This is a genomic window from Thauera sp. GDN1, from assembly GCF_029223545.1.
Classification (GTDB): domain Bacteria; phylum Pseudomonadota; class Gammaproteobacteria; order Burkholderiales; family Rhodocyclaceae; genus Thauera.
This window is the reverse complement of sequence record NZ_CP097870.1, coordinates 3,801,409-3,855,453: the sequence shown is the minus strand read 5'-3', so window position 1 is coordinate 3,855,453 and position 54,045 is coordinate 3,801,409. Positions and strand designations below refer to the sequence as shown.

General features: G+C 69.6%; 55 protein-coding genes (2 of these 55 cut by a window edge). 38 read left to right on the top strand and 17 right to left on the bottom strand.

Annotation, left to right across the window (positions count from 1 at the left end):
* Both hemE and CKCBHOJB_RS17895 read left to right on the top strand, forming a co-directional pair.
* Positions 1-1,015, top strand: the 3' portion of a protein-coding gene (hemE, locus tag CKCBHOJB_RS17900; RefSeq protein WP_281050020.1) for a uroporphyrinogen decarboxylase. It extends 56 nt beyond the left edge of the window; only the last 1,015 of its 1,071 coding nucleotides appear in the window; its start codon lies beyond the left edge, outside the window; the stop codon is at positions 1,013-1,015.
* 392 nt (positions 1,016-1,407) lie between these two features.
* Positions 1,408-3,585, top strand: a complete 2,178-nt coding sequence (locus CKCBHOJB_RS17895) for a primosomal protein N' (protein ID WP_281050019.1) — start codon at positions 1,408-1,410, stop codon at positions 3,583-3,585.
* Between the two features lie 13 nt (positions 3,586-3,598).
* On the opposite strand, the gene CKCBHOJB_RS17890 is transcribed toward CKCBHOJB_RS17895, so the two are convergent.
* Together CKCBHOJB_RS17890 and can are read right to left on the bottom strand one after the other, a co-directional pair.
* Positions 3,599-4,510 carry an ROK family protein gene (locus CKCBHOJB_RS17890; protein WP_281050018.1) on the bottom strand — a complete coding sequence of 304 codons (912 nt, stop codon included), beginning with the start codon at positions 4,508-4,510 and terminating at the stop codon, positions 3,599-3,601.
* 16 nt (positions 4,511-4,526) lie between these two features.
* Positions 4,527-5,171, bottom strand: a complete 645-nt coding sequence (gene can, locus CKCBHOJB_RS17885; RefSeq protein ID WP_281050017.1) for a carbonate dehydratase — start codon at positions 5,169-5,171, stop codon at positions 4,527-4,529.
* 253 nt (positions 5,172-5,424) lie between these two features.
* On the opposite strand from can, the gene CKCBHOJB_RS17880 reads away from it, so the two are divergent.
* From CKCBHOJB_RS17880 to CKCBHOJB_RS17835, 10 genes are all read left to right on the top strand, one after another.
* Positions 5,425-6,402: a TerB family tellurite resistance protein gene (locus CKCBHOJB_RS17880; protein ID WP_281050016.1), complete on the top strand. Its 978-nt coding sequence runs from the start codon at positions 5,425-5,427 to the stop codon at positions 6,400-6,402.
* A 129-nt stretch (positions 6,403-6,531) separates the two neighbouring features.
* Positions 6,532-6,984 (top strand): hypothetical protein, encoded by a 453-nt coding sequence (locus CKCBHOJB_RS17875; protein ID WP_281050015.1) that lies wholly within the window; start codon positions 6,532-6,534, stop codon positions 6,982-6,984.
* 15 nt (positions 6,985-6,999) lie between these two features.
* On the top strand, positions 7,000-7,389 hold the full coding sequence (locus tag CKCBHOJB_RS17870; RefSeq protein WP_281050014.1) for a PepSY domain-containing protein: 390 nt from the start codon (positions 7,000-7,002) through the stop codon (positions 7,387-7,389).
* Complete coding sequence (locus CKCBHOJB_RS17865) at positions 7,389-8,051, top strand: response regulator transcription factor (protein WP_281050013.1); 663 nt, start codon at positions 7,389-7,391, stop codon at positions 8,049-8,051. The genes CKCBHOJB_RS17870 and CKCBHOJB_RS17865 overlap by 1 nt, the downstream gene beginning before the upstream one ends.
* On the top strand, positions 8,039-9,565 hold the full coding sequence (locus CKCBHOJB_RS17860) for an ATP-binding protein (protein ID WP_281050012.1): 1,527 nt from the start codon (positions 8,039-8,041) through the stop codon (positions 9,563-9,565). The genes CKCBHOJB_RS17865 and CKCBHOJB_RS17860 overlap by 13 nt, the downstream gene beginning before the upstream one ends.
* Before the next feature lie 157 nt (positions 9,566-9,722).
* Positions 9,723-10,325: a TetR/AcrR family transcriptional regulator gene (locus tag CKCBHOJB_RS17855; protein WP_281050011.1), complete on the top strand. Its 603-nt coding sequence runs from the start codon at positions 9,723-9,725 to the stop codon at positions 10,323-10,325.
* Positions 10,322-11,521: an efflux RND transporter periplasmic adaptor subunit gene (locus CKCBHOJB_RS17850; protein WP_281050010.1), complete on the top strand. Its 1,200-nt coding sequence runs from the start codon at positions 10,322-10,324 to the stop codon at positions 11,519-11,521. The genes CKCBHOJB_RS17855 and CKCBHOJB_RS17850 overlap by 4 nt, the downstream gene beginning before the upstream one ends.
* Entirely contained in the window at positions 11,518-12,729 is a 1,212-nt protein-coding gene (locus tag CKCBHOJB_RS17845) for an ABC transporter permease (protein ID WP_281050009.1), read from the top strand. Before CKCBHOJB_RS17850 ends, CKCBHOJB_RS17845 begins: the two co-directional genes overlap by 4 nt.
* A 1-nt stretch (position 12,730) precedes the next feature.
* A complete protein-coding gene (locus CKCBHOJB_RS17840; RefSeq protein ID WP_281050008.1) occupies positions 12,731-13,435 on the top strand; it encodes an ABC transporter ATP-binding protein in 705 nt (234 codons plus the stop codon).
* Positions 13,436-13,509: 74 nt separating this feature from the next.
* Positions 13,510-14,343, top strand: a complete 834-nt coding sequence (locus tag CKCBHOJB_RS17835) for an aldo/keto reductase (RefSeq protein ID WP_281050007.1) — start codon at positions 13,510-13,512, stop codon at positions 14,341-14,343.
* Positions 14,344-14,400: 57 nt separating this feature from the next.
* Here the strand turns inward: CKCBHOJB_RS17835 and CKCBHOJB_RS17830 are convergent, their stop codons facing one another.
* From CKCBHOJB_RS17830 to CKCBHOJB_RS17815, 4 genes are read right to left on the bottom strand one after another with little or no spacing between them, the layout of a single operon-like run.
* Entirely contained in the window at positions 14,401-15,123 is a 723-nt protein-coding gene (locus CKCBHOJB_RS17830; RefSeq protein WP_281050006.1) for a uracil-DNA glycosylase family protein, read from the bottom strand.
* A gap of 3 nt (positions 15,124-15,126) precedes the next feature.
* Positions 15,127-15,450: an AzlD domain-containing protein gene (locus tag CKCBHOJB_RS17825; RefSeq protein WP_281050005.1), complete on the bottom strand. Its 324-nt coding sequence runs from the start codon at positions 15,448-15,450 to the stop codon at positions 15,127-15,129.
* A complete protein-coding gene (locus CKCBHOJB_RS17820; RefSeq protein ID WP_281050004.1) occupies positions 15,447-16,214 on the bottom strand; it encodes an AzlC family ABC transporter permease in 768 nt (255 codons plus the stop codon). Before CKCBHOJB_RS17820 ends, CKCBHOJB_RS17825 begins: the two co-directional genes overlap by 4 nt.
* Positions 16,214-17,743: an MFS transporter gene (locus CKCBHOJB_RS17815; RefSeq protein ID WP_281050003.1), complete on the bottom strand. Its 1,530-nt coding sequence runs from the start codon at positions 17,741-17,743 to the stop codon at positions 16,214-16,216. The genes CKCBHOJB_RS17820 and CKCBHOJB_RS17815 overlap by 1 nt, the downstream gene beginning before the upstream one ends.
* A 151-nt stretch (positions 17,744-17,894) precedes the next feature.
* Between CKCBHOJB_RS17815 and CKCBHOJB_RS17810 the strand changes: the two genes are divergently transcribed.
* Positions 17,895-18,212, top strand: a complete 318-nt coding sequence (locus CKCBHOJB_RS17810; protein WP_281050002.1) for a hypothetical protein — start codon at positions 17,895-17,897, stop codon at positions 18,210-18,212.
* Here the strand turns inward: CKCBHOJB_RS17810 and CKCBHOJB_RS17805 are convergent, their stop codons facing one another.
* From CKCBHOJB_RS17805 to CKCBHOJB_RS17795, 3 genes are all read right to left on the bottom strand, one after another.
* Positions 18,213-19,997 carry a hypothetical protein gene (locus tag CKCBHOJB_RS17805; RefSeq protein ID WP_281050001.1) on the bottom strand — a complete coding sequence of 595 codons (1,785 nt, stop codon included), beginning with the start codon at positions 19,995-19,997 and terminating at the stop codon, positions 18,213-18,215.
* A 114-nt stretch (positions 19,998-20,111) separates the two neighbouring features.
* A complete protein-coding gene (gene metW, locus CKCBHOJB_RS17800; protein ID WP_281050000.1) occupies positions 20,112-20,702 on the bottom strand; it encodes a methionine biosynthesis protein MetW in 591 nt (196 codons plus the stop codon).
* A 1-nt stretch (position 20,703) separates the two neighbouring features.
* Positions 20,704-21,831: a homoserine O-acetyltransferase gene (locus tag CKCBHOJB_RS17795; protein ID WP_281049999.1), complete on the bottom strand. Its 1,128-nt coding sequence runs from the start codon at positions 21,829-21,831 to the stop codon at positions 20,704-20,706.
* 196 nt (positions 21,832-22,027) lie between these two features.
* Between CKCBHOJB_RS17795 and thiS the strand changes: the two genes are divergently transcribed.
* The 10 genes from thiS (at position 22,028) to CKCBHOJB_RS17745 (ending at position 31,617) form a co-directional block, all read left to right on the top strand.
* Positions 22,028-22,231 (top strand): sulfur carrier protein ThiS, encoded by a 204-nt coding sequence (gene thiS / locus CKCBHOJB_RS17790; protein ID WP_281049998.1) that lies wholly within the window; start codon positions 22,028-22,030, stop codon positions 22,229-22,231.
* Positions 22,232-22,299: 68 nt separating this feature from the next.
* Positions 22,300-23,085, top strand: a complete 786-nt coding sequence (locus CKCBHOJB_RS17785) for a thiazole synthase (protein WP_281049997.1) — start codon at positions 22,300-22,302, stop codon at positions 23,083-23,085.
* 77 nt (positions 23,086-23,162) lie between these two features.
* Positions 23,163-23,891 carry a tRNA (guanosine(46)-N7)-methyltransferase TrmB gene (trmB, locus tag CKCBHOJB_RS17780; RefSeq protein WP_281051724.1) on the top strand — a complete coding sequence of 243 codons (729 nt, stop codon included), beginning with the start codon at positions 23,163-23,165 and terminating at the stop codon, positions 23,889-23,891.
* A 40-nt stretch (positions 23,892-23,931) separates the two neighbouring features.
* Complete coding sequence (gene sppA / locus CKCBHOJB_RS17775; RefSeq protein WP_281049996.1) at positions 23,932-25,773, top strand: signal peptide peptidase SppA; 1,842 nt, start codon at positions 23,932-23,934, stop codon at positions 25,771-25,773.
* A 55-nt stretch (positions 25,774-25,828) separates the two neighbouring features.
* A complete protein-coding gene (locus tag CKCBHOJB_RS17770) occupies positions 25,829-26,461 on the top strand; it encodes a YbhB/YbcL family Raf kinase inhibitor-like protein (RefSeq protein WP_281049995.1) in 633 nt (210 codons plus the stop codon).
* Positions 26,461-27,396: a cobyrinic acid a,c-diamide synthase gene (locus CKCBHOJB_RS17765; RefSeq protein ID WP_281049994.1), complete on the top strand. Its 936-nt coding sequence runs from the start codon at positions 26,461-26,463 to the stop codon at positions 27,394-27,396. Before CKCBHOJB_RS17770 ends, CKCBHOJB_RS17765 begins: the two co-directional genes overlap by 1 nt.
* 16 nt (positions 27,397-27,412) lie before the next feature.
* On the top strand, positions 27,413-28,597 hold the full coding sequence (locus CKCBHOJB_RS17760) for a toxic anion resistance protein (RefSeq protein ID WP_281049993.1): 1,185 nt from the start codon (positions 27,413-27,415) through the stop codon (positions 28,595-28,597).
* 117 nt (positions 28,598-28,714) lie between these two features.
* On the top strand, positions 28,715-29,530 hold the full coding sequence (locus CKCBHOJB_RS17755) for an NYN domain-containing protein (protein ID WP_281049992.1): 816 nt from the start codon (positions 28,715-28,717) through the stop codon (positions 29,528-29,530).
* Between the two features lie 297 nt (positions 29,531-29,827).
* Positions 29,828-30,430: a hypothetical protein gene (locus CKCBHOJB_RS17750; RefSeq protein WP_281049991.1), complete on the top strand. Its 603-nt coding sequence runs from the start codon at positions 29,828-29,830 to the stop codon at positions 30,428-30,430.
* Positions 30,431-31,173: 743 nt separating this feature from the next.
* The gene (locus CKCBHOJB_RS17745; RefSeq protein WP_281049990.1) at positions 31,174-31,617 is read left to right on the top strand and encodes a DUF2703 domain-containing protein; all 444 of its coding nucleotides are present in this window, start codon (positions 31,174-31,176) and stop codon (positions 31,615-31,617) included.
* Between the two features lie 41 nt (positions 31,618-31,658).
* On the opposite strand, the gene CKCBHOJB_RS17740 is transcribed toward CKCBHOJB_RS17745, so the two are convergent.
* The 7 genes from CKCBHOJB_RS17740 to CKCBHOJB_RS17710 form a co-directional block, all read right to left on the bottom strand.
* On the bottom strand, positions 31,659-31,994 hold the full coding sequence (locus CKCBHOJB_RS17740) for a hypothetical protein (RefSeq protein ID WP_281049989.1): 336 nt from the start codon (positions 31,992-31,994) through the stop codon (positions 31,659-31,661).
* Between the two features lie 116 nt (positions 31,995-32,110).
* A complete protein-coding gene (locus CKCBHOJB_RS17735) occupies positions 32,111-33,571 on the bottom strand; it encodes an alkaline phosphatase D family protein (RefSeq protein ID WP_281049988.1) in 1,461 nt (486 codons plus the stop codon).
* Between the two features lie 58 nt (positions 33,572-33,629).
* On the bottom strand, positions 33,630-34,853 hold the full coding sequence (hemW, locus tag CKCBHOJB_RS17730; protein WP_281049987.1) for a radical SAM family heme chaperone HemW: 1,224 nt from the start codon (positions 34,851-34,853) through the stop codon (positions 33,630-33,632).
* Between the two features lie 29 nt (positions 34,854-34,882).
* Positions 34,883-35,488: an RdgB/HAM1 family non-canonical purine NTP pyrophosphatase gene (rdgB, locus tag CKCBHOJB_RS17725; RefSeq protein WP_281049986.1), complete on the bottom strand. Its 606-nt coding sequence runs from the start codon at positions 35,486-35,488 to the stop codon at positions 34,883-34,885.
* Positions 35,489-35,594: 106 nt separating this feature from the next.
* On the bottom strand, positions 35,595-36,326 hold the full coding sequence (gene rph / locus CKCBHOJB_RS17720) for a ribonuclease PH (protein ID WP_281049985.1): 732 nt from the start codon (positions 36,324-36,326) through the stop codon (positions 35,595-35,597).
* Between the two features lie 9 nt (positions 36,327-36,335).
* The gene (locus tag CKCBHOJB_RS17715; protein WP_281049984.1) at positions 36,336-37,259 is read right to left on the bottom strand and encodes a PP2C family serine/threonine-protein phosphatase; all 924 of its coding nucleotides are present in this window, start codon (positions 37,257-37,259) and stop codon (positions 36,336-36,338) included.
* An 11-nt stretch (positions 37,260-37,270) separates the two neighbouring features.
* On the bottom strand, positions 37,271-38,221 hold the full coding sequence (locus tag CKCBHOJB_RS17710; RefSeq protein ID WP_281049983.1) for a serine/threonine-protein kinase: 951 nt from the start codon (positions 38,219-38,221) through the stop codon (positions 37,271-37,273).
* A gap of 94 nt (positions 38,222-38,315) precedes the next feature.
* Here CKCBHOJB_RS17710 and CKCBHOJB_RS17705 point away from each other — a divergent pair, with 94 nt between their 5' ends.
* The 6 genes from CKCBHOJB_RS17705 to CKCBHOJB_RS17680 all read left to right on the top strand — a co-directional run bounded on the left by CKCBHOJB_RS17705 (position 38,316) and on the right by CKCBHOJB_RS17680 (position 44,080).
* Positions 38,316-39,182, top strand: coding sequence for a YicC/YloC family endoribonuclease (locus CKCBHOJB_RS17705; protein ID WP_281049982.1), 867 nt, complete (start codon positions 38,316-38,318; stop codon positions 39,180-39,182).
* 30 nt (positions 39,183-39,212) lie between these two features.
* Positions 39,213-39,827 (top strand): guanylate kinase, encoded by a 615-nt coding sequence (gmk, locus tag CKCBHOJB_RS17700; RefSeq protein WP_281049981.1) that lies wholly within the window; start codon positions 39,213-39,215, stop codon positions 39,825-39,827.
* 2 nt (positions 39,828-39,829) lie between these two features.
* The gene (gene rpoZ, locus CKCBHOJB_RS17695; RefSeq protein WP_281049980.1) at positions 39,830-40,045 is read left to right on the top strand and encodes a DNA-directed RNA polymerase subunit omega; all 216 of its coding nucleotides are present in this window, start codon (positions 39,830-39,832) and stop codon (positions 40,043-40,045) included.
* A 17-nt stretch (positions 40,046-40,062) separates the two neighbouring features.
* Positions 40,063-42,270, top strand: coding sequence for a bifunctional (p)ppGpp synthetase/guanosine-3',5'-bis(diphosphate) 3'-pyrophosphohydrolase (locus CKCBHOJB_RS17690; RefSeq protein WP_281049979.1), 2,208 nt, complete (start codon positions 40,063-40,065; stop codon positions 42,268-42,270).
* Between the two features lie 75 nt (positions 42,271-42,345).
* Positions 42,346-42,534 carry a DUF3460 family protein gene (locus CKCBHOJB_RS17685; RefSeq protein WP_281049978.1) on the top strand — a complete coding sequence of 63 codons (189 nt, stop codon included), beginning with the start codon at positions 42,346-42,348 and terminating at the stop codon, positions 42,532-42,534.
* A gap of 109 nt (positions 42,535-42,643) precedes the next feature.
* A complete protein-coding gene (locus tag CKCBHOJB_RS17680; RefSeq protein WP_281049977.1) occupies positions 42,644-44,080 on the top strand; it encodes an exonuclease domain-containing protein in 1,437 nt (478 codons plus the stop codon).
* A 40-nt stretch (positions 44,081-44,120) separates the two neighbouring features.
* On the opposite strand, the gene CKCBHOJB_RS17675 is transcribed toward CKCBHOJB_RS17680, so the two are convergent.
* Positions 44,121-44,819 (bottom strand): Crp/Fnr family transcriptional regulator, encoded by a 699-nt coding sequence (locus CKCBHOJB_RS17675; RefSeq protein WP_281049976.1) that lies wholly within the window; start codon positions 44,817-44,819, stop codon positions 44,121-44,123.
* A gap of 253 nt (positions 44,820-45,072) precedes the next feature.
* Here CKCBHOJB_RS17675 and CKCBHOJB_RS17670 point away from each other — a divergent pair, with 253 nt between their 5' ends.
* The 9 genes from CKCBHOJB_RS17670 to CKCBHOJB_RS17630 form a co-directional block, all read left to right on the top strand.
* Positions 45,073-46,992 carry a HAMP domain-containing protein gene (locus CKCBHOJB_RS17670; protein ID WP_281049975.1) on the top strand — a complete coding sequence of 640 codons (1,920 nt, stop codon included), beginning with the start codon at positions 45,073-45,075 and terminating at the stop codon, positions 46,990-46,992.
* Positions 46,989-47,633, top strand: coding sequence for a two-component system response regulator NarL (gene narL, locus CKCBHOJB_RS17665; protein ID WP_281049974.1), 645 nt, complete (start codon positions 46,989-46,991; stop codon positions 47,631-47,633). Before CKCBHOJB_RS17670 ends, narL begins: the two co-directional genes overlap by 4 nt.
* Before the next feature lie 194 nt (positions 47,634-47,827).
* Complete coding sequence (napF, locus tag CKCBHOJB_RS17660) at positions 47,828-48,310, top strand: ferredoxin-type protein NapF (protein WP_281049973.1); 483 nt, start codon at positions 47,828-47,830, stop codon at positions 48,308-48,310.
* A complete protein-coding gene (locus CKCBHOJB_RS17655; protein WP_281049972.1) occupies positions 48,307-48,561 on the top strand; it encodes a chaperone NapD in 255 nt (84 codons plus the stop codon). Before napF ends, CKCBHOJB_RS17655 begins: the two co-directional genes overlap by 4 nt.
* Before the next feature lies 1 nt (position 48,562).
* Positions 48,563-51,106 (top strand): nitrate reductase catalytic subunit NapA, encoded by a 2,544-nt coding sequence (gene napA / locus CKCBHOJB_RS17650; protein ID WP_281049971.1) that lies wholly within the window; start codon positions 48,563-48,565, stop codon positions 51,104-51,106.
* Between the two features lie 69 nt (positions 51,107-51,175).
* Positions 51,176-52,054, top strand: coding sequence for a ferredoxin-type protein NapG (gene napG / locus CKCBHOJB_RS17645; protein ID WP_281049970.1), 879 nt, complete (start codon positions 51,176-51,178; stop codon positions 52,052-52,054).
* Positions 52,051-52,986, top strand: a complete 936-nt coding sequence (gene napH / locus CKCBHOJB_RS17640) for a quinol dehydrogenase ferredoxin subunit NapH (protein ID WP_281049969.1) — start codon at positions 52,051-52,053, stop codon at positions 52,984-52,986. Before napG ends, napH begins: the two co-directional genes overlap by 4 nt.
* Positions 52,983-53,435, top strand: coding sequence for a nitrate reductase cytochrome c-type subunit (locus CKCBHOJB_RS17635; RefSeq protein WP_281049968.1), 453 nt, complete (start codon positions 52,983-52,985; stop codon positions 53,433-53,435). The genes napH and CKCBHOJB_RS17635 overlap by 4 nt, the downstream gene beginning before the upstream one ends.
* Positions 53,436-53,458: 23 nt before the next feature.
* Positions 53,459-54,045, top strand: the 5' portion of a protein-coding gene (locus CKCBHOJB_RS17630; protein WP_281049967.1) for a NapC/NirT family cytochrome c. 34 nt of this gene lie beyond the right edge of the window; 587 of the gene's 621 nt are visible here — the first part of the coding sequence; the start codon lies at positions 53,459-53,461; its stop codon lies off the right edge, out of view.

Sequence of the window (54,045 nt, the reverse complement as noted above, 5' to 3'; positions counted from 1 at the left end):
ATACACCCCCGTCTGGCTGATGCGCCAGGCCGGACGCTACCTGCCGGAGTACTGCGAGACCCGCCGCCGCGCCGGCAACTTCCTCAACCTGTGCAAGAGCCCGGCGATGGCCTGCGAGGTCACGCTGCAGCCGCTGGCGCGCTACGACCTCGACGCCGCCATCCTGTTCTCCGACATCCTCACCGTGCCCGACGCCATGGGCCTCGGCCTGTACTTCGCCGAAGGCGAGGGCCCGCGCTTCGAGCGTCCGCTCAAGGACGAGTGGGAGATCCGCAACCTGAGCGCGCCCGATCCCCATGCCGAGTTGCAGTACGTGATGGACGCGGTCAGCGAGATCCGCCGCGCGCTCGACGGCAGCGTGCCGCTGATCGGCTTCTCCGGCAGCCCGTGGACGCTGGCCTGCTACATGGTCGAGGGCGGCTCGTCCGACGACTACCGCAAGGTCAAGAGCCTGGCCTACAGCCGTCCCGACCTGATGCACCACATCCTCGACGTCACCGCGCAGGCGGTGGTGAAGTACCTCAACGCGCAGATCGAGGCCGGCGCGCAGGCGGTGATGGTGTTCGACTCCTGGGGCGGGGTACTGTCCGAGGCGGCTTACAAGGAATTCTCGCTGCGCTATCTGGAGCAGGTCGTGTCCGGCCTGATCCGCGAGCGCGACGGCGAGCGCGTGCCCAGCATCGTGTTCACCAAGGGCGGCGGGCTGTGGCTGGAGTCGATCGCCGCCATCGGCAGCGACGCCGTCGGCCTCGACTGGACCATGGACATCGGCCGCGCCCGCCAGCTGGTGGGTGACAAGGTGGCGCTGCAGGGCAACCTCGACCCCAACGTGCTGTTCGCGCCGCCCGAGGCGGTCGCCACCGAAACCCGCCGCGTGCTGGATGCCTTCGGCAACCATCCGGGCCACGTCTTCAACCTCGGCCATGGCATCTCGCAGTTCACGCCGCCGGAGAACGTCAACGTGCTGGTCGACACCGTGCACAGCTACAGCCGCGAGATTCGCGCACGCGGCTGACGCAGGGCGAACAGGCGGCGATCCGGCCCGGTTCCGGGCGCCGCCTGTCAAGCACAAAATTGCGCATTCGGTGCTTGACTTATGCACATCCAGCGGTTCCAGGCGGCCTTTCGCCGGTGGAATCGCCGCTTATGCGACGATTTGCTCAAGTCATTGAAAAATAAAGAATAATAAATAGCGCAATGTTAAGGCAATGTGACGAAAAGCCTTATCCGGCGCCGGATTTGGGCTGATTCACCCAGCTTTCCCACAAACTTATCCACAAGTTTTGTGGACAAGCGCATTGGCCCATTTCCGGCCAGAGACTTGACTGGCGTTTTCTCCATCCGGCCTCACCAAAGCTTCGCAAGTCGCTGAAGCGGAAGAACTTTCACTAAACGCTCCGCCGCACCATGGCCATCGTCCGCGTCGCCCTGCCCATCCCGCTGCCGCAAGTCTTTGATTACGCTGCGGCAGATGCCGGCGCGGCGGACGTCGGGCGGTGCGTGAAGGTGCCGTTCGGGCGTGGCGACCGCAACGGACTGATCGTCGCGCTCGGCGAGGAGGCGGAGGTCGAGCCGGGGCGGCTCAAGGCGGTGCACCACATCCAGCGTGCCGTGCCGCCGCTGCCGGCGGACTGGCTGGAGCTGGTCGGCTTCGTCGCGCGCTACTACCACGCCCCGATCGGCGAGGTGGTGGCGCTCGCGCTGCCGCCCGGCCTGCGCCGCGCCGACGGCGTCAGCGACGCGGACGAGGACCCCTTGCTCGACATCACGCCGGCCGGCCGCGAGGCGATCGACGCCGCGAAGCGGGCGAGCAGGGCGCTCGCGCTGCTGCAGGCGCTCGCGGCCGAGACCGGCCCCTGGCGGCGCAGCGTGATCCGCGCGCTGGACGGCGGCGAGGCGGTCGGCGACCTGCTGCGCCGCGGCTGGCTGGCCGAGGTGGAAGGCGAGGGCGGTGGCGCAGCCGGCACCGGCACGCTGCCCGAGCTCACCGCCGAGCAGGCGACCGCGGTCGATGCCATCCTCGGTGGTGGAGCGGGTTTCCGCCCCTGGCTGCTGCACGGCGTCACCGGCAGCGGCAAGACCGAGGTCTACCTGCGCCTGGCCGCGCACATGCTGGCGCAGGGCCGCCAGGTGCTGATGCTGGTGCCGGAGATCGCGCTCACCCCGCAGCTCGAGCAGCGGGTGGCGCAGCGCTTCGCCGCCGCCAACGTGGTCAGCCTGCATTCCGCGCTCGCCGACGGCGCGCGCTCGCGCGGCTTCGTGCAGGCGCTGACCGGCCGCGCCGACATCGTGCTCGGCACCCGGCTCGCGGTGTTCGCGCCGCTGCCGCGGCTGGGCCTGATCCTGGTCGACGAGGAGCACGACGCATCCTACAAGCAGCAGGAGGGCGTGCGCTACTCGGCGCGCGACGTCGCGGTGTGGCGCGCGCGCCAGCGCGACGTGCCGGTGGTGCTGGGTTCGGCCACGCCCTCGCTGGAGACCTGGTACCACGCCAGGAGCGAGCGCTACGCGCTGCAGACCCTGAGCCAGCGCGCGGTGGCCGCCACGCTGCCCGTGGTGCGCTGCATCGACACCCGCCGCATGAAGCTCGACGAAGGGCTGAGCCCGGGCCTGCAGGCCGCGATCGCGCAGCGTCTGGAACGCGGCGAGCAGAGCCTGGTATTCCTCAACCGCCGCGGCTATGCGCCGGTGCTGTCGTGTCCGTCCTGCGGCTGGGTCAGCCGCTGCCCGCACTGCACCGCCAACCTCGTCGTGCATCTGGCCGACCGCCGCCTGCGCTGCCACCACTGCGGCTGCGACGGCCCGATCCCGCACGCCTGTCCGAGCTGCGGCAACCAGGACATCCAGCCCTTCGGCCGCGGGACCCAGCGCATCGAGGCGCGCCTGGCCGAGCTCTTCCCGCAGGCGCGCGTACTGCGCGTCGATCGCGACGCCGCGCGCACCCGCAAGCAGTGGGAAAAGCTGCTCGACACCATCGCCGCCGGCGAGGCCGACATCCTGGTCGGCACGCAGATGATGGCCAAGGGCCACGACTTCCCGAAGCTCACCCTGGTCGGCGTGATCGGCGCCGATTCCTCGCTGCACGCCGCCGACTTCCGCGCCCCCGAGCGCCTGTTCCAGCAGCTGATGCAGGTCGGCGGCCGCGCCGGACGCGGCACGCTGCCGGGCGAGGTGCTGATCCAGACCGAGTACCCGATGCACCCGCTCTACCTGCATCTGGCCAGGCACGACTTCGACGCCTTCGCCCGCATGGCCTTGCAGGAGCGCCGCGCCGCCGGCTTCCCGCCCTTCACCCATCAGGCCATGCTGCGCGCCGATGCGCCCATGCTGGAGGATGCGGTGGAGTTCCTGCGCCACGCCCGCCGCCTCGCCGAGGAGCGCGCGCCCGAAGGGCTGCGCCTCTACGACCCGGTGCCGATGCGCATGACCCGGCTGGCGCGCCGCGAGCGCGCGCAGCTGCTGGTCGAGGCCGACCAGCGCGGTCCGCTGCAGGCCTTCCTCGCCGAGTGGATGGCGGTGCTGTACCGCCAGCGCACCGCGCGCGAACTGCGCTGGCAGCTCGACGTCGATCCGCTGGACGTGTGAGCGCGGGGCCGGCTCAGCCGGTGTGCGCGGGCCACAGCCAGGCCGCGCCGCGCACCCCCGAGGCGTCGCCGTGCGCCGCCGGCACCAGCCGCGTCACCACCTGGTCCGAGAACACGTGCGCCAGCCACAGGCGCGGCACGTTCGCGTACAGGCGCCCGATGCGCGACAGGCCGCCGCCGAGCACGATCACCTCGGGGTCGAGCAGGTTGATCACGCCCGCCAGCGCACGCGCGAGGCGGGCCTCGTAGCGCGCCAGCGTGGCCGCGCACGCCGCGTCGCCGCGCGCGGCGCGACTGGCGATGGTGGCCGCGTCGAGGGCCTCGCCGCCATGGCGCAGGTGGTCGGCGGTCATGGCGGGCCCGGAAAGATAGGTCTCGATGCAGCCCGCACGCCCGCAGTAGCAGGCGGGCAGCGGCAGCTCGCCGGCGGTGGGCAGCGGCAGCGGATTGTGGCCCCATTCGCCGGCCACCGCGTTGGCGCCGACCAGCAGCCGGCCATCGACCACGATGCCGCCGCCGACCCCGGTGCCGAGGATGGCGGCGAATACCGTGCGCGCGCCGGCCGCGGCGCCGTCGGCGGCTTCCGACATCGCCAGGCAGTTGGCGTCGTTGGCGAGGCGGAGCGGGCGGCCGAGCAGGGCCTCGAGATCGCGCTGCAGCGGCCGGCCGTTCAGGCAGGTGGAGTTGGCGTTGCGGATGCGGCCGTCGCGCGGCGAGGGCGAGCCCGGCGTGCCGATGCCGATCGCGGCGGTGCAGCCGATGACCGCCTCGGCCGCCCGCACCAGCGCGGCGATCGTGCCCAGCGTGGCCTCGTAGTCGCCCTGCGGCGTCGGCACCCGCTTGCGCCAGCGCACGCCGCCATCGTCGGCGAGCACGACGAGTTCGATCTTGGTGCCGCCGAGGTCGATGCCGATGCGCGCGGCCATGACGCTGCGCTGGCGCTCAGTCGCGCTCGGCGGCGTCGCGGTAGCGCTCGACCGCTTCCTCGCGGCTGCCGGCGCTGACGCCGAGGTCGCGCACCAGGCCGTCCTGCAGGCTGTAGCACCAGCCGTGCACGGTCACGCTCTGGCCGCGCTGCCAGGCCTCGCGCAGCACCGAGGTCTGGCACACGTTCACCACCTGGTGCATGGCATTGAGCTCGCACAGGCGGTCGGCGCGCGCCACCGGGCTCTCGATGCGCTCCAGGCGGTCGAGGTGGCGGTCGCGCACGTCCTGGATGTGGCGCAGCCAGTTGTCGGTGAGGCCGGTGCGGTTGTCGTTCATCGCCGCCTTGACCCCGCCGCAGCCGTAGTGGCCGACCACCAGGATGTGCTTCACGCGCAGCATCTCGACCGCGTAGTGGATCACCGACAGCGCATTGAGGTCGGTGTGCACGACCACGTTGGCGATGTTGCGATGCACGAAGACCTCGCCCGGCGCCAGGCCGACGACCTGGTTGGCGGGCACGCGGCTATCCGAGCAGCCGATCCACAGGTACTCGGGCGACTGCTGGTTGACCAGGCGGGTGAAGAACTCGGGGTCCTCCGCGTGCATGCGCTCGGACCAGTTCTTGTTGTTGGTGAAGAGGTGTTCGATGGGGCTCGGCATGATTCCGGTGTGACAGGGGCTGGCCCGGCGCGCGGGCGATGCGTGATTATGGAGAGGCGGACGGCCGTCTGCCAGCACTGTCGCAGTGCTCGCCCCTGCGCCCGGCCAGGGACGGAACCTTCGCACAGGGCCGTGTTCATGTCGGGTTAAGGGGGACGCGCATAGCTTCGAGGGCGAACGATCGGCCGTGGGCCTCGTCCACCCCCCGTCCACCCTTTTCCGCATTTCACGCATCCAGCAGGAGTTCCCCCGCATGAACACCCGACAAGCCCGTTCCCTCGTCGCCATCTGCCTGATGGCCGCCTTCGCCGACGGTCGCCAGGACGCCGGCGAGCGCGAGCATGTGCGCAAGGTGGCCGAGTCGCTCGGCCGCGACATCGAGATCGACTTCATCCCGCTCTACCAGGACGTGCTGCTCGGCCGGCTGAGCCTGGAGGCGGCGGTCGCCGAGCTCGGCGAGCCCGGCCTGCGCCAGTTCGCCTTCGAGCTCGCGGTCGGCGTGTGCGAGGCCGATGGCCGCCACAGCGCGGAGGAAACCGCCTTCCTGCATCGCCTGTCCGCGCTGCTCGGACTCGAGGCGGGCGCCGCCGACGCCTTCATCCACGAGGCCGAGGCGGTGGCCGAGGCGCCCGCCAGCGGTGCGCTGAGCGAGTTGCCCGGCTTCGACGGCGCGGCCACCGAGGCTTCGCCGCCGGCCGCCGCGCGCGCCACCCCCGACGAGGCCGAGCTCGACCGCATGATCCTCAACGCCGCCATCCTCAACGGCGCGCTCGAGCTGCTGCCGCAGTCGATGGCCTCGATGGCGATCATCCCGCTGCAGGTGCGCCTGGTGTATCGCATCGGCAAGGCCCACGGCTACGAGCTCGATCGCGGCCACATCAAGGACTTCCTCGCCACCACCGGCGTCGGCATGACCGGGCAGTACGTCGAGCAGTTCGGCCGCAAGCTCATCGGCGGCCTGCTCGGCAAGGTGCTCGGCGGCGCCGGGCGGGCGATCGGCAGCCAGGCCACCGGTTCGGCCTTCTCCTTCGCCACCACCTGGGCGATCGGCAAGGTCGCGCGCCAGTACTACGGCGGTGGCCGCACGCTGGATGCGACGGCGCTCAGGCAGTCGTTCGCCGGCCTGTTCGAGCAGGCGAAGACCCTGCAGGGGCGCTACGCACCCGAGATCGCACAGCGTGCGCGCACGCTCGACCTCGGCCGCCTCACCGCCGAGTTGCGGGCATCATAGCGGGTGGTATTCATGTCCCATTCAGGCGCGCGGACGGACTATATTGACCGTACGCGCTTCACGGTGATCGCCGGCGGCAGGACTGCCGCGGCGGTCGTGTCTTGCAGTCCTGGAATCGAGGAGTCGAACATGCTCAGGAAGACCATGGGGTCGTCTGCGCTGCTGGCAGCCCTGCTGCTCGCCAGCACGGGTGCGATGGCGGCCGATCCGCCGCAGGAGCCGATCTTCGGCAGTCAGTTGATGACCGAGCAGGAGCGCACCGTCTTCCGCGCCCGCATGTGGGCGGCGGAGAGCGACGAGGCGCGTGCCGCGATCCGTGCCGAGCATCACGAGCAGATGCGCGCGCGCGCCCAGGAGCGCGGGCTGACCCTGCCCGAGGTGCCGCCGCCGCGCGGCGCGGGCATGGGGCCCGGGCGCGGCATGGGTCCGGGCGCCGGACAAGGGCCTGGACCCGGAGCCGGCAAGGGCATGGGACCGGGTCGTGGCATGGGGCCGGGCCAGGGCATGGGCCCCGGTCGCGGAATGGGACCCGGGGCCGGATCCGGCGTGGGCCCGGGAACGGGCCCAGGACGGGCCCAGTAAGCGGAGTCGCGGACGATGACCTTCAAACCGATGCGCAGGCGGTTCACGCTCGCCATGCTGGCCGGAGCGGCGGCGCTGCTTCCCTTCGGCATGGCAGCGGCCGACGAGCCGGCCGACCATGAGCGTGCCCGCCGCGCCCTGGAGGCCGGCGAGGTGATGCCGCTGCGTGCGGTCCTGGAGCAGGTCGAGCGCGACTACCCGGGCGAGGTCCTCGAGGTCGAGCTCGAGCGCGAGGACGGCGTCTGGGTGTACGAGATCAAGATCATCCGCCCGGGCGGCGACCTGCTCGAACTCGAGCTCGACGCCCGCGATGGCAGCCTGCGGCGCATCCGCGGACGCGATGTGCGTGCGGCCGGCGGCAAGCGCGACAAGGGCGCGCCCGCGCGCGGCGCGGAGGCGGGCTGATGCGCATCCTGGTGGTCGAGGACGAGCCCACGCTGGCGGCGCAGCTCGCCGCCACGCTGGGCGGGGCCGGCTATGCGGTCGATACCGCCGCCAACGGCCGCGACGCCGGCTACATGGGCGAGGTCGAGACCTTCGATGCGGTCGTGCTCGACCTCGGCCTGCCCATCGTCGACGGCCTCACCGTGCTCAAGCGCTGGCGTGCGCTCGGGCGCACGATGCCGGTGCTGATCCTGACCGCGCGCGGCGACTGGCACGAGAAGGTCGCCGGCATCGACGCCGGGGCCGACGATTACCTCACCAAGCCCTTCCACATGGAGGAGCTGCTCGCCCGCGTGCGTGCGCTGATCCGGCGTGCGGCCGGGCAGGCGAGCGCCGAGATCGCCTGCGGGCCGCTGGTGCTCGACACCCGCAGCGGGCGGGTCAGCGTCGATGGCCAGCCGCTGAGCCTGACCAGCCACGAATTCCGCGTGCTCGCCTACCTGATCCATCACGCCGGCGAGGTCGTGTCGCGCACCGAGCTCACCGAGCACATCTACGCCCAGGACTACGACCGCGACTCGAACACCATCGAGGTCTTCGTCGCCCGCCTGCGCAAGAAGCTGCCGCCCGGGCTGATCGAGACCGTGCGCGGCCTCGGCTACCGGCTCGCATGTCCGCAATGAACCAGGAGCCGGGCGGCGGGCGGGTGTCGCTGCGCCTGCGTCTGCTCGCCGGCACCCTGGTGTGGGTGCTGCTGACCGTCGTGGTCGCCGGCTGGGCGCTCGGGCGCATGTTCGCCGAACACGTCGAGCGCCAGTTCCAGGCCGAGCTCGCCACCCACCTCAACCAGCTCGCCGCCCATCTCGCCATCGACGCCGAGGGCCGGCCGGGCCTGGGTGCCGTGCTCAGCGATCCGCGCTTCGCGCGGCCGTACTCCGGGCTGTACTGGCAGATCGACGTGCTCGCCGATGCGGGGGCGGAGGGCGCGAGCGGGCCGGCCGGCGACGCGGCGGGGCGGCGGGGTGCCCTGCGCTCGCGTTCGCTGTGGGACGTGGTGCTCGCGGTGCCGCGCGACCTGCCCGCCGACGGCCAGGTCCATGCACACGATACCGAAGGGCCGGACGGCGCGCCGCTGCGCATGATCGAACAGGTGCTGCGCCCCGCCGAACGGCCCGACATGGCGTTGCGGGTGATCGTCGCCGCCAATGCGGCGCTGGTCGCCGAGCCGGTGGCGCGCCTCCAGCGCCTGCTCGCGATCGCGCTGGCGCTGCTCGCCGCCGGCCTGGCGGTGGCGGCGCTGGTCCAGGTGCGCGTCGGCCTGCGTCCGCTGGCGCGGCTGCGCGACGGCCTGGCGGCGGTGCGCGAGGGCCGCAGCGGCGCGATCGACGGCCGCTTTCCGGCCGAGATCCAGCCCCTGGTCGAGGAATTCAATGCCGTGCTCGCGCGCAACGCCGAGGTGGTGGCGCGCGCCCGCACCCACGCCGGCAACCTCGCCCATGCGGTGAAGACGCCGCTGACCGTGCTCGCCAATGCCGCCGCGCAGGCCCGCGACGACGCCCCCGAGGCCGCGCTGGCCCGCCTGGTGCGCGACCAGGTCGCGCTCGCCCGCACCCAGGTCGATTACCATCTCGCGCGCTCGCGTGCGGCGGCGGCGGTGGACGTGCCGGGCCTGCGCACTCCGCTGCGCCCGGTGCTCGAAGGCCTGCTGCGGCTGATGGAGAAGGTGCATGCCGGGCGCGGGCTGGACATCCGCCTGTCCGCCTGCCCCGAGGAGCTCGCCTTCCGTGGCGAAGCGCAGGACCTGCAGGAAATGCTCGGCAACCTCGTCGACAACGCCTGCAAGTGGGCCGCGGGGCGGGTCGAGGTGCGTGCGCAGCGGCTCGGCCCCGGTGCAGCGCAGGTGCAGCGCGCGCACCACGCCGACGCGGGCAAGGACCCGCATGACGATGCGGAGCCCGGCGCGCGGACCCCGGCGCGCTTGCACATCCTCATCGACGACGACGGCCCGGGTCTCGCGGCCGAAGCGCGCGAGGCGGTGTTCGGCCGCGGCGTGCGCGCCGACGAACGCACTCCGGGCTCGGGCCTGGGCCTGTCCATCGTGCGCGAACTCGCCCGCCTCTATGGTGGCGATGCGCGCCTGGAGGCTTCGCCGCTGGGCGGCCTGCGCGCGGTGCTGGAGCTGCCGCTGGCGCGCTGAGCACCGACGCGCGAGGGACGCCTCGCCCGGATCCGGAATGCGGGTCCCGGGCACGTTCGGTCGCCCACGCGCGCTCGCGCGCCTTGCCGGCCTTGAATCCGTGGACTAAAAGTGAGTAAATACTCACTCACTTCTCACGATCACAGGATCGCCTCCCATGCCTGCCCGCCATCTCCCCGCCGACGAACGCCGCAACGTCACCGTTGAGACGGTGCTGGCCCTCGCCGCCGAGCAGAACCCGAGCGAGATCACCACCGCCGCCATCGCCGGCCGCATGCGGCTGACCCAGGGGGCGCTGTTCCGCCATTTCCCGACCAAGGAAGCGCTGTGGACCGCGGTGATGGAGTGGGTGGCGGAGCGCCTGATGCAGCGCATCGAACGCGCCGTCGGCGAGGCGCCCGGTCCGCTCGCGGCGCTGCGCAGCATGTTCCTCGCCCACGTCGCCTTCGTCGTCGAGCATCCGGGCGTGCCGCGCATGATGTTCGGCGAACTGCAGCGCGCCGAGGCGAGCGGGCCCAAGCGCATGGCGCAGACCCTGATCCGGCGCTACGGCGAACGCGTGCGCGCCCTGCTCGAAGCCGGCCAGGCGGGCGGTGAGATCGCCACCGACATCGACCTCGACGCCGCGGCGACCCTGTTCATCGGCACCATCCAGGGCCTGGTGATGCAGTCGCTGCTCGCCGGCGACCCCGAACGCATCCGGCGCGAGGCGCCGGCGGTGCTCGAGCTCTACCTGCGCGGCATCCGGAGGCAGCCATGAAGACCTGGCTTGCGACCAAGCGGCGCCTGTTCGGCCTGCTCGCGGTGCTGCTGCCGCTCCTCGCGCTGCTCGTCTTCGTCGCGCTGCGCACCGGCCCGCTGGCCGCGGTGCCGGTGACGGTGGCGACGGTGGAATCCCTGGCGCTGGCGCCGGAGCTGTTCGGCATCGGCACGGTCGAGGCGCGCTACAGCCATCGCATCGGCCCGACCTTCGCCGGCCGCGTGGCGACGGTGTCGGTGCAGCCGGGCGACACGGTGCGTGCCGGCCAGGTCGTGGGCGAGATGGACCCGGTCGATCTCGACGAGCGCCTCGCCGCGCAGGACGCCGCGCTGCGTCGTGCCGAGGCCAATGTGCTCGCCGCCCAGGCGCAGGCGCGCGAGGTCGGCGCGCGGCGCAGCTTCGCCGATGCGCAGGCGAGCCGCTATGCCCGCCTGCTGCAGGCGAACAGCGTCAGCACGGAGGCGGCCGCCGCCAGGCGCCAGGAGGCCGACGCCGCAGCGGCCGCGCAGCAGGCCGCCACCGCCGGCATCGAGGCCGCACGCCAGGACCTCGTCCGCCTGCGCGCCGAGCGCGACGCGCTGCGCCTGCAGCGCGCCAACCTGCGCCTGGTGGCGCCGGTGGATGGCCTCGTGGTGCGCCGCGACGCCGATCCCGGGACCACGGTGGTGGCCGGCCAGGCGGTGGTGGACATCGTCGAGCCGGCGAGCGTGTGGATCCACGCCCGCTTCGACCAGCAGCGCGCCACCGGGCTGGGTGCGGAGCTGCCGGCGCGGATCGCGCTGCGCTCGCGCGCCGGCGAGGCGCTCGCCGGCACCGTGCTGCGCGTCGAGCCGCAGGCCGATGCGGTCACCGAGGAGGTGGTCGCCAAGGTCGGCTTTGCCCAGCCGCCCGCGCGCCTGCCGCCGCTCGGCGAGCTCGCCGAGATCACGGTCGCCCTGCCGGCGCTGCCCGCGCGGCCGGTGGTGCCGAACGCGGCGGTGCAGCGGGTCGAGGGCCGGCTCGGCGCGTGGGTGGTCGAGGGCGCGCGCGAACTGCGCTTCGTGCCGCTGCGCCTCGGCGCGTCCGACCTCGCCGGGCGCGTGCAGGTGCTCGAAGGGCTGCAGGGCGGCGAGCGGGTGGTGGTCTACAGCCAGAAGCCGCTGAAGGCGAGCAGCCGCATCGAGCTGGTCGAACGCATCCCCGGGGTGGCGTCGTGATCAGCCTGGCCGGGCGCGACATCCTGCATGGCTGGGGCAAGTTCGTATTCACCGGCCTCGGCCTCGGGCTGCTGATCGGGGTCACGCTGACCATGGCCGGCGTCTATCGCGGCATGGTCGACGACGCCCGCGCGCTGCTCGACAACAGCGGCGCCGAGCTGTGGGTGGTGCAGCAGGACACCCTCGGGCCCTACGCGGAGTCGTCCAGCGTCCATGACGACGTGTGGCGCAGCATCGCCGGCATCGAGGGCGTGGCGCGCGCGGCCAACGTCACCTACCTGACCATGCAGGTGCGCCAGACCGGCCCCGGCGCGCGCGACGTGCGCGCCATGGTGGTCGGGGTGACGCCCGACGGGCCCGGCCACCCCGGCCAGCCGGTGCATCTGCTCGCCGGCCGCCATCTGACCCGCGGCCACTACGAGGCGGTGGCCGACGTCGCCACCGGCTTCGCCATCGGCGAGCGCATCCGCATCCGCCGCAACGACTACACCGTGGTCGGGCTGACCCGGCGCATGGTGTCCTCGGGCGGCGACCCGATGGTGTTCATCCCGCTCAAGGACGCGCAGGAGGCGCAGTTCCTCAAGGACAACGACGCCATCGTGCGCCAGCGCGCGCGCACCGCGCAGAACCCGGCGCTCAACCGCCCCGGCGTGCCCGGCCTGCTCGATGCGGTGATCGCCTCGCAGAGCACCAATCCCTATGTGAACGCGGTGCTGGTGCAGCTCGCCCCCGGCTACGACCCCGAGCGCGTGGCCGAGCCGATCCGGCGCTGGCTGCGGCTCACCGTCTACACCCGCGCGCAGATGGAGGAGATCCTGGTCGCCAAGCTGATCGCCACCTCGGCGCGCCAGATCGCGATGTTCCTGGTGATCCTCGCCGTGGTCAGCGCGGCGATCGTCGCCTTCATCATCTACACGCTGACCCTGGGCAAGATCCGCGAGATCGCGGTGCTGAAGCTGATCGGCACGCGCAACCGCACGATCGCGGCGATGATCCTGCAGCAGGCGGTCGGGCTGGGCCTGATCGGATTCGTCGTCGGCAAGATCGCGGCCACCTTCTGGGCGCCGGCCTTCCCCAAGTACGTGCTGCTCGAGACCGGCGACACCGTGCGCGCGCTGGTCGCGGTGGTGGCGATCTGCGTGCTCGCCAGCGTGCTCGCGATCCGCGCCGCGCTGCGAGTGGATCCGGCCGAGGCGATCGGGGGCTGAGATGAGCGGCATCCGCATCGAGGGCCTGCGCAAGCGCTACGGCAGCGGCGACACCGCGGTCGACGCGCTCAAGCACGTGGACATGGCGGTGGCGCCGGGCGAGGTCGTCGGCCTGATCGGGCCCTCGGGCTCGGGCAAGAGCACGCTGCTGAAGTGCCTGGGCGCGGTCATCGAACCCAGCGCCGGGCGCATGACCCTGGGCGGGGAGACGATCTACGACCAGGGCTGGAAGATCCGCGACCTGCGCGCGCTGCGCCGCGACCGCATCGGCTTCGTGTTCCAGGCGCCCTACCTGATTCCCTTCCTCGACGTGCTCGACAACGTCGCCCTGCTGCCGATGCTGGCCGGGCGCCCCAACGCCGAGGCCCGGCGGCGCGCGCTGGAGCTGCTCGATGCCCTCGACGTCGCCCATCGCGCCCGTGCGATGCCGTCGCAGCTCTCCGGCGGCGAGCAGCAGCGGGTGGCGATCGCGCGTGCGCTGGTGAGCCGCCCGCCGGTGATCCTCGCCGACGAGCCCACCGCACCGCTCGACAGCGAGCGCGCACTCGGCGTCATCCGCATCCTCAACCGCATGGCGCGCGAGTACGACACCGCGATCGTCGTCGTCACCCACGACGAGAAGATCATTCCCACCTTCCGCCGCATCTACCATATCCGCGACGGGCGCACGGACGAGGAGGCGGGCGAGGGGCGGTCGATCGAGTGAGCGCCGGCCACAGGGTGACGGAGCGGCGTGAATGTGGAATCCTGTCGATCCTTCACTGTTTTATCGAGATTCCAATGAAGATCGCTCCCGCCCCCCTGGTCACGCTTTCCAACGGTATCGAGATGCCCCGGCTCGGGCTCGGCACCTGGCCGATGAACGACGCCGAAGCCGCCGAAACCGTCGCGCTGGCGCTCGACATCGGCTACCGCCTGATCGACACCGCCGAGAACTACGAGAACGAGCGCGGCGTCGGCGAAGGCATCCGGCGCTCGGGCGTGAGGCGCGAGGAGGTCTTCGTCACCACCAAGTTCAACCGCAAGTGGCACAGCGTCGAGGGTGCGCGCCAGGCCTGCGAGGCCAGCCTCGAGCGCCTCGGCCTGGACTACATCGATCTCTTCCTGGTGCATTGGCCGAACCCCGACCAGGGCCGCTACGTCGAGGCCTTCGAGGGCCTGGTGAAGCTGCAGGAGGCGGGCCTGGTGCGCGCGATCGGCACCTCCAACTTCAAGCCCACCCACCTGCAGAAGCTGTTCGATGCCGGCCTGTGCCCGCAGGTGAACCAGATCCACCTCGACCCCTGGCATGCGCGCGCCGACCACGTCGAGGCCCATGAGGCGCACGGCATCGTCACCGAGTCCTGGAGTCCGCTCGGCCGCGCCAACGCCATGCTGCAGGACCCGGCGATCGTCGATGTGGCCACGCGCTGCGGGCGCGCGCCGGCGCAGGTCGTCCTGCGCTGGCATACCCAGCTCGGCTACGTCCCGGTGCCGAAGTCCTCGAATCCGCAGCGCCTGGCCGAGAACCTCGACGTGTTCGATTTCGAGCTCACGCCCGAGGAACTGGCGGCGATCAGCGCGCTCGACCGCCCCGATCCGGAGATGCTGGACTCGGACGTGTTCGGGCACTGAGCCCGAACACCGCGCCGCGCCGGACGCACGCCCCGTCGCGGCGCGAGCGGGCGGGATTCAGTCCCGCCAGATCCCCAGATCCGCCAGCTGCTTCGTCGCCGCCTCGGCCCAGCCGCGGTTGGCGGCGGGGCTGGCGGGGCTGGGATGCAGCACGCGGCCGAACTTCAGCCCGGGCAGGCCGGCGAGCGCCTCGGTGGCGCGCTTTTCCGCCCAGTTGCCGACGCCGATCACCCATTCCGGTTCGAGCGCATCGATCACCGTGCGCAGGTGCGCGTCGCAGGCCGCCAGCAGCGGGCGCTGCTCGGCCATCGGCAGCTTGTCGGGGGTGAGGTTGCGCCCGCCCTCGAAGAACACCAGCGGGCAGTAATTGGCGACGAAATGCCCGGCGAAGAAGGCCTCGGGCGTGCCGAAGCGGGCGCGGAACAGGCCCCACAGGCGCTGGCCGCTGACCTCGGAGCGCGCGCAGGCGAAGCCTTCCACCGGACGCTTCGGGTTGCTGACGCGCGGCTGCCCGACCGGGCCTTCGAGGCCCAGCCAGTCGCGCGCGCTGGCGATCTCGCCGAAGGGCACGCCGATCTGCGCCATGCCGAAGGGGCCGGGGTTCATGCCCACGAACACCACCCGTTTGCGTCCGGCGCCGTAGGTTTCCAGGTAGCGGCGATGCACTTCCCAGGCGTAGTCGAGCGGGTTGTAGACGTGGGTGACGGGCGCGGCGAAGGGCAGCGCATCCACCGCGGCGGAGAGTTCGCGGGCGGCGTCGATCAGGGTCTGTGCGGTCATCGGTCAGAACAGGAGCTTGAAGAGATGGAGCGCGGCCATGCCGGCGACTATGGTGGCGAGCACCTTGCGCGTGCGCCAGGCCACCAGCACCGCGACCAGCGCAGCCCAGGGACGCGGCGTGTCGAAGGCGAACTGCACCTCGCCGCCGGCGACGAACAACGCGCTCGCGGTCAGCGCCGCGAAGCTCGCCGGCGCGATGTGGCGGCACAGCGCATGCAGCCAGGCGGGCAGGCTGCGGCTGGCGAAGAGGCCGATCATCGCGTAGCGGTAGAGGTAGGTCAGCACGCCGACCAGCACCAGCAGCAGGACCAGGCTCGTCGTGCTCATCGCGCACGCTCCAGGCGGCGCACGGTCCACGCCCCGGCGAGCAGGCCGAGCACGATCGCCGCTACCAGGCCGAGCTTGTAGGGCAGGGCGGCGAAGGCCAGCGCGCCGAGGCCGGCGACCAGCGCCGCGGCCTGGCCGGCGCGTTCGCGCAGCAGCAGGGTGAGCAGGGCGATGAAGGTCAGCGGCACCGCGAAGTCGAGCTCCCACTCCGCCGGGATGGTGGCGCCGAACAGCAGGCCGGCGGCGGTGGACAGCTGCCAGCCCGCCCACAAGGTGAAGCCGGCGCCGAGGAAGTACCAGTGGCGCAGGTCCTCGTGCGCGGGCGTGTCGCGGCTGCCGCCGCGCCCACTGCCCCGGTCGACGGCGGGCGGCGCCGGCTCGCGGCGCTGGTAGCGCAGCACCGCCACCGCATAGGCCTCGTCGGTCAGCACATAGGCCAGCAGCAGGCGCCAGCGCCGCGGCAGGTGGCGCACGTATTCGGCCATCGACGCGCTGTACAGCACGTGGCGCAGGTTGAGCAGCCCGGAGGTGAGCGCGATCGGCACGAAGCCCGCGCCCGCCGCCAGCATCTGCACGATCACCAGCTGCGCGGCGCCGGCGAACACCACCGCCGAGGCCAGCTGCGCCAGCCAGGCGGGCACGCCGGCGGCGAGCGCGGCGATGCCGTAGATCATGCCGAAGGGGGCGACGCCGAGCAGCAGCGGCGCCTCGTCGCGGCAGCCGGCGAGGAATTCGCCGCCCGCGCTCGTGCCGGTGCGCGCCATCAGTCGTCCACTGCGCCGTCGGTCTGCGGCCGGCCGAGGCGCGCCAGCGCGTCGCGCAGCCACCACACCATCACCACCCCGGGCACGGCGACGACGATGGAGAAGATGAAGAAGGCCGGCCAGCCGATCGATTGCGACAGCACGCCCGACAGCGGGCTGACGTAGATCCGCCCGACCGCGGCGAAGGCCGACAGCATGGCGTAGTGGGTGGCGGTGAAGTGCTGGTTGCACAGCCCCATCAGCAGCGCGACGAAGGCCACGGTGCCCATGCCGCCGCTGATGTTCTCGCCGGCGATGACCGTCAGCAGCAGCCCGTCGAGCGCCGCCGGCGTGTCGATCGCCACGAAGCCCCAGTCGAAGGCCGGCACCATGACCGCGCCCCAGGCGCCCTTGCCGAGCTGGGCGAGCAGGTAGAAGCCGAAGTTGGACACCAGCTGCAGCACGCCGAACAGCAGCAGCGAGCGGTACAGCGCCAGCCGGGTCATGATCAGCCCGCCGATGAAGGCGCCGAGGATGGTCAGCCAGATGCCGATGACCTTGTTGGCGATGCCGACCTCTTCCTGCGAGAAGCCCATGCCCTTGATCAGGAAGGGCGTGGTCAGGCTGCCGGCGAAGGCGTCGCCGAGCTTGTAGAGGATGATCAGCGCCAGGAAGGCGGCTGCGCCCTGCTGCGCGAAGTAGCTCGACAGCGAGCGGTTGAGCGTCTCGAAGCCGGCGCGCTGCGCCGCCCACCACGCCAGCGGCAGCGCGAGTGCGATCTCGGCGAGGATGAAGACGAGCTGGATCCAGCGGTTCGCGTCGTTCGGGTCGAGGCCGATCAGGATCAGGGCCTGGCGCGCGATCCAGTAGCCTGCGGCGACGCCGGCGAGCATCGCGGCGAAGCCGACCAGCTCGCGCTTCGGGTCGGAGGCGAGCGGCTTCAGCGCCGCGGACACCCGCGGCAGCGCCAGCAGCGACACCACCCCGCAGGCCGCCATGATCAGCGCCATGGTCTCGTACACCCGCGGCCACGACGCCCATTGCCCGGCCCAGATCAGCGCGATGCCGCCGGACAGGATCATCGCCAGGCGGTAGGCGAAGACATGGACCGAGGCGCCGAGGCCGCGCTCCTGTTCGGGCAGCAGGTCGGTGCGGTAGGCGTCGACGACCACGTCCTGCGAGGCCGACAGGAAGGCGATCGCCACCGCGGCCGCGGCGAACAGGCCGGGGGTGGCGGTCGGCGACAGCGTCGCCATCCACCACAGCAATGCGGCGAGCGCGAGCTGGGTCAGCGCCAGCCAGCCGCGGCGGCGGCCGAGCCAGGGCGGCTCGAAGCGGTCCATCAGCGGCGCCCACAGGAACTTGAAGGTGTAGGGCACGCCGACCAGGCCGAAGAAGCCGATGGTGGCGAGGTCCACGCCATCGACCGTCAGCCAGGCCTGCATCGCCTGCCCGGTCAGCGCCAGCGGCAGGCCGGAGGCGAAGCCGAGCACCAGGATGGCGGACAGGCGCCAGACGCGGGCGAGGGCAAAGGAGGGGGAGGAAGACAAGGGGGCGGCGGGACGTTGCAGGGCCGCGCATTATCGCAGATCATCCCGGCCCCCCAGGTTTACACAATTCGATACTTTGCTTGCGTCCGGCCCGCTCTGCGCCAACAATGCCGGCAAAGCCAAAATCCCCGATTCGAGGAGGTCGTTTTTCATGTCCTACACAGTGACCGTGGTCTTCGGTGGCGATCGCGAGTACGAGTTTGCGTTGCACGACGCCGAGGTGGCCTCGACCACCAAGGATCAGGCGCGCAGCTGGCTCGCGCGCGAGTTCGAAGATCTCGAATGCACCCCGTCCAACCCGATGGGTAAGGTGCTGGTGCTCGACATGATCCTCAACGTCGCCAAGTACGGTGGCGAGGGCCGTTTCGAACAGGGGGGCGAGTGGGCGAAGAAGTTCGCGGTGGTCACCGCGGCCGCCCTCGATCGTCCGGCCGTGCGCGTCGACGTCGCGTCCTTCATCGTCGGCTGATCAGGCCTGCGGCGCGCGGGCCGGCGCGTGCTGCGTCCGCGGTCCGTCGAGCGCGCCGATGAGGGTGTCGACCAGCCGCGTCACCGTCGTTTCGCCGCGGTCCTCCAGCAGCTTCAGTCGCGGTGGCGTGGCGGCACGGTTGGGCGAATCGGGCCGGCTCGCCCGCCACAGCGTCTGCAGCGTTCCATCGATGAAATCACGCGGCGCGTCGGCGTCGATCAGCACGAGCACGCGCGCCAGCGGCACGAAATCCAGCAGCTGCTGCAGCTCGTAGCGACAGCCCTGGTTCTGCGGCGAGAAGCCGCGCAGATCCATCAGCACCACGTCGGCGGCCTGGGCCAGGCGCAGCATCGTCGGCCGCCAGGTGTCGTCGTGGCAGAAGAATTCGTTCACCCGGTGACGCCCGTCCGGGTCGGGCCCGAGCGCACGCGCGGCGAAGCGCCGCGCCAGGTCGGCCTCGTCGCGCACGAACTGGCGTGACAGCCGGCCGCCGACGAAATCGAGGAACTCGTGCGGTTCCACCGCCGTGGTGGCGAGGTCGGGCCCGGCGATCATGTCGATGTTGCCGATGCGCAGCCAGCGCTTGCCGAGCGCATCGAACAGGCGCTCGCTGCGTGCGCCGAGCGCGAACACGCGCAACAGCAGCAGCGCCGGTGCCTGCGCGTCCGCCGCTTCATGGCGTGCGACGACGGGAGGGCGCCGCCCGAGCCCGGCCAGCCGGAAGCCGGCGGCCGTGACCAGCTTCCACGCCGCGAACGCGGCCACCCCGCTCGCCATCCACGCCAGGCCCTCGAAGGCGAAGCTCACCGTCTGCACCACGGCGAACAGCAGCCACATCGCCTCCAGCGTGAGCGTCTGGTCGCTGCTGCGGCGGGCGGCATGACGACGACCCAGCCACTTCAGCAGCTGCCAGCCGATCACGCCGGAGACGGCGGCACCGGCGAGCATCACGGCCCAGAAGGTCTGCAAGCCGTCGAGACCAAGCGCATTACCCACCGTGATCACCGCGCGCAGCGTCGTCTCGCTTTGCCCGCCCAGGTTGATGGCGATCACCGAGCCGGTGAGCGCGACCACCATGAAGGCGAGCACCAGCGGCCCGACCGCGCGGATGCGGCGGTGCAGGAAGGCGAGCAGCAGCACGGTGGCGGGCAGGTTGGTGATCGCCCAGAAGCGCGCGATGTCGAGCGCGGACAGGCTCGGGTTGCGCACCAGGCCCCAGCCCGCGAACGCGAACAGCATCAGCAGGTAGACCAGGCCCACGGTCAGGCGCTGGCGGGTGGTGGTCGCCACCACCAGGCCGACGGTGAGCGCCGTTGGCCAGGCGTAGCACGACAGCAGCCACAGGAAGCGGACCAGCACGAAGCCGCCTTCGTCCCAGCTGAAGCGCATCCAGGCGCTGGTGAGCACCAGCGCGTAGACCAGGCCGGCCACCACATGGATCAGGCTCAGCGCCTGCAGGGATCGCCGCATCGCGGCATGCAGGGGATGGGCGGCGGCGAGCGCGGGGCTGTCCGCGGCCAGCACCTCGAGTTGCAGCGCCGGGGACGGCGGCTCTGCGGGCGCGAGCACTGCCGGCCCGGCGTCGTCGGGTGCGGCGACGCCCCCGCCTAGCCTCCCGGTTTCCTCGCCCGCCGCCGGACTGGTGTGCGCCATCGAGCGCAGCACCGCGCGCCGGTAGATCGCCAGCAGCGCGAGGCACACCGGCAGCGTCAGCACCGCGGCGACCAGGATCAGCGAAGGCAGCGCGCCGGTTGCGATGAGGATTGCCGGATTGCCTTCTTGCATCGCCGCGCGCTCCTGTGGGCGCCGGCCCTCACCGGGCCGGATCGCAATCCAGTATAGGAGGCGCGCTGCGGGTCGTGGGCGGCGCCCGGCCGGGCTGGCGGGCGCCGCGCGTCCTCAGCCGTTGCGCCCGAGCCGGTAAACAGCCACGCTGGCGAGGAAGTTGGGCTCGTCGAGCACCAGCTTGCCCTCGTCGAAGGCCAGGCGCTCGCGCACCGCGATGCCGTTCATCTCGCACAGCGCGTCGAAGTCGGCGATGGTGAAGAAGCGCACGTTGGGGGTGTTGAACCACTGGTGCGGCAGGCTCTCGGACACCGGCATGCGGCCGTTGAGGATGCTCTGGCGGTGGCGCCAGTAGCCGAAGTTGGGGAAGCTCACCACCGCCTCGCGGCCCACGCGCAGCATCTCGGCGAGGATGCCCTGGGTGTTGTGCATGGCCTGCAGCGACAGGCTCATGATCACATGGTCGAAGAAGCCGTCCTCGAGGCCGACGAGGCCCTTCTCCAGGTCCATCTGGATCACGTTGACGCCGTTGTTGACGCTGCCGAGCAGCTTGTCCGGATCGTTCTCGACGCCGTAGCCCTGCACCTGGCGCACGTCCATCAGGTGGCGCAGCAGTTCGCCGTCGCCGCAGCCGAGGTCGAGCACCTTCTCGCCGGGTTCGATCCACTGGGTGATCACGTCGTAGTCGTAGCGGTAGGCAGTCATCTCACACCTCGATGCGGTCGAACCAGGCCGACAGCAGCTTGTGGTAGCGCGGCTCGTCGAGCAGGAAGGAGTCGTGGCCGGCCGGACAGTCGATCTCGGCGTAGCTGACGTTGCGGCGGTTGTGCAGCAGCGCGTAGACGATCTCGCGCGAACGCTCGGGCGAGAAGCGCCAGTCGGTGGTGAAGGACACCACCAGGAAGTTCGCGGTCGCGCGCGCCAGCGCCGCGGCCAGGTTGCCGCCGTATTCGAAGGCGGGGTCGAAGTAGTCGAGCGCCTTGGTGGTCAGCAGGTAGGTGTTGGCGTCGAAGTAGCCGGCGAACTTGTCGCCCTGGTAGCGCAGGTAGGACTCGATCTCGAATTCGACGTCGTAGCTGTAGGTGTTGCGGCCGTGGCGCAGGCTGCGGCCGAATTTCTCCGCCATCGAGTCGTCGGAGAGGTAGGTGATGTGGCCGACCATGCGCGCCAGCTTGAGCCCGCGCGCCGGCACCACGCCGTGTTCGTAGTAGTGGCCGCCGTGGAACTCGGGATCGGTCAGGATGGCCTGGCGGGCGACCTCGTTGAAGGCGATGTTCTGCGCGGTGAGCTTGGGCGCGGCGGCGATCACCGCGACCTGGCCGACGCGCTCGGGGTACTGCAGCGCCCACGACAGCGCCTGCATGCCGCCGAGGCTGCCACCGACCACCGCGGCGAAGCGCTCGATGCCGAGCCGGTCGGCCAGGCGCGCCTGCGATTCCACCCAGTCCTCCACGGTGACGAAGGGGAAGTCCGCGCCCCACAGCCTGCCGGTGGCGGGGTTGATCTGGCTGGGACCGGAGGAGCCGTAGCAGCCGCCCAGGTTGTTCACCCCGATCACGAAGAACTTGCGCGTATCCAGCGGCTTGCCCGGGCCGACCAGGTTGTCCCACCAGCCGACGTTGTGCGGCGCGTCGGCGTAGGTGCCGGCGACGTGGTGCGAGCCCGACAGCGCGTGGCACACCAGCACCGCGTTGCTGCGCTCGGCGTTGAGCGTGCCGTAGGTTTCAAAGACGAGGTGGTAGTTGTCCAGCGTGCCGCCGCTGCGCAGCGCGAGCGGTTCGGTGAACTCGGCCCGCTGCGGCGCGACCACGCCGACCGATTGGGGAGCGATCATTTTCGTCATGTGCAAAACAAAAAACCCAGCCGGCTGCAAACGCGGACTGGGTGCCCTCGCTTTAGCCGTATTTGTTGAGCGCCCGCAAGCTGTTGATCAAATCGGCGCTAGGTGGCTGGAAGTTAGCGCCGGGCCGGCCAAAAGTCAAACCCGCCGGCGTGATAAGATTTTTCGCTTCCGGACACCCCAGAACGCCATGATCCAGGTCATCCTCAATGGCCAGCCCGAGACGCTGGCACCCGATCTCACCGTGCTCGCGCTGCTCGAGGCGCGCGGCCTCGTCGGCAAGCGCCTCGCGGTCGAGCGCAACGGCGAGATCGTCCCCAAGGCCCGCCACGCCGAGGTGAAACTCGCCGACGGCGACAAGCTCGAAATCGTGGTCGCGGTCGGCGGCGGCTGATCCCGCGCCGACCCGCGTCCGGTGCCTCGGCACCTTCCTCCACACCCAGAACAGCACAGGCTCAGAACATGAACGACCCCCTGGTCATCGCCGGCAAGGCCTACAACTCGCGCCTGCTCGTCGGCACCGGAAAGTACAAGGACTTCGCCGAGACCCGCGAAGCCATCGACGCCAGCGGCGCCGAGATCGTCACCGTCGCCATCCGCCGCACCAACATCGGCCAGAACCCGGGCGAGCCCAACCTGCTCGACGTGCTGCCGCCGGAACGATTCACCATCCTGCCCAACACCGCCGGCTGCTACACCGCGGACGATGCGGTGCGCACGCTGCGCCTGGCGCGCGAGCTGCTCGACGGCCACGCGCTGGTCAAGCTCGAGGTGCTCGGCGATCCGAAGTCCCTGTTCCCCAACATGCCCGAGACCCTGAAGGCCGCCGAGACCCTGGTCAAGGACGGCTTCGACGTCATGGTCTACTGCGCCGACGACCCCATCCAGGCGAAGATGCTGGAAGACATCGGCTGCTGCGCGATCATGCCGCTGGCCTCGCTGATCGGCTCCGGCATGGGCATCCTGAACCCGTGGAACCTGCGCCTGATCATCGACAACGCCAAGGTGCCGGTGCTGGTCGATGCCGGCGTGGGCACCGCCTCGGACGCCGCGATCGCGATGGAGCTGGGCTGCGACGGCGTGCTGATGAACACCGCGATCGCCGCCGCCGGCAAGCCGGTGCTGATGGCGAGCGCGATGCGGAAGGCGGTCGAGGCCGGGCGCGAGGCCTTCCTCGCCGGGCGCATGCCGCGCAAGTTCTACTCGGCCGACCCGAGCTCGCCGACCCAGGGGCTGATCGGTTCATGAGCGAGATCGGCAACAAGGCGGCCATGCCCGAGCAGGGGCAGGCCGGCGGCGCGTCGGCAGCGCAGAAGCATGACGGGATGGCGCCGGTCGCCGGGGTCGAGATCATCGGCCGCGACAGTCCCGAGCACCGTTTCTCCAGCCGCAGCATCCGCAGCTTCGTGCTGCGCCAGGGCCGCATGTCCGAGGCGCAGCAGCGCTATCTCGACGACATGCTGCCGAAGATCGGCATGGACTACCGCGTCGCGCCGCTCGACCTCGATGCCGCCTTCGGCCGCAAGGCGCCGAAGATCCTCGAGATCGGCTTCGGCATGGGCGAGACCACGGCGCGGATCGCCGCGGCGATGCCGGATCACGACTTCCTCGGCATCGAGGTGCATACGCCGGGCGTCGGCGCGCTGTGCAAGCTGATCGCCGAGGGCGGGCTGAGCAACCTGCGCATCATGCAGCACGACGCGGTCGAGGTGATGCGCGACATGATCGCCGACGGCGCACTCGCCGGCGTGCATGTGTTCTTCCCCGACCCGTGGCGCAAGAAGCGCCACTTCAAGCGCCGCATCATCCAGTCCGATTTCGTCGCGCTGATCGCGCAGAAGCTCGCCCCCGGCGGCTACCTGCACTGCGCCACCGACTGGGAGGACTACGCGCACTGGATGCTGGAAGTCGTCTCCGCCGAGCCGCTGCTGCAGAACACCGCCGACGGCTTCGCGCCGCGTCCCGACTACCGGCCGCTGACGAAATTCGAAAACCGCGGTCTGAAGCTGGGTCACGGCGTGTGGGACCTGGTGTTCCGCCGCCGCGCCGACTGATCCGAGCCGACCAACCCGTACCGATCGAGGACCCGAGGGCGTGATTCGAGGCCTGTTCCGCTTCATCTACAACGTGCTGCGCATGTTCGTGCGCCTGCTCGACCTGATCGTGCGCGGCGTGTTCTACGCGCTGCTGATCTTCGGCATCGGCGTGCTGGTGGCCTTCTTCTTCCATCCCGAGCCGGACGTGCCGGCCGGCTCCGCGCTGGTGCTGCGGCCGGTGGGCACCATCGTCGAGCAGGCCGAGCTGGAGCCCCCGCTCGCGCTGCTACGTGCCGGCGGCGCGCCGGCCGGGCAGGTGCGCCTGGCCGACCTGACCGAGGCGGTGCGCCGCGCGCGCGACGACGATCGCATCGCCGTACTGGTGATCGAGACCGACGAGCTGGTCGGCGGCGGCCTGTCCAAGCTCGCCGAGTTGCGCGCCGCGATCGAGCATTTCAAGACCTCGGGCAAGCCGGTCCTGGCGCGCGGCGAGCGCTTCACCCAGTCGCAGTACTACCTCGCTTCGGTGGCCGACGAGGTGCATCTGTCGCCCGACGGCTTCGTGCTGCTGCGCGGCCTGGCGCGTTACGGCACCTACTTCAAGGACGCGCTCGACAGGCTCGGCGTCAAGGTGCACGTGTTCCGCGTCGGCGAGTACAAGTCCTTCTCCGAACCCTTCACCCGCAACGACATGTCCGCGGAGGACCGCGAATCCACCCGCGACCTGCTCGACGGCCTGTGGCGGATCATGCGCGACGACATCGCCGCCAGCCGCAAGCTGACGCCGGACGCGGTCGACGCCCATGTGGCCGGCATCCGCCAGGCGCTGGAGGCCAGCGGCGGCGACGCCGCGCAGGCCGCGCTGAAGGCCGGGCTGGTCGATCGCTTCAGCACCCGCGACGAGTGGCGCGCGCGCCTGATCGAGACCGCGGGCAAGGCGGCCGACAGCAACGAGGCGCGCAGCATCGACGTCGAAGGCTATCTGGCGGTGGTCGGTCGCCAGGGCGAGGGCGCCTCCGACAGCATCGCGGTGATCGTCGCCCAGGGCACGATCGTCGACGGCATGGAGCCCACCGGCGTGGTCGCCGGCGACACCTTCGCGCGCCTGATCCGCGAGGCGCGCGAGGACGACAGCGTCAAGGCGGTGGTGCTGCGCATCGACAGCCCGGGCGGCAGCGCCTGGGCCTCCGAGCTGATCCGCCGCGAGCTGGAGCTCACCCGCCAGGCCGGCAAGCCGGTGATCGCGTCGATGAGCTCGGTGGCGGCCTCGGGCGGCTACTGGATCGCTTCCGGCGCCGACGAGATCTGGGCCGCGCCGGCCACGGTCACCGGCTCGATCGGCATCTTCGGCCTGTTCCCGGAGTTCTCCGAACCGCTGCGCCGGCTCGGCATCGGCGTCGATGGCGTGGCCACCGCGCCGCTCGCCGGCGCGCTCGACCCGCGCCGCCCGCTCGACGAGGACGCGGCCGCGGCCATGCAGCTCAGCATCGAGCACGGCTACCGCCGCTTCCTCGACGTGGTGGCGCAGGCGCGCAAGATGACGACCGGCGAGGTCGATGCGGTCGCCCGCGGCCGGGTATGGACCGGCGAGGCTGCCAGCGGGCTCGGCCTGGTGGACAAGCTCGGCGGCCTGCAGGACGCGATCGCCGCGGCGGCCGCGCGCGCCGGGATCAGCGAGTACGAGCTGGTGTGGCCGGAGGCGGTGGATTCCTTCGAGCAGCGCATGCTGCGCCGCCTGCTGAGCACCGGCGAGGACCTCGGCCTCGATCTGGTCGGCGGCGGCCTGGCGAGCGGCCCGCTGGGCGCGCTGCTCGGCGAGGTGCAGCGCTCGACCGCCGAGCTTCTGCGCTGGAACGATCCGCGCCACCTGTACCTCCATTGCCTGTGCGAGACGCCCTGACCCGGCGTCCTGGCGCCGGCCTGCAGCCACCACTTCAACCCGCGAGGAGAATGCCTTGAAACTCACCAGCCAGAGCTTCACCGACGGCGCCCGCATCCCGGGCGAATTCGCCTTCTGCATTCCGGCCGACGAGGGTCACGTCTGCCTCGGCGCCAACCGCAATCCGCAGCTGGCGTGGTCCGACGTGCCCGCGGGCACGAAATCCTTCGCGCTGATCTGCCACGACCCCGACGTGCCGAGCAGGGGCGACGACGTGAACAAGGAAGGCCGCACGGTGCCGGCCAGCCTGCCGCGGGTGGATTTCTTCCACTGGGTGGTGGTGGACCTGCCCGCCGAGCTGCGCGCGATCGACGCCGGCCACTTCTCCGGCGAAGTCACCCCCGGCGGCAAGCCCGGCCCCGAGACCGCGCTCGGCGCCCGCCACGGCGTCAACGACTACACCGCCTGGTTTGCCGGCGACGAGTCGATGAAGGGCGACTACCACGGCTACGACGGCCCCTGCCCGCCGTGGAACGACGAGATCGTGCATCGCTACGTGTTCACGCTGTATGCGCTCGACGTGCCGCGCTGCGCGGTGGAAGGCCGCTTCAGCGGCCAGGACGTGCGCGCCGCGATCGCCGGCCATGTGCTCGCCGAAGCGAAGATCACCGGAACCTACACCCTCAACCCGGCGCTCGGCGCCGCGTAATGTTCGATTTCCTGCAGGGCTTCGCCTTCGGCCTGCTGACCACCTTCATGCCCTGGTTCCTGGCCGGGCTGTACGAGCCGCGCCTGGTCGTGCCGGAGGAGGTGGCCTCGCGCTGGCAGGTGATCCTGCGCTACGCGGTGGCGATGCCCTCGGTGGCGATGCTGCTGCTGCTGACCTCGCTGTGGGGCGGCTTCGGCGCCAGCCTCGGCGGCTGGCTCGCCGGGCTGGCCGCGGTGCCGGTGGAGCTCTTCATCGAGAAACGCTGGCGGCGCTGGCGTGCGTCACGCGCCGGACGCGAACGCGCCGCGGCCCGCGAACGCCAGCGCAGCGAACAGGCGAATGCGCGCCGCGAGCGCGACCTGCTCACACTCGATCCCGGCTTCGCCCCCACCGATGCCGACGCGGTGGTGCTGCAGCTGTGGGAGGTCAAGCGCGAGCTCGTCGACCTGCGCCGGCCCGATCTCGCAGTGCAGGCCGACCGCCTGTTCACCCGCTACCACCGTGCGCTCGACGTGCTCGACGACAAGTTCGACGCGCGCGAAGTCACCTACGAGCGCGCCCGCGGCCTGGTCGGCGAGGTCGGCCGTGAGGCCGCCGCCGGGCTGGGGGCGATGGTCGAGCTGGTGCACGGCAGCGCCGGGCTGGATGCCGATTTCGTGCGCGAACGGCTGGAACGCGAAGGCGCGCGCCTCAACCCCACCGAGCGCGAGGCCCTGCGCCGCCGGCTGGCGATCGCCGACGAGACCGAGCGCCGGCTGGCCGAGATCGCCGCCGGCAACGAGGCCGCGCTGACCGCGCTCGACGACGTCGCGGTTGCCGTGGCGCGCATCGACACCGGCCGCAGCCAGGGCGCCGCGGCGGGCAACATGGAGCAGGCGCTGCAGGAACTGCGCCGCTTCGCCGAGCGCGCCGGCCTGTACGGCCGCAAGCCCTGAACCGAGGAGTGCTGCAATGAGCTTGTCACTGCCCCCGATCGAGGACATCGCGCGCCAGGCGGTTCCGCCGCAGCCCGCGGACGCGCCCGAAGACCCCGAACTCGCCGCCACCGCCGACGCCTTCGTGCGCGACGCGCTCGCCACCGCCGAGGCCGAGCTCCACCGTCAGCGCGAGGCCGTCGACACCATGGGCATCGAGCTGCAGCGCCAGGCGGCGTGGCGCAGCGAGATGCTGCAGGCGCCGATTCGCAAGCTCGCCCACCAGGGCGACGAGGGCGGTCCGGTGGCGCAGGCCCTGCTCGCGTTGCGCGACAAGATGCAGGACCTCGACCCCGCGCGCCAGAAGCTGAGCGGCGAGGGCCTGTCGCGCGCGCTGTCCTTCATCCCCGGCGTCGGCAAGCCGATGCAGCGCTACTTCCAGAAGTACGAGAAGGCGCAGGACGCGCTCGACGCCATCATCCGCGACCTGCAGTCCGGCGCCGACATGCTGCGCCGCGACAACCTGACCCTGGCCGACGACCAGCAATCCCTGCGCGCCATCCTCGCCCAGCTCGAACGCCAGGTCGAACTCGGCCGCATGATCGACCGCCGCCTCGCCCGCGAGGCCGCCTCCGCCACGCTGCCCGCGCCGCGGCGCGCCTTCGTCGAGGAAGAGCTCCTGTTCCCGCTGCGCCAGCGCATCATCGACCTGCAGCAGCAGGTCGCGGTGAGCCAGCAGGGCGTGCTCGCGCTCGAGGTCGTGATCCGCAACAACCGCGAGCTGATCCGCGGCGTCGATCGCGCCATCAACGTCACCGTGTCGGCGCTCAACGTCGCCGTCACCGTCGCCCTCGGCCTGGCCAACCAGCGTCTGGTGCTCGACCGCGTCGCCGCGCTCAACCAGACCACCTCCGCGCTCATCGCCGGCACCGCGCAGGCGCTGCGCACCCAGGGCGTGGACATCCAGACGCGCGCCTCGTCCGCCATGCTCGACATGGGCCAGCTCGAACAGGCCTTCGCCGACGTGCTCGGCGCCATCGACGACCTGGCGCGCTACCGCCGCGATGCGCTGCCCAGGCTCGACGCCCAGATCGACCGCCTCGCCGGTCTCGCCCGCCAGGGCCAGGAGGCGATCCGGCGGATGGACGAGGGGAGCCGCGCGAATGAGGAAGCGCCGCCGTCCGGCGCGGCTGGTGCGGGGCGCCACGGCCCGGGGGCATGACCTCGCCCCCAAGCATGGCGCGTCGCGGCAGGGCGTACCTGACCGTGCGCCAAGCCTCGATACCTTTGGGAGCCTAGCGGCTATACTCGGTGCATAGTCGAATTCCATAGGTGCTACATGCAGCCGAAGACTGTGGTCCGTGTCGAAGCGGAAGAACCCGCCAAGCGTCTCGCCGTCCTCATCGACGCGGACAATGCCCAGGCCGGCGTCATCGAGGGCCTGCTCGAGGAGGTCGCCCGCTTCGGCGAAGCCACGGTGCGGCGGATCTACGGCGACTTCACCTCGCCCAACAGCGCATCCTGGAAGAAGGTCCTCAACCGCTACTCGATCAAGCCTGTCCAGCAGTTCGCCTACACCAGCGGCAAGAATGCGACCGACAGCACCATGATCATCGACGCGATGGATCTGCTCTACACCCGCCGCTTCGATGGCTACTGCCTGGTCACCAGCGACAGCGACTTCACCGGCCTGGCCGTGCGACTGCGGGAAGAAGGGCTGCTGGTGTATGGATTCGGTGAGCAGAAGACTCCCGAGGCATTCCGCAACGCCTGCCACAAGTTCATCTTCACGGAAGTGCTGCGCAAGCCGGCTGCCGCGGTTGAACCGACCGCGTCGGCGAACGGATCATCGCCTGCCATCGAGGCGCCCGAGGCGACGCCCGCGTCCGCACCCACGCTGGCGCGCCCGGCCTTTCCCACCGACTTCCTGATGGAGGCCCTGGAAAAATCCGCTGATGATTCCGGTTGGGCTCATCTCGGCACCTTCGGCAGTTATCTGCAGAAGATCCAGCCCGATTTCGATTCACGGCTTCATGGTTTCAAGAAGCTTTCTGATCTGGTGCGGGGTCGGGATGATCTGTTCCTCACCGAGGAGCGGGTTGCGCCGGGTGGAACCAGCAAGGTGCTCTATATTCGGGCGAAGAAGAAACGTTAAGGGTTGGGGCCGGGAGAATTACTGGACGTTTGGCTGGATGCGGCCACAAACAGCCAGTCGCCACCCGATCCGGATAGCGGCCATCTGGACGAGGCGGTATGCTCTCTGCCTATGCGCCAGATGGGGCATCAGCCCACTAAGCTGTAGGCTGCTGCGATTCCTGTCTTGTTGTCTTGCCTTGAGCGTGGTTCCTACATTTAAATAGTAACTCGCAGGACATTTTATTCGGCGTTCAGATGTTATGCGGAAAAACTGTCGCCAGAAAAAGGTTGACGAAAGCGTAAGGAATAGACTTTGATGGTCGCTGTCAGTAGAGAATCACAATTCGAAGGGCTATTGAAAGACGCGCCGGATCTTTTGTCATTGGTTGTTAAGGCGCACTATTCTATAGATCAGCTATTGAACATAGCACTGCTGGAGGCGTTGCCGAAGGCGGATGCAATTGAAATTGAACGCGTTGCTTTCTTGCTGAAAGTTGATTTCGCAACAGGACTAGGCATCTTAAGGAGAGATCTGCGCCCTGTATTCAATTTGATTAACACGATTCGAAATCGATTTGCTCACAATCCCTATACCGAATTCTCAGTTAAGGACGGCCTCGATGCAAAGAACGTCCTCCTTTCAAGGTCAGCTCCTGTTGTTCCTGACGAATTTAAAGATGAACAAGAGCCACGTGAAGTGCTAGAGACTCTCTTTGCAGTTGGATTCGTCAATATCGTGGTGGCTCACGAACGACTGTGTATCCGTAAAGCGGAATCACACGTTGCAAACCAAATGGCTGTCGAAACTTTGTCCGGAGCGCGAGCCTCGGAGCGTAGGGAACTTTCCACTCAGGAGCGCTTTGAGAGACGCTTAAAGCTGTACTTAGAAGAGCGCCACCCTGAAATAAAACATGGCTAATATTTCGTTCGACATGGGCGCCTCCGGCGCCGTTCAAATTTGACATTAGCGGGCTTTGGCCCTAAAAGTCTTGGAGTTCAAGGCTCATATAGAAGCAAGTATTGATATCTCGTTTGGGTTGGTGTTTTTGCTGTCGATATCCGCGGTCTATTTCAGCGCGATGGAGGTAAAGATGTTTGACTCAATCACCCTTGTTATTAGTTGCGTGGTTAGTGTTTGGTGCGGAGCAGCGTTCCTGCGGAGGCCTGTCGGTAAAAGCTCCAACCCAGACGAGGGATACATATGCGCCTAAATATGCTGCCTTCCAGGAGAGAACGCGGGAGGTTAAATTCCTCCCCTCCGCACCAATTCCCGTTGGCGGGTTCACCCGCTAACAATTCGCTCAAGTCGGACGTCTTTGGCTTCGCCAAATCCGCCGCTTAGCTCCAACGTTGAACGACAGCTTTCCCAAAGGCTCTACGGCTGCTCTGGGTCGAAAACCGCCTGCCCCGATCACGTAGGCCTTCAGCTCCAGCAATCGTGTCCGAGACATGAGGTGCGAAGCGGGTTGAGGGATTCGATGCCGGACCCGTCTCCTGTCGCCTGCCCGACGAGCAACAAGCCTTTTGACGGCGGGTCAAAGCTTTACGATAGTGAGGTCGTGCGAGGCTGACAGCATCGGCCGCCAGCGTTCCCCAGTGAACGGATCCCAGGCCGCCAGATCGTTTCAGCTTGGCGTCTGGCTCACGAGGACTTCGATCAAGATGAAGACCCTGAACATCCTGTGGCAGCGACTCGTCACGCCTGAAGGGGAGACCTGCGAGCGCTGCGGCGGCACGTACGACGCCATCGTCCAGGCCATCCCCAAGCTTCGGGAGGCGTTGCGGCCGCTTGGCATCGAGCCCGTTCTGGAAACGCGGGAGATCGCGCTCGACGCGTTCAAGGGCATGCCCTCGGAATCGAACCGGATCTGGATCGCCGGGCGTTCGATCGAGGATTGGCTGGGCGCGGGCGTCGGCAAAAGCACCTGCTGCTCGGCCTGCGGCGGCGCGGAGTGCCGGACACTGGAGGTCGGAAGGGTGAGCTTCGAGGCGATTCCGGAGCAGCTGATCCTCGAGGCCGCGCTGCTTGCCGCGTCCGCATCCCCGAGTGCTGACAAAGGAGGAGGTGGAGATGCAGGAAGTGCGAGCGATACGACCGGATCGTGAAGTCCTGACGCGCTGGGGCGCGAAGCTCGAGCATGAGGTGATCAGCGAAGCAGGTTCGTTCGCGATCCGTTTTGCTGCTTCTCGGAATCGGCTTTCGCTTGCGCGATCCTGATGTCTTCTTCCATCTTCTTTTTCGCGAAAGCAACGGCGAGCTTTACAGCCACGACCATCACGCCGCCAACCAGAATCAGCGAAAGCAGTGAAGCGCGATTGCCGGGATCTTGTTCTAGCGACTCCGCCCCCGGGCTTTGCTTGTCTTGCCTGTCGTGCGTTTGCACCTCAGCCCTTGCCTTTCCCTCTTGAGGTGTTGCGGCCACGGCCGCGCCGCTCGAAAGGAGGACACAAAGACCGATCAATGCGGCCGCCATGTGCTTCATGTGGAGTCTCATGCGTCGATCTCGTGCTTTTACATGTAATGAAAGGGTGAGTGGGGTCGGGTGCTGCATTTGATTGCCCCCGGGTTTTTGACATGGCCCGTGCCGGACCGGCGCGCTCACGGCGTGCGCAGCCGCGCGGCCGGAAATTCCGCCTGCCACAGGCGCGTGCCAGCGGCGTCCCACGCGGAGACGCGCAGCAGGCGCGCGCCGGCCGGCCCGGAGAACGCCAGCGTGCAGAAGTTGCGCTGCGTGACCAGCGTCCCGGGCACCTCGCGCACCGGGAAGGGCCGGGGATGCACGCGCGCGGTCAGCGGCGAGCAGGTCAGCTCGGTCAGCGGGTAGGTGCCGGGTCGCTCGCGCTCGGTCAGGTGGGTGTAGTGGATGTCGCCGGAGACGAAGAACACGCCGTCGATGCGCTGCGCCGTGAGCCAGTCGATGAAGGCCTGGCGCTCGGCCGGGAAGTTGTGCCAGCCCTCGCCGCCGCGCTGCTCGGGCGAGGGGCGGTCGCTGAGCATGCGGCTGCCGTTGGCGACCAGCTTGAAGGTGGCGCGCGAGTCGCGCAGCGCGCCCTTGAGCCACTCGAGCTGGGCCGTGCCGAGCATGGTCCGCGCCGGGTCTTCGCTGGCGTCGTCGTCGCGGTGGTAGCGGTCGTCGAGCAGGAAGAGCTCGACGTCGCCGAGCGGCACGCGGGTAAAGGTGCCGGCCACGTCGGGCAGGCCGTAGCCGGGATTCGCCCAGTAGTCCTTGAAATGCGCCAGCGCCGTCGCCTTGAGCGCGAAGTCGCGGTTGGCGTTGTTCGGGCCGTAGTCGTGGTCGTCCCAGATGGCGACGTGCTGGCCGGTGCGCAGCAGCCGCTGCAGCGGCGCGAAGCTGCGCGTGGCCGCCCAGCGCCGGTGCATGCGCGCGGCGGCCTCGTCCGCGCGCTCGAAGTCGCTGTCGCGGTAGTAGATGTTGTCGCCGAGCCACAGCATCACGTCGGGTCGCCGTGCGGCGACGGTGTCGAAGATCTCGAAGCCGGCGCCGAAAGAGTCCTTCGTGACCTCGTAAGGCGGGTCGGGGACGTAGGTGCACGAGGCGGTGGCGATGAGCAGCTCGCGCGGCGCGGCCGGATCCGCGGGGGCGGTGGTGAACGCGGGCGCCTCGCCGAGTTCGACCGGGGTGCCGTCGAGCAGCACGCGGTAGGCGTAGCGGGTGGCGGCCTGCAGGCCGTCGAGCTCGACGCGCGCGGTGAGGCCGCGCTCGGGGCTGGCGGCGACCGGCGTGCTGCGCTGTACCGCGTCGGGCTGCCCGTGCGGCCAGTACTCCAGCCGCACCTGAGCGGGGGCGTCGGTCATCAGCCATACGCCGACGCGTTCGGCCGTCGCCGGACCGGCCATCGGGCCGCCGGCCAGGGTGGCCGCGCTGGTGCCGGCCGCGTGCAGCGCCAGCAGCAGCCAGGGCAGGGCGAGGCGGCGCAGGGCGCGCCACGCAGGCGGGGAACGTCGAACGAGCCCGGTCTGCGGCTCGCCCGACGGGCCCGCGCTTGGCCGGATCGAAATGCAGGTAGTCGAGGTGCGCACGATAGTCCTGTTGGTCATGAATCAGGTGCCGGCACTGGCGCCGCCCTGTTCCCCGCTTTCCACCCGCCCGGGCGGCTCAATCGCGCAGAAACACCTGCAGCAACTCGTTCAGGAAGCGACGACCCTGCGCGGTCGGCCGCAGCTGGCCGTCCGCCGTATCGAGCAGCCCGCGCTCGCGCGCCTGCGCCAGCTCGTCGGTGATGGACTCGATCGGCACCCCGGTGCGCGCGGCGAACAGCTTCGCCGGCACGCCTTCGGTCAGGCGCAGCGCGTTCATCATGAACTCGAAGGGCAGTTCCGCCACCGACACCTCGCGCGCTTCCTGGATGAAGTCGCCGCGCGCCGCGCCTTCCAGATAACGCGTCGGATGCTTGTGGCGCATCTCGCGGCGGATGCCCTCGTGGCTGGAGAGCTTGCCGTGGGCGCCGGGGCCGATGCCGAGGTAGTCGCCGAAGGTCCAGTAGTTGAGGTTATGGCGGCTCTGCTCGTGCGGGCGGGCGAAGGCGGAGGTCTCGTAGTGCGCGAAGCCGGCCGCGGCCAGGCGGGCCTCGATCGCGTCCTGCATGTCGGCGGCGCTGTCGTCGTCGGGCAGCGGCGGCGGGTCGTGCGCGAAGGGGGTGTTGGGCTCGAGCGTGAGGTGGTAGCAGGACAGGTGCTGCACGCCGAAGCCGATGGCCGTCTCCAGGTCGGCGAGCGCCATGTCCAGGGTCTGGCCGGGCAGCGCGTACATCAGGTCGAGGTTCACGCGCTCGAAGTGCGTGCGTGCGGCGTCGATCGCGCGCCGGGCCTCGTCGCCGCCGTGGATGCGACCGATCTTCGCCAGCATGACGTCGTCGAAGCTCTGGATGCCGAGCGACAGGCGATTGACGCCGGCGGCGCGGTAGTCGCGGAAGCGCCCGGCCTCCACCGTGCCCGGGTTGGCCTCGAGCGTGACCTCGGCGAGCGGGTCGAGCGGCAGCAGCATGCGGATGCCGGTGAGGAGCGCATCGAGCGTGGCCGCCGACATCAGGCTGGGCGTGCCACCGCCGATGAAGACGCTGTGCACCCGCCGGCCCCAGACCTGGGGCAGGGCGTGCTGGAGGTCGGCGAGCACCGCGTCCACCCAGGCCTGCTCGGGGATGCCGCCCTCGCGCGGGGCGTGGGAGTTGAAGTCGCAGTAGGGGCACTTCTTCACGCACCACGGGAAATGCACGTACAGGGACAGCGGCGGCGGGGTTTCGAGCTGCGGACGTTCGGGCAGCGGCAGGGCGCGCGCAGGGATCGTGGCGGGGGTCAGCGGGATGATGCGGCGGGTGGTCACGGCGGGTGGTGGTTCCGGTGCGCTGTGGCTTACAGCGGATGCGAGGCGAGGCGGGCGAGCAGGTGGCGCATCGCGGCGCCGCGGTGGCTGAGGGTGTTCTTGAGCGTGGCGTCGAGTTCGGCCGCGGTCTGCTCCAGCTCGGGGACCCAGAACAGCGGGTCGTAGCCGAAGCCGCCCTCGCCGCGCGCGGCGGTGAGGATTTCGCCGTGCCATTCGCCGTCGGCGATCAGCGGGCGCGGGTCGTCGGCGTGGCGCACCAGCACCACGGCGGAGTAGAAATACGCGCGGCGCTTCGCCGGTTCGCCGAGGTGGGCGAGCTTCTCCAGCAGCAGCGCGTTGTTGCGCGCGTCGGACTTCGGTTCGCCGGCGAAGCGGGCGGAGATCACGCCTGGGGCGCCGTCGAGCGCTTCCACGCACAGGCCGGAGTCGTCGGCGACCGCGGGCAGGCCGGTGGCGGCGGAGGCGTGGCGGGCCTTGGCGAGCGCGTTCTCGACGAAGCTCGGGTGCGGTTCCTCGGCTTCACTCACGCCGAACACCGATTGCGGGATGACCTCGATGCCGAGCGGGGCGAGCAGGGCCTGCATCTCGGCGGCCTTCTTGGCGTTGTTGCTGGCGAGGACGAGTCGTTTGCTCATGATTCGGGGCTCCTGGGGGCGGTGGCGCTGCGTTCGGTGCGTGGGTGTCGCGGCTGCCGCCGCTCCCACGGGGGCCGGGGAGCGAAAGCAGGGGCGTCGGCCGAAGTCAGGCGGAGAGGATGGCCGAGCGCACCGCGGCACGTTGCAGTTCGAACAGCCGGCGGCCGCCGAGTTCGGCGAGGTCGAGCAGGGCGTTGAGTTCGGCGCGCGAGAAGGCCGTGCCTTCGGCCGTGCCCTGGACCTCGATCAGGCCGCCGCCTTCGGTCATCACCACGTTCATGTCGGTGTCGCAGTCGGAGTCCTCGGCGTAGTCGAGGTCGAGCACCGGCACGCCCTGGTGGATGCCGACCGACACCGCGGCGACGAATTCGCGCATCGGGTTGTGGGCGAGCTTGCCGGCGGTGACCAGGCCGACCAGCGCGTCGTGCACCGCGACGCAGGCGCCGGTGATGGCGGCGGTGCGGGTGCCGCCGTCGGCCTGCAGCACGTCGCAGTCGACGATGACCTGGCGCTCGCCGAGCGCGCCGAGGTCGACCACCGCGCGCAGGCTGCGCCCGATCAGGCGCTGGATCTCCTGGGTGCGGCCGCTCTGCTTGCCCTTGGCGGCCTCGCGCGCGCTGCGGGTGTGGGTGGCGCGCGGCAGCATGCCGTACTCGGCGGTCACCCAGCCCTGGCCCCGGCCGCGCAGGAAGCCGGGCACGGACTCCTCGACGCTGGCGGTGCACAGCACGCGGGTGGCGCCGAATTCGACCAGTACCGAGCCTTCGGCGTGGCAGGTGAAGCCGCGGGTGAGGCGGACGTCGCGGAGTTGGTCGGGCTGGCGCTGGCTGGGTCGCATCGGGGTGTCCTATCGGTTCTGGTCGAATTTGCGGATGGTGGCGTTGATCTCGCGGATGGCGCGCTCGATCTCGTCCTCGTCGAGGCCGACGGCGGCTTCCGCACCCATGCTCGTCATGTCGAGCCGGGTGGTGAAGTCGTCGAGCGCCATGCTGCGGGTGGAGATCGCCTGCGCGCTCGCGGCACCGGTATTGTCCTCGTCGTGCCAGCACATGGCCACCATCGACAGGTTGTCGGCGGTGGTGCCGGCGCGGCGTTCGGACTCGTCGAGCAGGCCCGGCACGCCGCGGTTCAGGGGCATGGCGGTGAGGTGGATCAGCATGCTCTCGTCGCTGGCCGGGCCCCAGGCGCCGTCGCTGCACAGCGCGAGGATGTCGCCGTCGCGCAGCGGCGTGCGCGGCGAGTGCTCGACCTGCGGCGGCTGGTTGCCGCCGAGGCAGGAGTACAGCCGGTTGCGGCCGGGGTGCAGGAGGGCTTCGTCGGGCTGCAGCACGCCCTGGTCCACCAGCAACTGCGCGCGCGAATGGTCGCGGGTGCGGGCGACGATGTAGCCGCCGCGCATCAGGTACAGGCGCGAATCGCCGGCATGCGCCCAGTGCGCTGCGCCGTCCTGCACCACGCAGGCGACGATGGTGGTGCGCGGCGCTTCCGGCAGCATGCGGTCGAGCGCGTCGTCGAGGATCGCATGGTGCGCGCCGGTCAGCGTGCGCGACAGGAACAGCCCCGGATCGACCAGCCGCGGCCGCGCCTCGTTCCGGAAGGCCTGGGCGATGTGGCGGACGGCGAGCTGGGCGGCGAGTTCGCCGTGCTGGTGACCGCCCATGCCGTCGGCGACCACCATCAGCAAGGCCTCGCGCGAATAGCAGTGGGCGATGCGGTCCTGGTTGTTGCTGCGGCAGCCGACGCGGCTTTCCTGGTAGATCGTGAAACGCATGGCGTGCCTTTTCAGCTGCGGCCGATGAAGGACTTCAGGCGGCTGCCGAGGTCGGTGAACCAGTGCTCGGGCCGATCGGCCGCGGCATGGCGGTGGATCAGGGCCTTCTGCAGCGCATACACGCTCTGCGGCCGGTCGAGCGGGTCGAGCTGCAGGCACCAGTCGATCAGTTCCAGCAGCTGGGCGTCGTAGCGCCCGGCGTGGGTGCGCGCCAGCGGCTGCAGCGTGTCGGCCTTCAGGCGCTCGTCCGCCCGCGGCGGGGCGCGGCCGGTCACGCTCGCATGGAGGCTGGCGCCGACGCTGTAGATGTCGGTCCATGGACCGAGCCGCTCGCGCTTCTCGTACTGCTCGGGCGCGGCGTAGCCGGGGGTGTACATCGGCTTCAGTGCCGGCTGGTCCTCGGGCGACTTGGCGTGGCGGGCGGCGCCGAAGTCGAGCAGCACCGGCGTGCCGTCGGTGCGCAGGTAGATGTTCGAGGGCTTGATGTCGAGGTGCAGCAGCCGGTGCGAATGCACCTCGCGCAGGCCGTTGAGCAGGCGCGCGAACACCGCGCGGATCGGCATCTCGCCGAGCCCGCCCTGGTGCTTGCGGATGTGCTCGTGCAGGGTGCGCCCGCGCTCGAACTGCATGACCATGTACACGGTGCCGTTGGCGCGGAAGAAGTTGAGCACGCGCACCACGTTGGGGTGCATCAGCTTGGCGAGCGCGCGTCCTTCCTCGAAGAAGCACTTCATGCCGTAGCGGAAGGCGAGGCTATGCTCTTCCGGCACCTGCGGCTCGGTCTGGCCCTCGCGGCGCAGCGCGAGCGCGTTGGGCAGGTATTCCTTGATCGCGACCGGGGTGTCCTGGGCGTCGTAGGCCAGGTAGACGATCGAGAAGCCGCCCAGCGACAGCTGCCGCTCGATGCGGTACTGGTCGAGCTGAAAGCCCTGTGGCAGGGCGCAGTTGGCTTGAGACGGCATCTTCGGGAGCGCTAGAATCGCTGCTTTCGCGGTTTTTCAGACCTGATCGGACCCTGCAGTCTAATCGATGGGACAGGGTTCCCGGAGCGCCTATATGGTTCAAAGCATGACGGGTTTCGCAGTCCAGACGCGAGACCTGGGCAGTGTCAGCCTCCACCTCGAGCTGCGCAGCGTGAATTCGCGCTATCTCGACCTCGGTTTCCGCATCGTGGACGACCTGCGCGCGGCCGAGCCGGCGATCCGCGAGCGCATCTCGGCCCGCCTCGGGCGCGGCAAGGTCGAGTGCCGCCTGAATCTGCAGGCCGGCCACGCCGCGCCGCGCAACATGGCGCTGAACGCCGCGCTGCTCGACCAGCTCGCCGATGCCCAGGCCACGCTGCGCGCCCGTTTCGCCGACGCCGCGCCGCTGTCGGTCAATGAGCTGCTGCGCTGGCCCGGCATGCTCGCCGACGACAGCCTCGGCTTCGACGAGATGCTGCCGGCGATCGTCGAGCTCGCCAACGCCGCGCTCGACGACCTGGTCGAGACCCGCCGCCGCGAGGGCGAGAAGCTTGCCGACATGATCCGCGAGCGCGTCGCGCGCATGCGCGAGCTGGTCGCCACCGCGACGCCGCGCATGCCCGCGGTGGTGATCGAATACCAGGAGCGCCTGACCGCCAAGCTGCGCGACGCCGTCGCCGGCCTGGACGAGGACCGCATCCGCCAGGAAGTGGCGCTCTACGCCCAGCGCATCGACGTGGACGAGGAGCTGACCCGGCTCGTCACCCACCTCGACGAGGTCGAGCGCATCCTCAAGGCCGGCGGCGCGGCCGGCAAGCGGCTCGACTTCCTGATGCAGGAACTCAACCGCGAGGCCAACACCCTCGCCTCCAAGTCGCCCGCGACCGACATCACCGGCATCGCCATGGAGATGAAGGTGCTGATCGAGCAGATGCGCGAGCAGGTGCAGAACCTCGAATAGAGAACCAAGAACCCAAAGGAAAGCAGGCCGATGCCCGGAACCCTCTTCATCGTCACCGCGCCTTCGGGCGCCGGCAAGACCACCCTGGTGCGCGGCCTGCTGCAGCGCGATCCCCGCGTGCAGCTGTCGATCTCCTACACCACCCGCGCCCCGCGCCCCGGCGAGCAGGACGGGCGCGAGTACCACTTCGTCGACGTGGCCACCTTCCGCAGCCTGCGCGATCGCGGCGAGTTCCTGGAGTGGGCGGAGGTGCACGGCAACTACTACGCCACCTCCAGGGTCTGGCTCAAGGCGCAGATCGAGGCCGGCCGCGATACCCTGCTCGAGATCGACTGGCAGGGCGCGCAGCAGGTGCGCAAGCACTTCCCGGGTGCGGTGGGCGTGTTCATCCTGCCGCCGTCGATGGAGGCGCTCGAGTCCCGCCTGCGCGGCCGCAACACCGACAGCGACGAGGTCATCAGCCGCCGCCTGCTCGGCGCGCGCGGGGAAATGCGCCATGTCGCCGAATTCGACTACGTTATAATCAACGACGAAATCGATGCCGCGCTCGACGACCTGGTCGCCGTAGTGCGGGCTGCGCGTTTGCGTTGCGCCAACCAGCACCAGCGGCATCCCGAATATTTCGCCTTTCTCGAACAGGATTGAACATGGCCCGCATCACCGTCGAAGACTGCCTGAAAAGGATTCCGAACCGCTTCCAGCTCACCCTGGCCGCCACCTATCGCGCGCGCCAGCTCACTGCCGGCGGCACCGCACAGATCGACGTCGACCCGCTGGACCGGGACAAGCCCACCGTGATCGCGCTGCGCGAGATCGAGGCGGGCAAGGTCGGTCTCGAGATGCTGAACCGCGGCCAGGCCTGATCCCGCCCGGGGGTTGCATGAACACCGCAGAAGCGGGCCCAGCCCCCCAGCCTTTCCGCCCGCCGGTGTCGAGCGTGCTGTCGCTCGACTTCCAGCAGCTCAAGGCCAAGCTCCAGACCTACCTCAAGCCCGAGGACGTGGGCCGCGTCGAGGCGGCCTACCATTTCTCCGCCGATGCCCACGCCGGGCAGTTCCGCGTCAGTGGCGAGCCCTACGTCAGCCATCCGGTGGCGGTGTGCTCGCTGGTCGCCGACTGGCATCTCGACCCCCAGGCGCTGATCGCCGCGCTCCTCCACGACGTGATGGAGGACACCCACATCTCCAAGGCGGAGATCGCCGAGCGCTTCGGCAGGGTATCGGCCGAGCTGGTCGATGGCCTGTCCAGGCTCGACAAGATCGAGTTCCGCTCGCAGGAAGAGGCGCAGGCGGAGAACTTCCGCAAGATGCTGCTGGCGATGGCGAGCGACCTGCGCGTCATCCTGATCAAGCTCGCCGACCGCCTGCACAACATGCGCACGCTGGACCACATGCGTCCGGCCAAGCGCCGCCGCATCGCCAACGAGACGCTGGAGATCTACGCCCCGATCGCCAACCGCCTCGGCCTCAACGACCTGTTCCGCGAGCTGCAGGAGCTGTCCTTCCGCAACAAGTACCCGCTGCGCTTCGAGGTGTTGTCGAAGGCGATCCGCTCGGCGCGCGGCAACCGCCGCGAGGTGGTCGGCAAGATCCTCGCCAGCATCGAGGAGCGCCTGCCGCAGTGGGGCATCGCCGCCGAGGTGCAGGGCCGCGAGAAGCACCTCTACGGCATCTACCGCAAGATGGTCGAGAAGCGCCTGTCCTTCTCGCAGGTGCTCGACATCTACGGCTTTCGCGTCATCGTCAAGGACGTGCCGAGCTGCTACCTCGCGCTCGGCGCGCTGCACTCGATGTACAAGCCGGTGCCGGGCAAGTTCAAGGACTACCTGGCGATCCCCAAGGCCAACGGCTACCAGAGCCTGCACACCACGCTGATCGGGCCCTTCGGCATGCCGGTCGAGGTGCAGATCCGCACCCGCGAGATGCACCACATCGCCGAGACCGGGGTGGCCTCGCACTGGCTGTACAAGGAAGACGAGAAGACGCTGACCGAGCTGCAGCAGAAGACGCACTCCTGGCTGCAGTCGCTGCTCGAGCTGCAATCCACCTCGGGCGAGGCCACCGAGTTCCTCGAGCACGTCAAGATCGACCTCTTCCCCGGCGAGGTCTATGTGTTCTCGCCGATGGGCAAGATCTTCTCCATGCCCAAGGGCTCGACCCCGGTGGACTTCGCCTATGCGGTGCACACCGACGTCGGCAACCGCTGCGTGGCCTGCCGCATCAACGGCGACCTGATGCCGCTGCGCAGCGAACTGCGCAACGGCGACCAGGTGGAGATCATCACCGCCGCGCACGCCAACCCCAATCCGGCCTGGCTGTCCTACGCGCGCACCGGCAAGGCGCGCTCGCAGATCCGCCATTTCCTCAAGAACGCGCAGCAGGACGAATCGGTCGCGCTCGGCGAGCGCCTGCTCAACCAGGCCCTGCGCCCGCACGGGCTCACCCTGGGGCAGATCTCCACCTTCGCCTGGGACCGCTTCCTGCGCGACCGCGGGGTGCGCAACAAGAAGGACGTGTTCGCCGACATCGGGCTGGGCAAGCGCCTGCCGGTGATCGTCGCCCGCCGCGTGGCCGAGGCCCAGGACCTGGAGTCCGGCCGCCCCGACGTGGTCAAGCCCAAGCCCGCGGGCGCGATCACCATCCGCGGCTCGGAAGGCGTGGCGGTGCAGCTCGCGCGTTGCTGCCACCCGATCCCCGGCGACCCGATCATCGGCACGCTGCGCAAGGGCCAGGGGCTGGAGGTGCATACCCACGACTGTCCCAACGTGGCCAAGCTGCGCGGCGACCGTGGGCGCTGGGTGGACGTGGAATGGGAGCACGTGGTCGACGAGCGCATGTTCGACGTCGGCATCCGCGTGCTCAGCCGCAACTTGCGCGGGGTGCTGGCGCGGGTGGCGAGCGCGATCGCCGAGGAAGACTGCAACATCCAGAGCGTCAGTATGGAAAGCGAGCAGGGCGACTACACCGCGCTCAGCTTCACCCTGCAGGTGCATGACCGCATGCATCTGGCGCGGGTCATGCGCGCGGTGCGCCGGGTGCAGGAAGTCGTCCGCATCGGCCGGGTGAAGGCCGACGGACGCGTGGGCTGAGCGGCGCCGGCGCTGGTAGAATGCGGGCCGACCGCAGCGCAATGCGCGCCGCAATCACATCAACAGGGGCCCGACATGGCGATGTACGAATCCGATCACACGAAGTTCATGCGCGAGTGGATGGAGAAGCATCCGGAGCAGCGCGACGAGCAGAAGAAGGGCCGCGCCCTGTGGTGGGACAAGCCGCAGCGCGTCGACGAGCAGGAGCGTCTCGCCACCGCGCGCGTGCCGGTCAAGCCCTATTACTACGACGCGAACCGCTGAGCCTGCGCGCATTTCGCGCTGAGCCGGCAGCGCCTGCCCGCACGCCAGTGCGCCGCGTGCGCCGGCGGCCATTCGTGAGCGCGGTCCCCATCCTGCGCGGCGGGCCGGCATGAGCCTGCCGCGCCGACTGGCCATCATCGATGTCGAGAGCACCGGGGCGCATCCGGTGCGCGACCGCATCACCGAGATCGCCATCCTGCGCATCGAGGACGGCGAGGTGGTCGCGCGCTGGGAGAGCCTGGTCGCGCCCGGCCAGCCCATTCCGCCGCTGATCGAGCAGGTCACCGGCATCTCCGACGCCATGGTCGCCGACGCGCCGGCCTTCGAGGCGCTCGCCGACACCGTCGCCGCGCTGCTCGAAGGCTGCGTGTTCGTCGCCCACAGCGCGCGCTTCGACTTCGGGTTCATCAAGAACGCCTTCACCCGCATCGGCCGCGAGTTCGATGCGCCGGTGCTGTGCACCGTCAAGCTGTCGCGTGCGTTGTTCCCCGAGCATCACCGTCACGGCCTCGATGCGCTGATCGAGCGCCACGGCCTGGTCTGCGAGGCACGCCATCGTGCGATGGGCGACGTCGACGTCCTCTGGCAGTTCGTGCGCCAGGTGGAGGCGGCGTTCGCCCCCGAGGTCCTGGCGCGCGCCGCCGAGCGCGCGATGAAGGCGCCGGCGCTGCCGCCCGGCCTGCCCGAGGGCATGCTCGAGGCGGTGCCCGACGTGCCCGGCCTCTATCTCTTCCACGCCGCCGAGGAGCCGCCTGTCGACGGGCGGCGCGAGCAGCCGCTGTTCGTCGGCCGTGCGCAGAGCCTGCGCGCGCGGGTGCGCGAACATTTCGCGCCCAACGTGCGCAAGGGGCGCGATGCCGAGCTGGTGGCGAAGGTCAAGCGCGTGGAGTGGATCGAGACCGCGGGCGAGCTCGACACCTCGCTGCAGGAACTCGTGCTGCTGCGCGACCTGCGCCCGCCCTTCAACCGCCCGCAGGAGCCCGCCGACGGCGCCTTCGCGCTGCGCCTGCTGGCCAACCGGCGGCGGGCGCCGATGCACGAGGCGGTGCCGATCGCGGGCACCGATCCGGCCGGCTGGGCGGGCCTGTACGGCGTGTTCCGCAACCGCCGCGAGGCCGACAACCTGCTGCGCGAGCTGGCCATGCTGTATCGCCTGTGTCCGCGCCGCCTCGGCCTGGAGGGCGGCAGCGGGGCGTGCTCGGCCCATGCCGCCCGGCGCTGCGCCGGCGTGTGCGCCGGCCGCGAGTCGGCGGCCGAGCACGATGCGCGTCTGGCCGCGGCGCTTGCCGGCGTGGGGACGAAGCCCTGGCCGTGGCCGGGCGCGGTGGGCGTCGCCGAGCATCATCCGGCGAGTCCTTTCACCCGCGTCCACGTCTTCGACCGCTGGTGCTACCTGGGGAGTGTGGCCGACGCGGGTGTGGCGCGGGAGCTGGCGACGACCGCGGTGCGTGCCTTCGACGCCGACATCTGGCGCATCTTCAGCCGCTGGCTCGCCGTTCCGGCGCACCTGCAGCACATCCTGCCCCTGGCTGGGGGCGAGGCCTGAAACCTGCCGCGCGCAGATGGATGCGCGCGTGCGCCGTTGTTCAGTGCGCTGCGCAGCTGCGCAGCTCGGACAGCTTGCTGAGCACGATGCCGCGCCGGCCGCGGGGCTGGATCATGCCCTCGCGGGTGAGCTGCGACAGGATGCGCGACAGGGTCTCGGGGGTGAGGTTGAGCTGGGCGGCGATGGTCTGCTTGTCGATGTCGAGGCGGATCTCGCAGCGCTCGGCATCGTCCGGGGCCAGGCGGGTGAGGTAATGTGCCACGCGCTGCGTGCCGCTCATCTGCAGCTGCATCTGCATCGTCGCCAGCAGGTCGTAGTTGGCCATCGCCAGGCGCATCGCCATCGACACCGAAAACGCCGGCGAGCTCACCATGGTCTCGCGCAGGATGACGGTCGGCACCAGCAGCAGCTCGCTGGCGCACATCGCCTGCGCATTGACGATGTGGGGACGGTTGAGCAGGGCCGCGTCCTCGCCGAAGAAGCCGCCCGGTTCGCCCAGATTCACGATCTTCTCGCCGCCCGAGGGCGACAGCACGAAGCATTTCACCCGCCCGGACAGCACCAGATAGACCCCGCGCGGACAGTCGTCCTGCTGCAGCAGCAGTTCCCCGCGCGCGGCGTGGATCGGGCGGGCGCCGGCCTGGATGCGGGCGCGCTCCCTGTCGTCGAGCATGTTGAACGGCGCGAAGCGGGCCAGAAAGTCCTGGGTATCGACGGCGGGGGGCTTGTGGCTGCTCATGCGACTCTCCTGCTGACGCCAACTATGGCGATCGGGCTGTAGACTAGCCGCTCGAGTGCTGCGTGCATGCTGCACCGCCCTGGCGGAGGGCGCGGCGGAGTAGGTGCGCATACCTCGAAAGAGGTAGTTGGGAACTTTTTCAAGACATTGATAATGAAGAGAAAATGAAAGCATTGCGGTGTCTCGATGGAGGAAACGGCGTGGAAGGGATACGTCCACGTTGCCGGCGGGGTGAAGGCCCGCAAGGAGGCCGATGATGCAATTCGCGATTCCGCGCCTGCTGGTCCGGCGCTCGATCATGCTCTTGGTATCGGTGGCGATGCTCGCGCTCACGCTGATCAGCCTGGCGGGCATGAGCGCTTCGGTGGTGGTCGTCGAGAGCACGCGCGGCAGTGCGAGCGCGATCAACATCGCCGGCAGCCTGCGCCGCTACACCCACCGGGTGGCCAACCTGATCGCCGTCGACTCCCTCAACGGTCGCTTCCAGACCGCGCGGGTCGCGGATGCGGTGGTCGACTTCGAGCGCCAGCTCGAGCATCCGGCGCTGCTGCGCTTCATCGAGCGCGCGCCCGGCGACCTGTTCGCCGCCACCTACCGCGGCGTGCACGCCTCCTGGCACATGAGCCTGAAGCCGCGCATCGAGGCGCTCGGCAGCCGCTCGCCACCGCCGCCGGCGGAGCAGGTGGAGCTGCTGCTGACCGAGGTGGATGCCTTCGTCGAGCAGCTCAACACCCTGGTGGCCGTGCTCGAGCACGACACCGAGACCCGCATCCAGGACCTGCGCTTCATCCTCGGCGTCGCCATCGGTGTGACCATCCTGGTGGTCCTGATCGCGCTGTTCATGCTTCATCGCGCGCTGCTGCGGCCGTTGCGCGGCCTGCTCGATGCGGCGCGGCGCATCGCCGACGGCGATTTCGGCGTGCGCGTGAGCTACAGCGGCGAGGACGAGCTGGGCCGGGTCGGGCGAGCGTTCAACCTGATGACCGACAAGCTCGAGGAGCACTACCGCACGCTCGAGCAGCGTGTCGCCGACAAGACCGCGGAGCTGCAGCGCAGCAACCGCTCGCTCGAGCTGCTGTACCACGCTATCGCGCGCCTGTATCAGACCCCGACCGCGGCCGAGGCCTACGAGGCCACGCTGCGCGACATCGACCGCGTAGCCGGGCTGGAGGGCAGCTTCGTGTGCATCGAGCCGCCCCAGGGCGGGCCGGCGACGGTGATCGCGTCGTCGATCGGCCCCTGTCCGGACCGCCTGGCGCGCGGCGACGAGGCCTGCGGCGCCTGCCGCGCCGCGTCCGGCGGCGACGGCCTGGCGCTGCACAATCCGGGCCTGCTGCGCTTTCCGCTGCGCGACCGCGAACACCACTACGGGATGCTGCGCCTGGCGCTGGCCGACGGCGTACGCCTGGCGGACTGGCAGCGCCAGCTCATCGAGGCCTTGTCGCGCCACATGGGCATGGCGCTCGGCGCGGCGCGGCGCAGCGAACAGGAGCGCCTGCTGGCGCTGCAGGAGGAGCGCTCGGCGATCGCGCGCGAACTGCACGATTCGCTGGCGCAGGCGCTGTCGTACATGAAGATCCAGGTCAGCCTGCTGCAGCCGGTGGTGGCCGATCCGGCCTGCAACGCCCAGGCCGCGCCCATCATCGCCGACCTGCGCGAGGGCATCAACGCCGCCTACCGCCAGTTGCGCGAGCTGCTGGTGTCCTTCCGCCTCGGGCTGTCCGCCGACCTCGCCACGCTGATCCAGGACGCGGTGCGCGAGTACGGCACCCGCGGTGGCGTCGACATCGCGCTCGACGTCGACCTGGGGCACTGCCAGCTCAGCCCCAACCAGGAGGTGCACGTGCTGCAGATCGTGCGCGAGGCGCTGTCGAACATGGTGCGCCACGCCGGGGCGCGCACGGCGCGGGTGGCACTGCACGGGGCGGCGGACGGATCGGTCTGCCTCAGCGTCGAGGACGACGGTGACGGCATCGGCGGTCCGCCGGCCGATGCGCACAACCACCACGGCCTGACCATCATGCGCGAGCGTGCGCACAGCATGGGCGGGGAGATCGAGATCGCCCCCATGGACCGCGGCGGAACCCGGGTCTGCGTCCGCTTCCGGGCCGCCACCGGGGGTGCGGCGTCGGCGACGGACGCCCGCAGCGCACAGGGAGAAGCCAGCGCATGACCGAAACGCAACGCGTGCTCATCGTCGATGACCATCCGCTGTTCCGCCGCGGGATGGTGCAGCTGCTGCAGATGATCCCGGGCTTCCAGCTCGTCGGCGAGGCGGCTGGCGGGGCGGAGGGGCTGATGCTCGCCCGCGAGCTGCGTCCGGACCTGATCCTGCTCGACCTCAACATGCGCGACATGAGCGGCCTCGAGGTGCTGCGCGGCTTGCGCGCCGCGCGTCTCGACATGCGGGTGGTCATGGTCACCGTGTCGGACTCGGGCGAGGACGTGGTGTCGGCGCTGCGCGGCGGTGTCGACGGCTACCTGCTCAAGGACATGGAGCCCGAGGCCATGCTCGAGGCGCTGCAGGCCGTCGCCGCCGGGCGCACGGTGATCCCCGAGCAGCTCAACAACCTGCTCGCCGCCGCGCTGCGCAGCGAGTCGCGGCCGCAGTCGGTGGGGGCGGCCGGCCTCACCGAGCAGGAGACGCGCATCCTGGAGAAGATCGCCGAGGGCCTGTCGAACAAGCAGATCGGGCGCGAACTCGACATCGCCGAGGGCACGGTGAAGGTGCACGTGAAGCACATCCTGCGCAAGCTCGACCTGCGCTCGCGGGTCGAGGCGGCGGTGTGGGCGGTGGAGCGCATGCGCGGCTGAAGGACGCCGGCGCCGCGCCGGCTGTGCTCGATCGGTACCGATTCTGTCGATTTGCGAGTTGTTCGCAAGTTGATCAGAGTCAATAACCCGGACGCTGGAGTGGGCTCTAATCCCGAGTGCCATTCCTTCAGGAAATCGTCGTGGTTGCCGAGTCGTCCTCTCTTGTTGTGCCTTCCCGCAGGGGTTTCCTGCGCATGGGACGGCCGACACTCGCGCCTGCCCGGCGTCCGCCCTGGGCGCTGGAGGAGGCGCTGTTCATCGACCGCTGCACCCGCTGCGACCGCTGCATCGAGGCCTGTCCCACCCGCATCCTGGTCCGCATGGACGGCGGCTTCCCCGGCGTGGATTTCAGCCGCGGCGAGTGCACCTTCTGCGCCGACTGCGTGAGCAGCTGCGAGCCGCAGGCGCTGTTGCGGCGCGATGCCGATGCGGCGCCGTGGGCCATCGTGGCGACCATCGGCGAGGCCTGCCTGGCCGTGCGCGGCGTCGAATGCCGCGTCTGCGGCGAATCCTGTCCCGAAGCCGCAATCCGTTTTCGTCTGCAACTGGGCGGCGTTGCCCAGCCGGTGCTGGATGCGAGCGGCTGCACCGGCTGCGGCGCGTGCATCGGTCCCTGTCCGACACGGGCGATCGCCATGCGCTCGGACAACAACATTCCCACGGAGAGGGAAGCATGAATATTGCGAGTCTGGTCGTGCGGGCGTTCCCCGCCGATTTCCCCGAGGTGATCGAGGCCCTGAAGAAGATTCCCGGGGTCGAGCTGCACGGGTCGTCGACTGAGAAGGGCAGCATCGTCATCACCATCGAGGATGGTGCGGGCTGGTCGGTCACCGACTCGATCCTGGCGGTGAATCTCGCCCCGAAGGTCCAGGGACTGACGGTCGCCTACGAATACACCGATGCTGGTCTGGAATTGACGGAGGTCTGAAATGAGCATGAATCGACGCGAATTCATCAAGAACAACGCGATTGCCGCTGCGGCTGCCACGGCAGGCATCGGCATCCCGGTCGTGACCCAGGCGCAGGAAGCGACGCCCAGCACCAAGGTGCGCTGGGACAAGGCCGCCTGCCGCTTCTGCGGTACCGGCTGCTCGGTGCTGGTCGGCGTGCAGAACGGCCGCATCGTCGCCACCCAGGGCGACCCCGATTCGCCGGTCAACCGCGGCCTGAACTGCATCAAGGGCTACTTCCTGTCCAAGATCATGTACGGCGAGGACCGTCTGACCAAGCCGCTGCTGCGCATGAAGAACGGCCAGTACGACAAGAACGGCGAATTCACGCCGATCTCCTGGGACCAGGCCTTCGACATCATGGAGCAGAAGTGGAAGAAGGCCATCAAGGAGCACGGCCCCGATTCCATCGCCATGTTCGGCTCCGGCCAGTGGACGGTGTGGGAAGGCTATGCCGCCTCCAAGCTGTACAAGGCCGGCTTCCGCACCAACAACATCGACCCCAACGCGCGCCACTGCATGGCCTCGGCCGTGGCCGGCTTCATGCGCACCTTCGGCATCGACGAGCCGATGGGCTGCTACGACGACATCGAGAACACCGACACCTTCGTGTTGTGGGGCTCGAACATGGCCGAGATGCACCCCATCCTGTGGAGCCGCATCACCGACCGTCGCCTGTCCAAGGAGGGCTGCCAGGTCCACGTGCTGTCGACCTTCGAGCACCGCTCGTACGAGCTCGCCGACAACCCGATGATCTTCGTGCCGCAGACCGATCTGGCGATCCTGAACTACATCTGCAACCACATCATCCAGACCAAGCGCGTCAACACCGAGTTCGTCAATCGCAACGTCAAGTTCAAGATGGGCGAGACCGACATCGGCTTCGGCCTGCGCCCGAACCACACCCTCGAGGCCAGCGCGACCAGCAACGGCTATCCCGGCGCCGACGGCAAGCCGAAGGGCGACACCGGCGCGGCCAAGGACATCAGCTTCGACGAATTCGCCAAGTTCGTGTCCGAGTACACGGTCGAGAAGGTGTCCAAGCTGTCGGGCGTGCCGGAGGACCGCCTGAAGAAGCTGGCCGAGGTCTATGCCGACCCGAGCCGCAAGGTGGTGTCGTTCTGGACCATGGGCTTCAACCAGCACACCCGCGGCACCTGGGTGAACAACATGATCTACAACGTCCACCTGCTGGTGGGCAAGATCAGCGAACCCGGCAACAGCCCGTTCTCGCTCACCGGCCAGCCCTCGGCCTGCGGCACCGCACGCGAGGTCGGCACCTTCGCCCACCGCCTGCCGGCCGACATGGTCGTCACCAACCCGATGCACCGGGCGCTGACCGAGGAGATCTGGAAGCTGCCCGAGGGCACCATTCCGGCGAAGATCGGCTACCACGCGGTGGCGCAGAGCCGCGCGTTGAAGGACGGCAAGATCAAGTGCTACTGGACGTCCACCACCAACAACATGCAGGCGGGTCCGAACGTCAATGACGAGATCTACCCGGGCTGGCGCAATCCGGAAGCCTTCGTGGTGGTGTCCGACGTCTATCCGACCGTGTCCGCGCTGTCGGCCGACCTGATCCTGCCGTGCGCGATGTGGGCCGAGAAGGAGGGCGCCTTCGGCAACGCCGAGCGCCGCACCCAGTTCTGGCGCCAGCAGGTGTCGGCGCCGGGCGAGGCCAGGTCCGACCTGTGGCAGTACATCCAGTTCGCCAAGCGCTTCAAGGTCGAGGAAGTGTGGCCCGAGGAGCTGCTCGCGAAGAAGCCGGAGTACCGCGGCAAGACCCTGTACGACGTGCTCTACGCCAACGGCCAGGTCAACAAGTTCCCGCTGGCGGACGTCGACAAGGCCAACGCCCATGCGATCCCCGGCTACATGAACGACGAGTCGAAGGAGCTCGGCTTCTACCTGCAGAAGGGCCTGTTCGAGGAGTACGCCGCCTTCGGTCGCGGCCACGGTCACGACCTTGCGGACTTCGACGTCTATCACAAGGCGCGCGGCCTGCGCTGGCCGGTGGTCGACAACAAGGAAACGCTGTGGCGCTTCCGCGAGGGCTATGACCCGTACGTGAAGGCGGGCGAGGGCGTGAAGTTCTACGGCCACAAGGACAACAAGGCGGTGGTGTTCGCGCTGCCCTACCAGGATCCGCCCGAGATGCCGGACGCCGAGTTCGACATGTGGCTGTGCACCGGCCGCGTGCTGGAGCACTGGCACACCGGCTCGATGACCCGCCGCGTGCCCGAGCTGCACCGTTCGGTCCCCGAGGCGCAGATCTTCATGCACCCGGACGACGCGCAGAAGCGTGGCCTGCAGCGCGGCATGGCGGTGAAGGTGGTGTCGCGGCGCGGCGAGATCGTTGCCCGTCTCGAGACCCGCGGTCGCAACAAGCCGCCGGTCGGGCTGATCTTCGTGCCCTTCTTCGATGAAGGCCGGCTGGTGAACAAGCTCACGCTCGACGCCACCTGCCCGATCTCGAAAGAGACCGACTACAAGAAGTGTGCGGTCAAGGTGCTGAAGGCTTAAGGACAGGAGGCGCGAGTTCCGCGCCCCGCCGACCGGGGGGACGGTAGCGGGTGCGGGCTTGCGGTGATCATGAACGACAAGGTGCAAGCAACCGGACGTGCTGCAGCCAGCGCCCCGTCGCCGCGCCGCCGCTTCCTCAAGGATGCGGCGGGTGTCGCCGGCGGCGCGGGCCTGCTCGCGCTCGGTGCCGGCATGTACGCGAAGCAGGCGTCGGCGCTGCCGGCGACCGCGATCCGCCCCCCCGGCGCGCTCCCCGAAGACGACTTCCTCGCGGCCTGCGTGCGCTGCGGCCTGTGCGTGCGCGACTGCCCGTACAAGACCCTGAAGCTGGCCGAGCTCGGCGACGGGGTGGCCACCGGTACGCCGTATTTCGAGGCCCGCGACATCCCCTGCGAGATGTGCGAGGACATCCCCTGCGTGGTCGCCTGTCCGACCGGTGCGCTCGATCGGGCGCTCACCGACATCGGCAAGGCCAGGATGGGGCTGGCCGTGCTCATCGACCAGGAGAACTGCCTCAACTTCCTCGGCCTGCGCTGCGACGTGTGCTACCGGGTGTGCCCGGTCATCGACAAGGCGATCACGCTCGAGCGCATCCACAACCCGCGCTCGGACCGCCACGCGATGCTGCTGCCGACCGTGCATTCCGAGCACTGTACCGGCTGCGGCAAGTGCGAGAAGGCCTGCGTGCTGCCCGGCGAGTCGGCGATCAAGGTGCTGCCGATCAGGCTGGCGCAGGGCTCGAAGGCCGAGCACTACCTGCGCGGCTGGGAGGAGAAGGAAGCCGCAGGAAAGTCACTGATCGGCGACCAGGTCGAGCTGCCGGTGCGTGGCCTGGAGGACAAGGCCTACGGCGACACCCGCGTCGGTCCGGGTGAAAGTCCGCAGGTGCCCGATTACAAACCCGCCCAGCCTACAGGTGGCGGTCTCGATTCGGGGTGGAAGCCATGAGCGTGCAGACGACGACCGGCGGTGTGGCGGAGCGCAAGGTCCCGCCCACCAGCGTGCGCGGCGCGGCGATGCGCGGCGTGGTGGCGAGGCCGGGACAGGAGGCGGTCGAGGCCAAGGGCTGGCTGCGCGCCCACAAGTGGCTGCTGCTGCGGCGCGCGTCGCAGCTCGGCATCCTCGCGCTGTTCCTGCTCGGGCCGTGGTTCGGGTGGTGGATCGTCAAGGGCAACCTGTCCTCGAGCCTGACGCTGGGCGTGCTGCCGCTGACCGACCCCTTCCTCATCGTCCAGCAGCTCGCGGCCGGCCACTGGCCCTACCGCGAGGCGCTGCTCGGCGGCGGCATCGTGCTCGCCTTCTACCTGCTGTTCGGCGGGCGGCTGTTCTGCTCATGGGTGTGTCCGGTGAACCTCGTCACCGACGCCGCCGCGTGGTTGCGCCGCCGCCTGGGCCTGAAGGGCGGCAAGGCGCCGGCCGGTAGCACGCGCTACTGGCTGCTCGGCTTCGTGCTGGTGATCGCGGCGGCGACCGGTGCGCTGGCCTGGGAGTGGGTGAATCCGGTGTCGATGTTCCATCGCGGGCTGATCTTCGGCTTCGGCCTGGCCTGGGGCATCGTCGGCGGCATCTTCTTCTACGACCTGCTGATCGCCCCGCGCGGCTGGTGTGGCCACCTGTGCCCGCAGGGCGCCTTCTACGCGCTGCTCGGACGCGCATCGGTCGTCAGGGTGTCGGCCGCCAGGCGCAGCGCCTGCAACGACTGCATGGACTGCTTCGCCGTCTGTCCCGAGCCGCAGGTCATCCGCCCCGCGCTCAAGGGCGTGGGCCAGGACCACCCCCTCATTCTGGATGCCGACTGCACCACCTGCGGACGCTGCGTGGATGTGTGCGGCAAGGACGTTTTCCGTATTACGACCCGATTCAACAGGAGCGAGTCATGAAGAAGCAAACCCGAAATCTGGTGCTCGCACTCGTCGCCGCCGTCGGCTTCGGTGCAATCGTGCCACCCGCGGCGATGGCGCAGGCGGTCAAGAGCATTCGCGGCGCCGACGTCGCCGATCAGGAACTGCAGGTCGGCAACTACAAGCCGATTCCGGACCAGCCCCCGATCGAGCGCGACTACGTGCAGCAGCCGCCGCTGATCCCGCACAAGGTCGAGGGCTACGAGGTCACGATCAACTTCAACAAGTGCATGGACTGCCACGCCTGGAGCCGCTACAAGGAGTCCGGCGCGACCAAGGTGAGCCTGACGCACTTCAAGGATCGCGACGGCGGCGAGCTGTCGAACATCTCGCCGCGGCGCTACTTCTGCATGCAGTGCCACGTGCCGCAGACCGACGCCAAACCGCTGGTGGCGAACAAGTTCCAGCGCGCGGAAGGCCTGCGCTGAGGCGTCAATAAACGGGGAATGTCATGACCGACAACAACAAGAGCCTGATGCAGCGCATCCGCGGTGCCGGCTGGGGCGCGATCGTGCTGCTCTTCGCCTTGGGCGTGATCTTCTGGGGTGGCTTCAACTGGGCCCTGGAAATGACCAATACCGAGAAGTTCTGCATTTCCTGCCATGAGATGGAGGAAAACGTCTTCAAGGAATACCGCAATACCATCCACTACCAGAACCGCACCGGCGTGCGCGCGACCTGCCCGGACTGCCACGTGCCCAAGGAGTGGGGGCCGAAGATGATCCGCAAGATCAAGGCTTCGCGCGAGGTGTACGGCAAGATCATGGGCACGATCAGCACGCCCGAGAAGTTTGCCGCCGAACGCCTGCGCCTGGCGCAGAACGAGTGGGGCCGGATGAAGGCGAACAACTCGCAGGAGTGCCGCAACTGCCACAACTACGAGTACTTCGACTACTCGGTGCAGGGCCGTCGCTCGAACCAGATGCACCAGGCCGGCTTCGCCGAAGGCAAGACCTGCATCGACTGCCACAAGGGCATCGCCCACTCGCTGCCGCCGGTCGTCCAGGACATCGGCGTCCCGCGTGAAGGTGTCGCGCC

What these genes read in the sequence shown, in the direction of transcription:
- can (WP_281050017.1), bottom strand. Translation starts at nt 5,171, where the DNA reads ATGCCGAGCCCCATCGAACACCTCTTCACCAACAACAAGAACTGGTCC.
- CKCBHOJB_RS17850 (WP_281050010.1), top strand. Translation starts at nt 10,322, where the DNA reads ATGAAGACCTGGCTTGCGACCAAGCGGCGCCTGTTCGGCCTGCTCGCG.
- CKCBHOJB_RS17710 (WP_281049983.1), bottom strand. Translation starts at nt 38,221, where the DNA reads ATGCCGTCTCAAGCCAACTGCGCCCTGCCACAGGGCTTTCAGCTCGAC.
- CKCBHOJB_RS17765 (WP_281049994.1), top strand. Translation starts at nt 26,461, where the DNA reads ATGTTCGATTTCCTGCAGGGCTTCGCCTTCGGCCTGCTGACCACCTTC.
- napA (WP_281049971.1), top strand. Translation starts at nt 48,563, where the DNA reads ATGAGCATGAATCGACGCGAATTCATCAAGAACAACGCGATTGCCGCT.
- CKCBHOJB_RS17735 (WP_281049988.1), bottom strand. Translation starts at nt 33,571, where the DNA reads ATGACCAACAGGACTATCGTGCGCACCTCGACTACCTGCATTTCGATC.
- CKCBHOJB_RS17865 (WP_281050013.1), top strand. Translation starts at nt 7,389, where the DNA reads ATGCGCATCCTGGTGGTCGAGGACGAGCCCACGCTGGCGGCGCAGCTC.
- napH (WP_281049969.1), top strand. Translation starts at nt 52,051, where the DNA reads ATGAGCGTGCAGACGACGACCGGCGGTGTGGCGGAGCGCAAGGTCCCG.
- CKCBHOJB_RS17835 (WP_281050007.1), top strand. Translation starts at nt 13,510, where the DNA reads ATGAAGATCGCTCCCGCCCCCCTGGTCACGCTTTCCAACGGTATCGAG.
- CKCBHOJB_RS17705 (WP_281049982.1), top strand. Translation starts at nt 38,316, where the DNA reads ATGGTTCAAAGCATGACGGGTTTCGCAGTCCAGACGCGAGACCTGGGC.
- CKCBHOJB_RS17870 (WP_281050014.1), top strand. Translation starts at nt 7,000, where the DNA reads ATGACCTTCAAACCGATGCGCAGGCGGTTCACGCTCGCCATGCTGGCC.
- metW (WP_281050000.1), bottom strand. Translation starts at nt 20,702, where the DNA reads ATGACTGCCTACCGCTACGACTACGACGTGATCACCCAGTGGATCGAA.
- CKCBHOJB_RS17750 (WP_281049991.1), top strand. Translation starts at nt 29,828, where the DNA reads ATGGTCGCTGTCAGTAGAGAATCACAATTCGAAGGGCTATTGAAAGAC.
- CKCBHOJB_RS17890 (WP_281050018.1), bottom strand. Translation starts at nt 4,510, where the DNA reads ATGGCCGCGCGCATCGGCATCGACCTCGGCGGCACCAAGATCGAACTC.
- CKCBHOJB_RS17655 (WP_281049972.1), top strand. Translation starts at nt 48,307, where the DNA reads ATGAATATTGCGAGTCTGGTCGTGCGGGCGTTCCCCGCCGATTTCCCC.
- CKCBHOJB_RS17690 (WP_281049979.1), top strand. Translation starts at nt 40,063, where the DNA reads ATGAACACCGCAGAAGCGGGCCCAGCCCCCCAGCCTTTCCGCCCGCCG.
- napF (WP_281049973.1), top strand. Translation starts at nt 47,828, where the DNA reads ATGGGACGGCCGACACTCGCGCCTGCCCGGCGTCCGCCCTGGGCGCTG.
- CKCBHOJB_RS17680 (WP_281049977.1), top strand. Translation starts at nt 42,644, where the DNA reads ATGAGCCTGCCGCGCCGACTGGCCATCATCGATGTCGAGAGCACCGGG.
- CKCBHOJB_RS17740 (WP_281049989.1), bottom strand. Translation starts at nt 31,994, where the DNA reads ATGAAGCACATGGCGGCCGCATTGATCGGTCTTTGTGTCCTCCTTTCG.
- thiS (WP_281049998.1), top strand. Translation starts at nt 22,028, where the DNA reads ATGATCCAGGTCATCCTCAATGGCCAGCCCGAGACGCTGGCACCCGAT.
- CKCBHOJB_RS17880 (WP_281050016.1), top strand. Translation starts at nt 5,425, where the DNA reads ATGAACACCCGACAAGCCCGTTCCCTCGTCGCCATCTGCCTGATGGCC.
- CKCBHOJB_RS17760 (WP_281049993.1), top strand. Translation starts at nt 27,413, where the DNA reads ATGAGCTTGTCACTGCCCCCGATCGAGGACATCGCGCGCCAGGCGGTT.
- CKCBHOJB_RS17785 (WP_281049997.1), top strand. Translation starts at nt 22,300, where the DNA reads ATGAACGACCCCCTGGTCATCGCCGGCAAGGCCTACAACTCGCGCCTG.
- CKCBHOJB_RS17810 (WP_281050002.1), top strand. Translation starts at nt 17,895, where the DNA reads ATGTCCTACACAGTGACCGTGGTCTTCGGTGGCGATCGCGAGTACGAG.
- trmB (WP_281051724.1), top strand. Translation starts at nt 23,163, where the DNA reads ATGGCGCCGGTCGCCGGGGTCGAGATCATCGGCCGCGACAGTCCCGAG.
- CKCBHOJB_RS17840 (WP_281050008.1), top strand. Translation starts at nt 12,731, where the DNA reads ATGAGCGGCATCCGCATCGAGGGCCTGCGCAAGCGCTACGGCAGCGGC.
- CKCBHOJB_RS17895 (WP_281050019.1), top strand. Translation starts at nt 1,408, where the DNA reads ATGGCCATCGTCCGCGTCGCCCTGCCCATCCCGCTGCCGCAAGTCTTT.
- CKCBHOJB_RS17745 (WP_281049990.1), top strand. Translation starts at nt 31,174, where the DNA reads ATGAAGACCCTGAACATCCTGTGGCAGCGACTCGTCACGCCTGAAGGG.
- CKCBHOJB_RS17830 (WP_281050006.1), bottom strand. Translation starts at nt 15,123, where the DNA reads ATGACCGCACAGACCCTGATCGACGCCGCCCGCGAACTCTCCGCCGCG.
- CKCBHOJB_RS17755 (WP_281049992.1), top strand. Translation starts at nt 28,715, where the DNA reads ATGCAGCCGAAGACTGTGGTCCGTGTCGAAGCGGAAGAACCCGCCAAG.
- CKCBHOJB_RS17855 (WP_281050011.1), top strand. Translation starts at nt 9,723, where the DNA reads ATGCCTGCCCGCCATCTCCCCGCCGACGAACGCCGCAACGTCACCGTT.
- gmk (WP_281049981.1), top strand. Translation starts at nt 39,213, where the DNA reads ATGCCCGGAACCCTCTTCATCGTCACCGCGCCTTCGGGCGCCGGCAAG.
- rph (WP_281049985.1), bottom strand. Translation starts at nt 36,326, where the DNA reads ATGCGACCCAGCCAGCGCCAGCCCGACCAACTCCGCGACGTCCGCCTC.
- CKCBHOJB_RS17635 (WP_281049968.1), top strand. Translation starts at nt 52,983, where the DNA reads ATGAAGAAGCAAACCCGAAATCTGGTGCTCGCACTCGTCGCCGCCGTC.
- CKCBHOJB_RS17820 (WP_281050004.1), bottom strand. Translation starts at nt 16,214, where the DNA reads ATGGCGCGCACCGGCACGAGCGCGGGCGGCGAATTCCTCGCCGGCTGC.
- CKCBHOJB_RS17715 (WP_281049984.1), bottom strand. Translation starts at nt 37,259, where the DNA reads ATGCGTTTCACGATCTACCAGGAAAGCCGCGTCGGCTGCCGCAGCAAC.
- rpoZ (WP_281049980.1), top strand. Translation starts at nt 39,830, where the DNA reads ATGGCCCGCATCACCGTCGAAGACTGCCTGAAAAGGATTCCGAACCGC.
- CKCBHOJB_RS17860 (WP_281050012.1), top strand. Translation starts at nt 8,039, where the DNA reads ATGTCCGCAATGAACCAGGAGCCGGGCGGCGGGCGGGTGTCGCTGCGC.
- CKCBHOJB_RS17670 (WP_281049975.1), top strand. Translation starts at nt 45,073, where the DNA reads ATGATGCAATTCGCGATTCCGCGCCTGCTGGTCCGGCGCTCGATCATG.
- CKCBHOJB_RS17675 (WP_281049976.1), bottom strand. Translation starts at nt 44,819, where the DNA reads ATGAGCAGCCACAAGCCCCCCGCCGTCGATACCCAGGACTTTCTGGCC.
- napG (WP_281049970.1), top strand. Translation starts at nt 51,176, where the DNA reads ATGAACGACAAGGTGCAAGCAACCGGACGTGCTGCAGCCAGCGCCCCG.
- CKCBHOJB_RS17875 (WP_281050015.1), top strand. Translation starts at nt 6,532, where the DNA reads ATGCTCAGGAAGACCATGGGGTCGTCTGCGCTGCTGGCAGCCCTGCTG.
- CKCBHOJB_RS17825 (WP_281050005.1), bottom strand. Translation starts at nt 15,450, where the DNA reads ATGAGCACGACGAGCCTGGTCCTGCTGCTGGTGCTGGTCGGCGTGCTG.
- CKCBHOJB_RS17805 (WP_281050001.1), bottom strand. Translation starts at nt 19,997, where the DNA reads ATGCAAGAAGGCAATCCGGCAATCCTCATCGCAACCGGCGCGCTGCCT.
- rdgB (WP_281049986.1), bottom strand. Translation starts at nt 35,488, where the DNA reads ATGAGCAAACGACTCGTCCTCGCCAGCAACAACGCCAAGAAGGCCGCC.
- narL (WP_281049974.1), top strand. Translation starts at nt 46,989, where the DNA reads ATGACCGAAACGCAACGCGTGCTCATCGTCGATGACCATCCGCTGTTC.
- CKCBHOJB_RS17685 (WP_281049978.1), top strand. Translation starts at nt 42,346, where the DNA reads ATGGCGATGTACGAATCCGATCACACGAAGTTCATGCGCGAGTGGATG.
- CKCBHOJB_RS17795 (WP_281049999.1), bottom strand. Translation starts at nt 21,831, where the DNA reads ATGATCGCTCCCCAATCGGTCGGCGTGGTCGCGCCGCAGCGGGCCGAG.